52 protein-coding genes and 4 tRNA genes (2 of these 56 only partly in view) are annotated in these 56,414 nt (G+C 73.1%); 19 read left to right on the forward strand and 37 right to left on the reverse strand.

Going from position 1 to position 56,414, the window contains the following annotated elements; all coding sequences use genetic code 11:
- The 4 genes from K1J57_RS05575 to rplJ form a co-directional block, all read right to left on the reverse strand.
- A protein-coding gene (locus tag K1J57_RS05575) for a DNA-directed RNA polymerase subunit beta' (protein WP_220563405.1) crosses the window boundary here: on the reverse strand, positions 1-1,329 show its start. 2,550 nt of this gene lie to the left of the window's left edge; 1,329 of the gene's 3,879 nt are visible here — the first part of the coding sequence; the start codon lies at positions 1,327-1,329; its stop codon lies off the left edge, out of view.
- Positions 1,330-1,363: 34 nt separating this feature from the next.
- Positions 1,364-4,831 (reverse strand): DNA-directed RNA polymerase subunit beta, encoded by a 3,468-nt coding sequence (rpoB, locus tag K1J57_RS05580; protein ID WP_220563406.1) that lies wholly within the window; start codon positions 4,829-4,831, stop codon positions 1,364-1,366.
- 676 nt (positions 4,832-5,507) lie between these two features.
- Positions 5,508-5,897 carry a 50S ribosomal protein L7/L12 gene (gene rplL, locus K1J57_RS05585; RefSeq protein WP_220563407.1) on the reverse strand — a complete coding sequence of 130 codons (390 nt, stop codon included), beginning with the start codon at positions 5,895-5,897 and terminating at the stop codon, positions 5,508-5,510.
- Between the two features lie 97 nt (positions 5,898-5,994).
- Positions 5,995-6,522, reverse strand: a complete 528-nt coding sequence (gene rplJ / locus K1J57_RS05590) for a 50S ribosomal protein L10 (RefSeq protein ID WP_220563408.1) — start codon at positions 6,520-6,522, stop codon at positions 5,995-5,997.
- 467 nt (positions 6,523-6,989) lie between these two features.
- On the opposite strand from rplJ, the gene K1J57_RS05595 reads away from it, so the two are divergent.
- A complete protein-coding gene (locus K1J57_RS05595) occupies positions 6,990-7,853 on the forward strand; it encodes a hypothetical protein (RefSeq protein WP_220563409.1) in 864 nt (287 codons plus the stop codon).
- A gap of 109 nt (positions 7,854-7,962) precedes the next feature.
- On the opposite strand, the gene rplA is transcribed toward K1J57_RS05595, so the two are convergent.
- The 5 genes from rplA to K1J57_RS05620 form a co-directional block, all read right to left on the reverse strand.
- A complete protein-coding gene (rplA, locus tag K1J57_RS05600) occupies positions 7,963-8,640 on the reverse strand; it encodes a 50S ribosomal protein L1 (RefSeq protein WP_220563410.1) in 678 nt (225 codons plus the stop codon).
- Positions 8,641-8,758: 118 nt separating this feature from the next.
- Positions 8,759-9,187: a 50S ribosomal protein L11 gene (rplK, locus tag K1J57_RS05605; RefSeq protein WP_220563411.1), complete on the reverse strand. Its 429-nt coding sequence runs from the start codon at positions 9,185-9,187 to the stop codon at positions 8,759-8,761.
- Between the two features lie 252 nt (positions 9,188-9,439).
- Positions 9,440-10,246 (reverse strand): transcription termination/antitermination protein NusG, encoded by an 807-nt coding sequence (gene nusG / locus K1J57_RS05610; RefSeq protein ID WP_220563412.1) that lies wholly within the window; start codon positions 10,244-10,246, stop codon positions 9,440-9,442.
- Positions 10,247-10,523: 277 nt separating this feature from the next.
- On the reverse strand, positions 10,524-10,778 hold the full coding sequence (gene secE, locus K1J57_RS05615) for a preprotein translocase subunit SecE (protein WP_220563413.1): 255 nt from the start codon (positions 10,776-10,778) through the stop codon (positions 10,524-10,526).
- Positions 10,779-10,878: 100 nt separating this feature from the next.
- A tRNA-Trp gene (locus K1J57_RS05620) sits at positions 10,879-10,951 on the reverse strand.
- A gap of 192 nt (positions 10,952-11,143) precedes the next feature.
- Here K1J57_RS05620 and K1J57_RS05625 point away from each other — a divergent pair.
- On the forward strand, positions 11,144-12,352 hold the full coding sequence (locus K1J57_RS05625) for a pyridoxal phosphate-dependent aminotransferase (RefSeq protein ID WP_220563414.1): 1,209 nt from the start codon (positions 11,144-11,146) through the stop codon (positions 12,350-12,352).
- A gap of 127 nt (positions 12,353-12,479) precedes the next feature.
- Complete coding sequence (locus K1J57_RS05630; protein WP_220563415.1) at positions 12,480-13,526, forward strand: adenosine deaminase; 1,047 nt, start codon at positions 12,480-12,482, stop codon at positions 13,524-13,526.
- A 9-nt stretch (positions 13,527-13,535) separates the two neighbouring features.
- Here the strand turns inward: K1J57_RS05630 and K1J57_RS05635 are convergent, their stop codons facing one another.
- The 18 genes from K1J57_RS05635 to K1J57_RS05720 all read right to left on the reverse strand — a co-directional run bounded on the left by K1J57_RS05635 (position 13,536) and on the right by K1J57_RS05720 (position 30,531).
- Positions 13,536-14,129: a TMEM165/GDT1 family protein gene (locus K1J57_RS05635; protein WP_220563416.1), complete on the reverse strand. Its 594-nt coding sequence runs from the start codon at positions 14,127-14,129 to the stop codon at positions 13,536-13,538.
- A 367-nt stretch (positions 14,130-14,496) separates the two neighbouring features.
- On the reverse strand, positions 14,497-15,432 hold the full coding sequence (locus K1J57_RS05640; protein ID WP_220563417.1) for a hypothetical protein: 936 nt from the start codon (positions 15,430-15,432) through the stop codon (positions 14,497-14,499).
- A gap of 54 nt (positions 15,433-15,486) precedes the next feature.
- Positions 15,487-16,581 (reverse strand): UDP-N-acetylmuramate dehydrogenase, encoded by a 1,095-nt coding sequence (locus tag K1J57_RS05645; RefSeq protein ID WP_220563418.1) that lies wholly within the window; start codon positions 16,579-16,581, stop codon positions 15,487-15,489.
- A gap of 26 nt (positions 16,582-16,607) precedes the next feature.
- Positions 16,608-17,033, reverse strand: coding sequence for a MaoC family dehydratase (locus K1J57_RS05650; protein ID WP_220563419.1), 426 nt, complete (start codon positions 17,031-17,033; stop codon positions 16,608-16,610).
- Positions 17,034-17,066: 33 nt separating this feature from the next.
- The gene (locus K1J57_RS05655; RefSeq protein WP_220565356.1) at positions 17,067-17,510 is read right to left on the reverse strand and encodes a MaoC family dehydratase N-terminal domain-containing protein; all 444 of its coding nucleotides are present in this window, start codon (positions 17,508-17,510) and stop codon (positions 17,067-17,069) included.
- Between the two features lie 130 nt (positions 17,511-17,640).
- Positions 17,641-17,790, reverse strand: a complete 150-nt coding sequence (gene rpmG, locus K1J57_RS05660) for a 50S ribosomal protein L33 (RefSeq protein ID WP_014910184.1) — start codon at positions 17,788-17,790, stop codon at positions 17,641-17,643.
- A 134-nt stretch (positions 17,791-17,924) separates the two neighbouring features.
- Positions 17,925-18,000: transfer RNA gene (locus K1J57_RS05665), tRNA-Met, on the reverse strand.
- 100 nt (positions 18,001-18,100) lie between these two features.
- Positions 18,101-18,176, reverse strand: a tRNA-Thr gene (locus K1J57_RS05670).
- A gap of 251 nt (positions 18,177-18,427) precedes the next feature.
- Entirely contained in the window at positions 18,428-20,521 is a 2,094-nt protein-coding gene (locus tag K1J57_RS05675) for an ATP-binding protein (RefSeq protein WP_220563420.1), read from the reverse strand.
- Between the two features lie 201 nt (positions 20,522-20,722).
- Positions 20,723-25,264, reverse strand: coding sequence for a TIGR02680 family protein (locus K1J57_RS05680; RefSeq protein ID WP_220563421.1), 4,542 nt, complete (start codon positions 25,262-25,264; stop codon positions 20,723-20,725).
- Entirely contained in the window at positions 25,233-26,573 is a 1,341-nt protein-coding gene (locus K1J57_RS05685; RefSeq protein ID WP_220563422.1) for a TIGR02678 family protein, read from the reverse strand. Before K1J57_RS05685 ends, K1J57_RS05680 begins: the two co-directional genes overlap by 32 nt.
- Complete coding sequence (locus tag K1J57_RS05690) at positions 26,573-28,180, reverse strand: DUF2397 family protein (RefSeq protein ID WP_220563423.1); 1,608 nt, start codon at positions 28,178-28,180, stop codon at positions 26,573-26,575. The genes K1J57_RS05685 and K1J57_RS05690 overlap by 1 nt, the downstream gene beginning before the upstream one ends.
- Positions 28,181-28,326: 146 nt before the next feature.
- Entirely contained in the window at positions 28,327-28,827 is a 501-nt protein-coding gene (locus tag K1J57_RS05695; protein ID WP_220563424.1) for a hypothetical protein, read from the reverse strand.
- 108 nt (positions 28,828-28,935) lie between these two features.
- Positions 28,936-29,211 carry a hypothetical protein gene (locus K1J57_RS05700; protein WP_220563425.1) on the reverse strand — a complete coding sequence of 92 codons (276 nt, stop codon included), beginning with the start codon at positions 29,209-29,211 and terminating at the stop codon, positions 28,936-28,938.
- A gap of 11 nt (positions 29,212-29,222) precedes the next feature.
- On the reverse strand, positions 29,223-29,471 hold the full coding sequence (locus K1J57_RS05705; RefSeq protein WP_220563426.1) for a hypothetical protein: 249 nt from the start codon (positions 29,469-29,471) through the stop codon (positions 29,223-29,225).
- Positions 29,472-29,482: 11 nt separating this feature from the next.
- Positions 29,483-29,728, reverse strand: a complete 246-nt coding sequence (locus tag K1J57_RS05710) for a hypothetical protein (protein ID WP_220563427.1) — start codon at positions 29,726-29,728, stop codon at positions 29,483-29,485.
- 55 nt (positions 29,729-29,783) lie between these two features.
- A complete protein-coding gene (locus tag K1J57_RS05715; RefSeq protein ID WP_220563428.1) occupies positions 29,784-30,029 on the reverse strand; it encodes a hypothetical protein in 246 nt (81 codons plus the stop codon).
- A 420-nt stretch (positions 30,030-30,449) separates the two neighbouring features.
- Positions 30,450-30,531: transfer RNA gene (locus K1J57_RS05720), tRNA-Tyr, on the reverse strand.
- Between the two features lie 235 nt (positions 30,532-30,766).
- Here K1J57_RS05720 and K1J57_RS05725 point away from each other — a divergent pair.
- Positions 30,767-31,264: a YajQ family cyclic di-GMP-binding protein gene (locus tag K1J57_RS05725; protein WP_220563429.1), complete on the forward strand. Its 498-nt coding sequence runs from the start codon at positions 30,767-30,769 to the stop codon at positions 31,262-31,264.
- A gap of 276 nt (positions 31,265-31,540) precedes the next feature.
- On the opposite strand, the gene K1J57_RS05730 is transcribed toward K1J57_RS05725, so the two are convergent.
- A complete protein-coding gene (locus tag K1J57_RS05730) occupies positions 31,541-32,398 on the reverse strand; it encodes a M48 family metalloprotease (RefSeq protein WP_220563430.1) in 858 nt (285 codons plus the stop codon).
- A 473-nt stretch (positions 32,399-32,871) separates the two neighbouring features.
- Here K1J57_RS05730 and K1J57_RS05735 point away from each other — a divergent pair, with 473 nt between their 5' ends.
- The 6 genes from K1J57_RS05735 (at position 32,872) to K1J57_RS05760 (ending at position 38,230) form a co-directional block, all read left to right on the forward strand.
- A complete protein-coding gene (locus K1J57_RS05735; RefSeq protein WP_220563431.1) occupies positions 32,872-34,722 on the forward strand; it encodes a 2-oxoacid:acceptor oxidoreductase subunit alpha in 1,851 nt (616 codons plus the stop codon).
- Positions 34,723-34,789: 67 nt separating this feature from the next.
- Positions 34,790-35,776, forward strand: coding sequence for a 2-oxoacid:ferredoxin oxidoreductase subunit beta (locus K1J57_RS05740; RefSeq protein WP_255647122.1), 987 nt, complete (start codon positions 34,790-34,792; stop codon positions 35,774-35,776).
- 285 nt (positions 35,777-36,061) lie between these two features.
- Complete coding sequence (locus K1J57_RS05745; protein WP_220563433.1) at positions 36,062-36,724, forward strand: NAD(P)H-binding protein; 663 nt, start codon at positions 36,062-36,064, stop codon at positions 36,722-36,724.
- 179 nt (positions 36,725-36,903) lie between these two features.
- Entirely contained in the window at positions 36,904-37,422 is a 519-nt protein-coding gene (locus tag K1J57_RS05750) for a hypothetical protein (protein WP_220563434.1), read from the forward strand.
- A gap of 293 nt (positions 37,423-37,715) precedes the next feature.
- Positions 37,716-37,925, forward strand: coding sequence for a hypothetical protein (locus K1J57_RS05755; RefSeq protein WP_220563435.1), 210 nt, complete (start codon positions 37,716-37,718; stop codon positions 37,923-37,925).
- A 92-nt stretch (positions 37,926-38,017) separates the two neighbouring features.
- Positions 38,018-38,230: a hypothetical protein gene (locus tag K1J57_RS05760; protein ID WP_220563436.1), complete on the forward strand. Its 213-nt coding sequence runs from the start codon at positions 38,018-38,020 to the stop codon at positions 38,228-38,230.
- Positions 38,231-38,380: 150 nt separating this feature from the next.
- On the opposite strand, the gene K1J57_RS05765 is transcribed toward K1J57_RS05760, so the two are convergent.
- Positions 38,381-38,917, reverse strand: coding sequence for a GNAT family N-acetyltransferase (locus K1J57_RS05765; RefSeq protein WP_220563437.1), 537 nt, complete (start codon positions 38,915-38,917; stop codon positions 38,381-38,383).
- A gap of 111 nt (positions 38,918-39,028) precedes the next feature.
- Here K1J57_RS05765 and K1J57_RS05770 point away from each other — a divergent pair, with 111 nt between their 5' ends.
- Both K1J57_RS05770 and K1J57_RS05775 read left to right on the forward strand, forming a co-directional pair.
- Positions 39,029-39,943 carry an RNA polymerase sigma-70 factor gene (locus tag K1J57_RS05770; protein WP_220563438.1) on the forward strand — a complete coding sequence of 305 codons (915 nt, stop codon included), beginning with the start codon at positions 39,029-39,031 and terminating at the stop codon, positions 39,941-39,943.
- A 5-nt stretch (positions 39,944-39,948) separates the two neighbouring features.
- Positions 39,949-41,100, forward strand: coding sequence for an FAD-dependent oxidoreductase (locus tag K1J57_RS05775; protein ID WP_220563439.1), 1,152 nt, complete (start codon positions 39,949-39,951; stop codon positions 41,098-41,100).
- Positions 41,101-41,143: 43 nt separating this feature from the next.
- Here K1J57_RS05775 and K1J57_RS05780 read toward each other — a convergent pair whose 3' ends face one another.
- The 3 genes from K1J57_RS05780 to K1J57_RS05790 form a co-directional block, all read right to left on the reverse strand.
- Entirely contained in the window at positions 41,144-41,515 is a 372-nt protein-coding gene (locus tag K1J57_RS05780) for a VOC family protein (RefSeq protein WP_220563440.1), read from the reverse strand.
- 128 nt (positions 41,516-41,643) lie between these two features.
- Positions 41,644-42,327 carry a response regulator gene (locus K1J57_RS05785; protein ID WP_220563441.1) on the reverse strand — a complete coding sequence of 228 codons (684 nt, stop codon included), beginning with the start codon at positions 42,325-42,327 and terminating at the stop codon, positions 41,644-41,646.
- Complete coding sequence (locus tag K1J57_RS05790) at positions 42,324-44,057, reverse strand: sensor histidine kinase (protein WP_220563442.1); 1,734 nt, start codon at positions 44,055-44,057, stop codon at positions 42,324-42,326. Before K1J57_RS05790 ends, K1J57_RS05785 begins: the two co-directional genes overlap by 4 nt.
- A 251-nt stretch (positions 44,058-44,308) precedes the next feature.
- Here K1J57_RS05790 and K1J57_RS05795 point away from each other — a divergent pair, with 251 nt between their 5' ends.
- Genes K1J57_RS05795 through K1J57_RS05805 form a run of 3 tightly spaced genes read left to right on the forward strand, consistent with a single transcriptional unit; the run spans position 44,309 to position 47,480 of the window.
- Positions 44,309-45,301 carry a tripartite tricarboxylate transporter substrate binding protein gene (locus tag K1J57_RS05795; protein WP_220563443.1) on the forward strand — a complete coding sequence of 331 codons (993 nt, stop codon included), beginning with the start codon at positions 44,309-44,311 and terminating at the stop codon, positions 45,299-45,301.
- Positions 45,298-45,915, forward strand: coding sequence for a tripartite tricarboxylate transporter TctB family protein (locus K1J57_RS05800; protein ID WP_220563444.1), 618 nt, complete (start codon positions 45,298-45,300; stop codon positions 45,913-45,915). Before K1J57_RS05795 ends, K1J57_RS05800 begins: the two co-directional genes overlap by 4 nt.
- Positions 45,915-47,480, forward strand: a complete 1,566-nt coding sequence (locus K1J57_RS05805) for a tripartite tricarboxylate transporter permease (protein ID WP_220563445.1) — start codon at positions 45,915-45,917, stop codon at positions 47,478-47,480. The genes K1J57_RS05800 and K1J57_RS05805 overlap by 1 nt, the downstream gene beginning before the upstream one ends.
- Before the next feature lie 128 nt (positions 47,481-47,608).
- Here the strand turns inward: K1J57_RS05805 and K1J57_RS05810 are convergent, their stop codons facing one another.
- Positions 47,609-48,001, reverse strand: a complete 393-nt coding sequence (locus K1J57_RS05810) for a VOC family protein (protein ID WP_220565357.1) — start codon at positions 47,999-48,001, stop codon at positions 47,609-47,611.
- A gap of 97 nt (positions 48,002-48,098) precedes the next feature.
- Entirely contained in the window at positions 48,099-48,740 is a 642-nt protein-coding gene (locus K1J57_RS05815; RefSeq protein WP_220563446.1) for a DUF4333 domain-containing protein, read from the reverse strand.
- Between the two features lie 363 nt (positions 48,741-49,103).
- Here K1J57_RS05815 and K1J57_RS05820 point away from each other — a divergent pair, with 363 nt between their 5' ends.
- On the forward strand, positions 49,104-49,433 hold the full coding sequence (locus K1J57_RS05820; RefSeq protein ID WP_220563447.1) for a hypothetical protein: 330 nt from the start codon (positions 49,104-49,106) through the stop codon (positions 49,431-49,433).
- Positions 49,434-49,486: 53 nt separating this feature from the next.
- Here the strand turns inward: K1J57_RS05820 and K1J57_RS05825 are convergent, their stop codons facing one another.
- Positions 49,487-51,160: a cyclic nucleotide-binding domain-containing thioredoxin-disulfide reductase gene (locus K1J57_RS05825; RefSeq protein WP_220563448.1), complete on the reverse strand. Its 1,674-nt coding sequence runs from the start codon at positions 51,158-51,160 to the stop codon at positions 49,487-49,489.
- A gap of 130 nt (positions 51,161-51,290) precedes the next feature.
- Positions 51,291-52,166: a phosphorothioated DNA-binding restriction endonuclease gene (locus K1J57_RS05830; protein ID WP_220563449.1), complete on the reverse strand. Its 876-nt coding sequence runs from the start codon at positions 52,164-52,166 to the stop codon at positions 51,291-51,293.
- Between the two features lie 77 nt (positions 52,167-52,243).
- Between K1J57_RS05830 and rarD the strand changes: the two genes are divergently transcribed.
- From rarD to K1J57_RS05845, 3 genes are all read left to right on the forward strand, one after another.
- Positions 52,244-53,173 carry an EamA family transporter RarD gene (rarD, locus tag K1J57_RS05835; RefSeq protein ID WP_220563450.1) on the forward strand — a complete coding sequence of 310 codons (930 nt, stop codon included), beginning with the start codon at positions 52,244-52,246 and terminating at the stop codon, positions 53,171-53,173.
- Positions 53,174-53,292: 119 nt separating this feature from the next.
- Positions 53,293-54,153: a hypothetical protein gene (locus tag K1J57_RS05840; RefSeq protein WP_220563451.1), complete on the forward strand. Its 861-nt coding sequence runs from the start codon at positions 53,293-53,295 to the stop codon at positions 54,151-54,153.
- A gap of 202 nt (positions 54,154-54,355) precedes the next feature.
- A complete protein-coding gene (locus tag K1J57_RS05845) occupies positions 54,356-55,789 on the forward strand; it encodes a hypothetical protein (RefSeq protein WP_220563452.1) in 1,434 nt (477 codons plus the stop codon).
- 124 nt (positions 55,790-55,913) lie between these two features.
- On the opposite strand, the gene K1J57_RS05850 is transcribed toward K1J57_RS05845, so the two are convergent.
- Positions 55,914-56,414 carry the end of an FAD-dependent monooxygenase gene (locus K1J57_RS05850; protein ID WP_220563453.1) on the reverse strand. 684 nt of this gene lie beyond the right edge of the window, so only the last 501 of its 1,185 coding nucleotides appear in the window; its start codon lies off the right edge, out of view — the gene reads right to left on this strand; the stop codon is at positions 55,914-55,916.

A 56,414-nucleotide genomic window follows, 5' to 3' on the forward strand; every position in this document is an offset into this window, starting at 1 on the left:
CAGACCGCACTGGTGCAGCTTCAGCTGCGGGCCGACGACGATGACCGAACGGCCGGAGTAGTCGACGCGCTTGCCCAGCAGGTTCTGGCGGAACCGGCCCTGCTTGCCCTTGAGCATGTCGGACAGCGACTTGAGCGGACGGTTGCCGGGCCCGGTGACGGGCCGGCCGCGGCGGCCGTTGTCGAACAGCGCGTCGACGGCCTCCTGGAGCATCCGCTTCTCGTTGTTGACGATGATCTCGGGCGCGCCGAGGTCCAGCAGCCGCTTGAGGCGGTTGTTGCGGTTGATGACGCGGCGGTACAGGTCGTTCAGGTCGGAGGTCGCGAAGCGGCCACCGTCCAGCTGCACCATCGGACGCAGGTCCGGCGGGATGACCGGGATGCAGTCCAGCACCATGCCCATGGGGCTGTTGCGGGTGTTGAGGAACGCCGAGACGACCTTGAGCCGCTTCAGGGCGCGGGCCTTCTTCTGGCCCTTGCCGGTGCGGATGGTCTCGCGGAGCTTCTCGGCCTCCTCCTCCAGCTCGAAGTTGGCGAGCCGGTCCTGGATGGCCTGGGCGCCCATGCCGCCGCGGAAGTACTTCCCGAAGCGGTCCCGCATCTCGCGGTAGAGCATCTCGTCGCCCTCGAGGTCCTGGACCTTGAGGTTCTTGAACCGGTTCCAGACCTCGTCGAGGCGGTCGATCTCGCGCTGGGCGCGGTCGCGCAGCTGGCGCATCTCGCGCTCGGCGCCCTCGCGCACCTTGCGGCGCGCGTCGCCCTTGGCACCCTGCTCCTCGAGCTCGGCCAGGTCGGCCTCGAGCTTGCGGTGCCGCTCCTCGATGGTGGAGTCGCGGCGCTGCTCCATGTGCTGCTTCTCGACCGCGATCCGCGCCTCCAGGGACTGGAGGTCGCGCTCACGGGCCTCGGTGTCCACCCACGTGACCATGTAGGCGGCGAAGTAGATGATCTTCTCGAGATCCTTCGGCGCCAGGTCCAGCAGGTAGCCCAGGCGGGAGGGCACGCCCTTGAAGTACCAGATGTGCGTGACGGGAGCGGCCAGCTCGATGTGGCCCATCCGCTCACGGCGCACCTTGGCGCGGGTCACCTCGACGCCGCAGCGCTCACAGATGATGCCCTTGAAGCGGACGCGCTTGTACTTGCCGCAGTAGCACTCCCAGTCCCGGGTCGGGCCGAAGATCTTCTCGCAGAAGAGGCCGTCCTTCTCGGGCTTGAGGGTCCGGTAGTTGATGGTTTCGGGCTTCTTGACCTCGCCGTGAGACCACTGGCGGATGTCGTCGGCCGTGGCCAGGCCGATGCGCAGCTCGTCGAAGAAGTTGACGTCGAGCACTTAATTCGTCCCCTGCTCTCGAAGAATGCGGAAGTTAGACCTCTTCGACACTGCTCGGCTCGCGCCGACCCAGGTCGATTCCCAGTTCTTCCGCCGCGCGGAAGACGTCCTCGTCGCTGTCCCGCATCTCGATGGACATACCGTCACTGGACAGCACCTCCACGTTCAGACAGAGCGACTGCATCTCCTTGATGAGCACCTTGAAGGACTCAGGGATGCCCGGCTCGGGGATGTTCTCGCCCTTGACGATGGCCTCGTAGACCTTGACCCGGCCCACCACGTCGTCGGACTTGATGGTGAGCAGCTCCTGGAGGGCGTAGGCGGCGCCGTAGGCCTCCAGCGCCCACACCTCCATCTCACCGAAGCGCTGGCCGCCGAACTGCGCCTTACCGCCCAGCGGCTGCTGGGTGATCATGGAGTAGGGGCCGGTGGAGCGCGCGTGGATCTTGTCGTCCACGAGGTGGTGGAGCTTCAGGATGTACTTGTAGCCGACGGAGATGGGCTCGGCGAAGGGCTCACCGGTGCGGCCGTCGAACAGGCGGGCCTTGCCGTCCTCGTTGATGAGGCGGTTGCCGTCCTTGTTCGGGCGGACCGAGCTGATGAGGCCGCTGAGCTCGTCGCCGTGCAGGCCGTCGAAGACCGGCGTGGCGACCCGGGAGTCCGGCGGGACGTCGGTGGCGCCGATGGCGTCGAGCGCCTTCTGCCAGTCCTCCTCCAGTCCCTCGACCAGCCAGCCGTTCTTGGCCAGCCAGCCCAGGTGGACCTCCAGCACCTGGCCGACGTTCATCCGGCCGGGGACGCCCAGCGGGTTGAGGATGATGTCGACGGGGGTGCCGTCCTCCAGGAAGGGCATGTCCTCCTGCGGGAGGATCTTGGAGATGACGCCCTTGTTGCCGTGGCGGCCGGCGAGCTTGTCGCCGTCGGTGATCTTGCGCTTCTGGGCCACGTAGACGCGGACCATCTCGTTCACGCCGGGGGCGAGCTCGTCGCCCTCCTCTCGGCTGAACACCTTGACGCCGATGACCTTGCCGGACTCGCCGTGCGGCACCTTCAGGGAGGTGTCGCGGACCTCGCGGGCCTTCTCGCCGAAGATGGCGCGCAGCAGGCGCTCCTCCGGGGTGAGCTCGGTCTCGCCCTTGGGCGTGACCTTGCCGACGAGGATGTCGCCGTCGACGACCTCGGCGCCGATGCGGATGATGCCCCGGTCGTCGAGGTCCGCGAGGACCTCCTCGCTGACGTTGGGGATCTCGCGGGTGATCTCCTCCGGGCCCAGCTTGGTGTCGCGGGCGTCGACCTCGTGCTCCTCGATGTGGATCGAGGAGAGGACGTCGTCCTGCACCAGGCGCTGGGAGAGGATGATCGCGTCCTCGTAGTTGTGGCCCTCCCACGACATGTACGCCACGAGGAGGTTCTTGCCCAGCGACATCTCGCCCTGGTCGGTGGACGGGCCGTCGGCCAGGACCTGGCGCTCCTCGACCCGCTGCCCCTCGGTGACGATCGGGCGCTGGTTGAAGCAGGTGCCCTGGTTGGAGCGCTGGAACTTGTGCAGGCGGTACGTCTTGCGAGTGCCGTCGTCGGCCATCACGGTGACGTAGTCGGCGGTGACGTCCTCGACCACACCGGCCTTCTCGGCGAGCACGACGTCGCCGGCGTCGGTGGCGGCGCGGTACTCCATGCCGGTGCCGACGAACGGGGACTCGGCCCGCAGCAGGGGCACGGCCTGGCGCTGCATGTTGGAGCCCATGAGCGCGCGGTTGGCGTCGTCGTGCTCCAGGAACGGGATCATGGCGGTGGCGACCGACACCATCTGGCGCGGCGACACGTCCATGTAGTCGACCTCGTCGGTGCCGACCTGCTCGAACTCACCGCCCTTACGGCGGACGAGCACGCGGTCCTCGGCGAAGGAGCCGTCGGCGTTCATCGGCGTATTGGCCTGCGCGATGATGAACCGGTCCTCCTCGTCCGCGGTGAGGTAGTCGACCTGGTCGGTGATACGGCCGTCGACGACCTTGCGGTACGGGGTCTCCACGAAGCCGAACGGGTTGACCCGCCCGTACGCGGCCAGCGAGCCGATGAGGCCGATGTTGGGACCCTCAGGGGTCTCGATCGGGCACATGCGGCCGTAGTGGGACGGGTGCACGTCGCGGACCTCGAAGCCCGCGCGCTCACGGGACAGACCGCCCGGGCCCAGCGCCGACAGGCGGCGCTTGTGGGTCAGACCCGCCAGCGGGTTGGTCTGGTCCATGAACTGCGACAGCTGCGAGGTGCCGAAGAACTCCTTGATGGAGGCCACGACGGGGCGGATGTTGATCAGGGTCTGCGGCGTGATCGCCTCGACGTCCTGGGTGGTCATCCGCTCGCGGACGACGCGCTCCATGCGGGCCAGGCCCAGGCGGACCTGGTTCTGGATGAGCTCGCCGACGGTGCGCAGGCGGCGGTTGCCGAAGTGGTCGATGTCGTCGACCTCGATCGGCAGGGTGCCGAGCGGGGTCTCGCGCTCCTTCTCGCCCGCGTGCAGGCGCACGAGGTACTCGATGGTGGCGACGATGTCCTCTTCGGTCAGCGTGCCCTGCGTGTAGTCGGTCTCCAGACCGAGCTTCTTGTTGATCTTGTAGCGGCCGACCTTGGCCAGGTCGTAGCGCTTGGGGTTGAAGTAGAGGTTCTCCAGCAGCGCCTGGGCCGACTCCTTCGTGGGCGGCTCTCCCGGGCGCAGCTTGCGGTAGATGTCCAGCAGCGCGTCGTCGGTGCCGGCGGTCGGGTCCTTCTCCAGCGTGTTGCGGATGGACTCGTACTGGCCGAAGCGCTCCAGGATCTGGTCGGTGGTCCAGCCCAGGGCCTTGAGCAGGACGGTGACGCCCTGCTTGCGCTTGCGGTCGATGCGGACGCCGACGAAGTCGCGCTTGTCGACCTCGAACTCCAGCCAGGCACCGCGGGACGGGATGACCTTGCAGCCGAAGAGGTCCTTGTCGGTGGTCTTGTCGACGGACCTGTCGAAGTAGACGCCCGGGGAGCGGACCAGCTGGGAGACCACGACACGCTCGGTGCCGTTGATGATGAAGGTGCCCTTGTCGGTCATGAGCGGGAAGTCGCCCATGAAGACCGTCTGGCTCTTGATCTCACCAGTGTCGTTGTTGATGAACTCCGCGGTGACGAACATCGGCGCGGAGTAGGTGGCGTCCCGTTCCTTGCACTCGTCGACCGTGTTCTTGGGCGGCTCGAACCGGTGGTCACGGAACGACAGGGACATCGTGCCCGAGAAGTCCTCGATCGGGCTGATCTCCTCGAAGATCTCTTCGAGACCGGACTGCTCCGTAACGTCCTTGCGGCCAGCGTTCCGGGCCGATTCGACCCGGGCCTTCCACTTGTCGTTGCCCAGCAGCCAGTCGAACGACTCGGTCTGCAGGGCAAGCAGGTTCGGAACCTCGAGGGGTTCCTGGATACGGGCGAAAGAAACGCGGTGCGGACCAAGGGCGTTAGCGGAGGCGTTGCGCGAGGCTGCCAACAGGGGTCCTTCCGAAGGCTTGTGGCGGTTGAAGCGCGCACGCCAGACGATCCGTCACGAGAAGGACCGCCGCAACGCGGTTGAGACGGTCACATCGAGCGGGAACGGGCACCGTGTCCAGACGAAACGGGCTGGTCGGCAGCCGGTCACCGGCACAGGGATCACCAAAGGGCAGCGCAAAAGAGCAGTGTAGCCGAACACTACACCGCTGTCCACTCATGGTCCACAGCGCAACTCACGACACCGGCAGGATCACCCGTGGAAGGCGATCCGTCAACCCCTGCGGGGGACCGATCCGTCCGGTGGACTGTGCGCTCGCCCTGGCCCTGGGGGGTCGTGTGAGCCATCGGACACCCGGAAGGGTTCCCCCGGGGCGGGCGGGTAAACACTCGCCCCCGGGCCCCTCAAGATTCCCGGCACCGGAGATTACCGTGTCCCGGGGACGATCCGCATCCGCGGGCGGCTCCGCTCCCGGTCCGGGGCCGGAGCGGGCTCCCCGGGTCCGAACCAGCTTCGCACACGCGCGCGAGATTCGCCGTCGCGGACTCACGTTCGGCGCGGCGGCGCCCCGGGGCCGCGCAGGGGACCCCCGGACACACGAAGGCGGCCGCCCGCCCCCGAAGGGGCGGACGGCCGCGCAGGCGCAGTCGACGGGCCGCGTGCGGCCCGTACGGGACTACTTGAGGGTGACGGTGGCGCCGGCGCCCTCGAGGGCGGCCTTGGCCTTCTCGGCCGTCTCCTTGTTGACGCCCTCGAGCAGCGGCTTCGGAGCGTTGTCGACCAGGTCCTTGGCCTCCTTGAGGCCCAGGCTCGTGAGGCCGCGGACCTCCTTGATGACCTGGATCTTCTTGTCGCCGGCGGACTCGAGGACGACGTCGAACTCGTCCTTCTCGTCCTCGACGGCGGCGGCGCCGCCACCGGCACCCGGGGCGGCGGCGACGACGGCGGCCGGAGCGGCGGCGGTGACGTCGAACTTGTCCTCGAAGAGCTTCACGAACTCGGACAGCTCGAGGAGGGTCATCTCCTCGAACGCGGCAAGCAGGTCCTCGTTGCTGAGCTTCGCCATGATGCGATCTCTCTTTCTTTACGAACACGCGCGCCGTGGGGCATCACGTGCGAGCCAGTGGCCGGGCGCGGTCGGCACCCGCCGTGGTCCATAGGGTTTAAGCGGCTTCCTCGGAACGCTTGTCCGCCAGAGCCTGTGCGAGACGCACGGTCTTGGACGGCAGCGCCTGGAAGACGGCGGCGGCCTGGCCCTGCTTGGCCTTGAGCGCGCCGGCAAGCTTCGAGAGGAGAACCTCTCGGGACTCCAGATCGGCCAGCTTGGTGACGTCCTCGGCGGTCATCGACTTGCCGTCGATGATGCCGCCCTTGATCACCAGCGGCGAGTTCGCCTTGGCGAAGTCGCGCAGACCCTTGGCGGCCTCGACCACGTCACCGTGGACGAAGGCGACGGCGGACGGGCCGACGAGCAGATCATCGATCTGGACGTCGACGCCGGCCTCCTTGAGCGCCAGCTTGGTCAGCGTGTTCTTCACGATGGAGAAACGCGCGTTCTGGCCGAGGCTACGGCGCAGCTCGGTGAGCTGAGCCACAGTGAGCCCCCGGTATTCGGTCAGCACGGCACCGCTGGACTCCCGGAACTCCTCCGAGAGCGCGGCGACCGCGGCTGCCTTGTCCGGCCTCGCCATGGGACTCCTTCCAACATTGAACGCCGGTGATTCCCAAGGACCCGCGACGACGGGCGTCAGCACGAGAAAAAGCCCCGAGCGCGAGGCGCACGGGGCACGTCCGCGTATCCGGTCCGATCGCGCGGAGCGCGTACGGGCGGTACGGGAAAGCTCTTGTGACACCTGCGCGGGCGCCCATCGCGGATGGGTCCTTAGGTCACCCGATCGGGTGACGACCAGCGGTCTTCGGCAAGAAACCATCGTACCCGATCCACAGGGTGCTCGAACCTCCGTTTTCGGGAGCCCCCGCCGTGACGGTGCTCACCGGGGGATCCGGGAGGGATCCGGGGCCGTGCGGGACCGGATCCCTCCGAGTGACGCAGGAGGAGAATGCCCGGAATGTCCACTGTGCGTGGGAGCATCGACGGCATCGAGCACACCCCGCTCTCTGGTGCTCATCCCCCTTGAGAGAAAGCGACACCAGCACCGTGAAGACCCGAGTCCCGGCCCTGTTCACCGCCGGGATCCTGGCCCTGCCCCTCGCCGCCTGCGGCGCCGAGGAGGCGCCCGAGCCGACCGAGGAGGCCACCGAGGCCGCAGCCGAGACCCCCGCCGGAGAGAACGGCGGAGGCGGCATCCTCGACCTGCTGAACTCCCTGGGCGAGAACACCGCCGAGATGACCGACTACACCTTCGTCCTCTCGATGACGGTGCCCGACCCCGAACTGGGCGAGCTCGACGTCGAGCTGACCTACGAGGTCATGGACGACCCGCAGGCGATGCAGATCACCATGGTGATGCCCGAACTCGGGGAGATGCTGGCGGAGACGCTCGCCATGGCCGGGGAGGACCTGGGCCTCACCGAGGAGGAGCTGGGCACCCAGGTCATGATCGTGTTGCCGGACGGCGAGACCATCTTCTCCGACCACATCGGCATGTACGAGGCCGACACCCCCTGGGTCCGGGACACCGGAGAGGACGCTTCGGACCTGCACCCGGACGAGCTGTTCGACATCCAGGGGCTGCCCGACATGGTGGGTGCGTTCGCGGGGATCGAGCAGGCCGAGGAGACCGGTACGGAGGATGTCGACGGCGTCCCCACGACCGTGGTCGAGATCGTCCTCACCGAGGAGGAGGCGGCCGCCCTGGACGCCGCTCCCAAGGCCGCCATCAAGGACCTCCTCGGGGGCGCCGTGGACGAGAGCCTGGAGGTCTCCCTCTGGATCTCCGAGGACGGCTTCCCCATGCGTATGAGCGTCGACGACAACGGCGAGACCCTGGAGATGGAGTTCTCCGGGATCGGCACCACCTCGTTCGAGATCCCGTCCGAGGACCAGATCAGCGACATGTAGCCGCCCGCGGCGCCCCTCCCCCGGGCGCCCGCCGGGTCCGCCGGCCCCGGGAACGGCGACGGCCCCCGGCTCCGAGAGGAGCCGGGGGCCGTCCGTGTCAGGAGGACCGTCAGACCTCGAGCGGGATGCTCGGGCCCATGGTCGTGGAGACCACGGCCTTCTTGATGTAGCGCCCCTTGGCGGCGGACGGCTTGAGACGGGTCACCTCGTCGATGGCGGCCTGGTAGTTCTCCAGCAGCTGCTGCTCGCCGAAGGAGGCCTTGCCGATGATGAAGTGCAGGTTCCCGTGGCGGTCCACGCGGAACTCGATCTTGCCGCCCTTGATGTCGGTGACGGCCTTGGCCACGTCGGGGGTGACCGTGCCCGTCTTGGGGTTCGGCATCAGGCCGCGCGGACCCAGGACGCGGCCGAGGCGACCGACCTTGCCCATGAGGTCCGGGGTGGCGACGACGGCGTCGAAGTCGGTGAAGCCCTTGGCCACCTTCTCGATCATCTCGTCGTCGCCGATGATGTCGGCGCCCGCGGCCAGAGCCTGCTCGGCACGCTCACCGGTCGCGAAGACCAGGACCCGTGCGGTCTTGCCGGTGCCGTGCGGCAGGTTGACGGTGCCGCGGACCATCTGGTCGGCCTTGCGCGGGTCGACGCCCAGGCGCAGGGCCACCTCGACGGTCGCGTCGAACTTGGTGGTGGAGGTCTCCTTGGCCAGCTTCACGGCCTCGGTGGGGGCGTACTGCTTCTCGCGGTCCACCAGCTCGCTGGCTTTGCGGTGGTTCTTGCTGCGCTTCACGCTGTTCTCCTTATGGGGAACGTGTGGTCTGTGGGCCAGCGCGAGGCCCTGCCACGATTCGGTTCTGGAACTGTCGAGCATCCCTCGCCCGGCCGGTGTACGCGGCCGGATGACGGGGCTACTTGACCTCGATGCCCATCGAGCGGGCGGTGCCGGCGACGATCTTGGCGGCGGCCTCGATGTCGTCGGTGTTGAGGTCGGGCAGCTTGGTCTGCGCGATCTCGCGGACCTGCTCGGCGGTGATGGAACCGGCCGTGCTGCGACCCGGGTCGGTGGCGGCCTTGTCCAGGCCCGCGGCCTTCAGGATCAGCTTCGGCGCCGGCGGCGTCTTCGTGACGAAGGTGAAGGACCGGTCCTCGTAGATCGAGATCTCGACCGGGATCACGTTGCCGCGCTGGGACTCCGTGGCAGCGTTGTACTGCTTGCAGAAGTCCATGATGTTGACGCCGTGCGGACCGAGAGCGGTACCGACGGGCGGAGCCGGGGTCGCCTGACCGGCGGGCAGCTGCACCTTGACGAGTGCGGCCAGTTTCTTCTTCGGAGGCATATCGGGTCCTTTGCCTGATCTGCGTTGTGTGCCGGTCCCTGTCCTCCCAGGGGCGCCGCGCGGCCGGGGACGGCCGGGGAACCACCGCTGCGGGAGGAACTGCGCCCGGCGGTGAAGGCGCCGGGCCGCGGCCCGCCGGGACCGGGCGGGCCGTGCGCGCCCGGCCGGGGGCCGGACACGCGAGTGGGTCCGCACGAGGCGGACCCACCAAGTCTACGCCGCCCGGGCGAGTACCCGGGCGCGGTCGCCGGATCAGATCTTGGCGACCTGGTTGAACGACAGCTCGACCGGGGTCTCGCGGCCGAAGATCGACACCAGCACCTTGAGCTTCTGGGTGTCGGGGTTGATCTCGCTCACGGTGGCGGGCAGGGTCGCGAACGGGCCCTCCATGACCGTGACGGACTCGCCGATCTCGTAGGCGACGTCGGAGCGGACCTCCACGCCGCCGGTCCTGGCCTTCTGGACCTGCTCCGGCTCCTCCTCCGGCTCGGGCGCCAGCAGCTTGGCGACCTCGGTGAGGCTGAGCGGGGCGGGCTTGTTGGACAGGCCCACGAAGCCGGTCACGCCGGGGGTGTTGCGGATGGCCGACCAGGACTCGTCGGTGAGGTCCATGCGGACGAGCACGTAGCCGGGCAGGACCTTCTCGGTGACCTGCTGGCGCTTGCCGCTCTTGACCTCGGTGACCTGGTGCTCGGGGACCTCGACCTGGAAGATGTACTCCTCCATGTTGAGGGACTGGGTGCGGCTCTCGACGTTGGCCTTGACCCGCTTCTCGTACCCCGCGTAGGTGTGCACGACGTACCAGTCGCCGGGGAGCAGGAAGAGCTCGTTCTTGAACTCCTCGACGGGGTCGGGGCGCGGGGCCTCCTCGGCCTCCTCCGCGTCCTCGTCGTCCGCCGGCTCGACGTCGGTCGGTTCGGCGTCGGTCAGCTCGGCGCCGTCGGAGTCGGCCTGCGCGGCCTCCTCGGACGGCTCGCCCGCCAGGCCGGTCGCTTCCGCCGACGACTGACCCGGCTCCTCTTCGGGGAAGTCGTCATTGGTCAGTGGGGACTCGGACACGGCTGCTGCTCTTTCTCTCGTCGGGTGCGCTGCGCGGCCCCTCCTCGGTTCCGCCCAGCGTTTCTCGATGCCCAGCGGTTCTGCGCTGCGCCGGGGCCGGAACGCCGCGCGGGGCGCCCGGTTCGGGACCCGGTCCTGTCAGCTTAAGCTCTCCCGGCGCGACCCGGGGCCAACCCGCGCACGGGCGAGGCCGCGTCCCGCACGGGGCGGAACGCGGCCTGTGAGATCGGTGCCCCCCTCGGGGGGACGGGCCGACCGGGTGGCCGGCCGGGTGGCGCTAGAGGCCCTCGGGGGTGCCGAAGGTGCCGTAGAGCCAGGTGACGGCCTCGCCGAAGCCCCAGTCGAGGAGCGAGACGTAACCCAGGATCATGACCACGAAGACCAGGACCACGATGGTGTAGGTGACCAGCTCGCGGCGCGTGGGCCAGCGCACCTTGCGCAGCTCGCCGACGACCTGCTTGGTGAACGTCACCGGACCGGTGCGGCGCGTGGGCTCCTTGCCGGGCTTGGCGTCGGCGTCAGTCTGAGTCACCTGGGGTCCTTAGGGTCGCGGGTCATCCCCGAGATAGCAGGAAAGCCCGTTCGCGCGACGAAGCGGCCGGTCAGGCCGCCACGCCGCGCGAACGGTCGTGCAGGGCAGGAGGGACTCGAACCCCCAACCGCCGGTTTTGGAGACCGGTGCTCTGCCAATTGAGCCACTGCCCTATGCGGAAACCGCGATCCCACCATAGCCGGTCCGTGCCGTGCGCGCACACTGCCGGTGCGTAACACCTGGGCCACGGACGGCCGACTCGTGAGAGTTTACGGGTTCCCCCGCGCGCGGCCAAACCGATTACCCGCCGCCCGGTCCCGGCCCACCCCGCCACGGGCGCGGCCTCGCATGACACCATGGACGGCATGACCAACCGACCCCGTGTCTCTGCACGCATCAGCGCCATCTCCGAGTCCGCCACCCTCGCCGTGGACGCCAAGGCCAAGGCCATGAAGGCGGAGGGCCGTCCCGTCATCGGCTTCGGCGCGGGGGAACCGGACTTCCCGACTCCGGACTACATCGTGGAGGCGGCCGTCGCCGCCGCCCGCGAGCCGAAATACCACCGCTACACGCCGGCCGGCGGCCTGCCCGAGCTGAAGAAGGCCATCGCCGAGAAGACCGCCCGCGACTCCGGCTACCAGGTGGAGCCCGCCCAGGTCCTGGTGACCAACGGCGGCAAGCAGGCCATCTACGAGGCGTTCGCCGCCCTGCTCGACCCGGGCGACGAGGTCATCGTCATCGCCCCGTACTGGACCACCTACCCCGAGTCCATCAAGCTCGCGGGCGGCGTGCCGGTCTACGTGGTCACCGACGAGACCACCGGCTACCTGGCGAGTGTCGAGCAGCTGGAGGCGGCGCGCACCGAGCGCACCAAGGTCCTGCTGTTCGTGTCCCCCTCCAACCCGACCGGCGCCGTCTACCCGCGCGAGCAGGTGCGCGCCATCGGGCAGTGGGCGAACGGGCACGGCCTGTGGGTGCTCACCGACGAGATCTACGAGCACCTGGTCTACGGGGACGCCGAGTTCTCCTCGCTGCCCGTCGAGGTGCCCGAGATCGCCGACCGCACCGTCATCGTCAACGGCGTCGCCAAGACGTACGCGATGACCGGCTGGCGCGTGGGGTGGGTCATCGGCCCCAAGGACGTCGTCAAGGCCGCGGGCAACCTCCAGTCGCACGCCACCTCCAACGTCGCCAACGTCTCCCAGGCCGCCGCGATCGCCGCGGTGTCGGGCGACCTGACCGCCGTCGAGGAGATGAAGAAGGCGTTCGACCGCCGCCGCCGGACCATCGTGCGGATGCTCAACGAGATCGACGGCGTGTTCTGCCCGGAGCCGCAGGGCGCGTTCTACGCCTACCCGTCGGTCAAGGGCGTGCTGGGCAAGGAGATCCGCGGCCGCCGTCCGCAGACCTCCGCCGAGCTGGCCGAGCTGATCCTGGACGAGGCCGAGGTCGCGGTGGTCCCGGGCGAGGCCTTCGGCACCCCGGGCTACCTGCGCCTGTCCTACGCGCTGGGCGACGAGGACCTGGCCGAGGGCGTCAGCCGCATCCAGAAGCTGCTGGCCGAGGCCCGGTAGCCGCGCGCACACCGCCGTACGGGCCCGTCCGGAGCGTTCCGGGCGGGCCCGCGGCGTGTGCAGCGCATCACCGGGGAAGTGGACGGCTCCGGCACCACGGGCGGCCCGGATACGGCAGGCTTGGTTCATGGAGACACCCATCACCGGCCGCCGCTTGGACCGGCTGCCCAAGGCCCATCTGCACCTCCACTTCACCGGGTCGATGAGGCACTCCACACTGGTGGAGCTCGCCGAGAAGCGGGGCGTGCACCTGCCCCAGGCCCTGGTGACCGAGTGGCCGCCCAGGCTGCGCGCCACCGACGAGCGCGGCTGGTTCCGGTTCCAGCGCCTCTACGACATCGCGCGCTCGGTGCTGCGCGAGCCCGACGACATGTACCGGCTGCTGCGCGAGGCGGCCGAGGACGAGCGGGAGGCCGGCTCGGGCTGGCTGGAGATCCAGGTGGACCCCAGCGGGTACGCGGCGCTCTTCGACGGGCTGACCGCCACCCTGGAGCTGGTGCTGGACGCCGCCCGGGCCGCCGAGCGCGACACCGGCGTGGGGGTCGGCGTCATGGTGGCGGCCAACCGCACGCGGCACCCGCTGGACGCCCGGGCACTGGCCCGGCTGGCCCGCCAGTACGCGGGCCGCGGCGTGGTGGCGTTCGGGCTCAACAACGACGAGCGGCGCGGGCGGGCCCGGGAGTTCGAGGCGGCGTTCCGGATCGCGCGCCGGGCCGGGCTGCTGTCGGCCCCGCACGGCGGCGAGCTCCAGGGGCCGCTGAGCATCCGGGAGTGCCTGGACGAGCTGGAGGCCGACCGGGTGGGGCACGGGGTACGGGCCATCGAAGACCCGTACCTGGTGGAGCGGATCGCCACCCAGGGGGTGACGCTGGAGATCTGCCCGACCTCCAACGTGGGCCTGGGGGTGTTCAACGAGCTGGAGCACGTGCCGCTGCGGCGGCTGTTCGACGCCGGGGTCCCGATCGCGCTGGGGACCGACGACCCGCTGCTGTTCGGCCCGCGCCTGGTGGAGCAGTACCGGATCGCCCGCGAGGTGTTCGGGTTCACCGACCCGGAGCTGGCCGAGCTGGCGCGGATGTCGATCCGGGGCTCGGGGGCGCCCGACTCCCTCAAGAAGGAAATGCTGTCCGGGGTCGAGTCCTGGCTGGCGGACGACCCCGGGCAGCGGGACTGACGCGCCGGGTCAGGCCAGGAGCATCAGGACGCCCTGGCCGACCATGACCGCGCCCGCGACGAAGAACAGGGACGCGGCGCCGATCCGGACGGCCCGCTCCGGGAGCTTCCTGCCCAGGACGGCGCCGAGGACGATGGCGATGGCGTCGGCGGCGACCATGCCGACGGTGGAGCCGAGCCACACCGGCAGCCAGTCGTACTGCGTGCCCACCGCGATGGTGGTGAGCATGGTCTTGTCGCCCAGCTCCGCGATGAAGAACACCGTGAAGACCGTGACGAACGCGGACTTGATGCGCCGGGAGGCGGCGCGCTCCTCGTCCTTGGCGGACATCTCGTCGCCGCGCAGCGTCCAGGCGCCGAAGATCAGGAACGCGATGCCCGCGACCAGGGTGATCCAGTCGGTGGGCAGGGACGCGCCCAGCACCTCGGCGATGAACACGCTCGCGATGTGCACGACGGCGGTGGCGGCGGTGATGCCGAGGATGACGGTGAGCGCGCGGTAGCGGGTCGCCAGTGACATGGCGACGAGCTGGGTCTTGTCGCCCATTTCGGCGATGAAAACGGCCAGGGCGCTGAATCCGAGGCCCGCGAGAAATGCCGTCATATGTCCTCTCCCTCGTGGCGGTCTGGGCGGAAGGGAGCGGACACGCCCCTTCGACCCGGTCGTGGTGATGGCCGGGTCGAAGGTCTCGTCCGCCCTGATGACCGCCCCTCCGGTGGGAGGGAGGCATGCCGGGGCCCGCGTGACCGGGACCACAGGGGGTCCAGTATGTCGACCACGCGATCGGGGACTACTCCCCTTCGACGTGTCCGACCCTAGGACAGAATGGACGGTATTCGCAATTCATGGATCGGGCGAATTCACTGCGGAGGCGGGTCGAATAACGGTGTTCGGCCCGCCTCACTTTTTTATTCGATTCGGGTGCGCCTTTTCTTCGGCGGTGCTTCCGGCCGGCGGTCCGCCGGTGGCCTCACTGGACCAGCGCGGTGTGCGAGTGGCTCCCGCCCGGGTAGAGGAGGGTGGCGGCCGGGTAGGGGAAGGTCCCGCCCGGGAAGCGCGGGCAGACGTAAATCTGGAGGTTGTCGTTGTCGCCGACCTGGGCCCCGACCGGGTTCCCCCACCAGGGGCCGCGCGCCGTGAGGAGGTCCCGGTCCTCGTGCGGGACCCAGCCGGTGCGCTCGGAGTCCCACTCCTGCGAGGCGACGGTCAGCAGCGGGACCACCGTGTCGCCGCAGTGGGGGCAGAACCGGACGACGGGGTCGGTGCGGCCCCACGGGGGCCAGCCGCCGAACTTCCAGCCGGGGGCCCGGGACAGCTCGTTGGTGTAGAACCTCTGGGGCTCGTCCTCGTAGGCCGCGTCCACCGGGGCCCCGGCCGCCCGCCAGGCGTCCGGGTCCTCCAGCCGCCGCTGGAGCCCCTCGTCCAGGTCGAGGTGGTCCGGGTACTCGGTGACGGCCTCCGGTGAGAGCACGCAGGGCCGCGGGACGTAGGGATCGTAGTCCTCGTCCTCCTCCGGCCCGGGCTGCGCGGTGCGGACGTCGGTGACGTCGGCGGAGGCGCGCCAGAACACCTCGGTCGAAGGCTTGTAGTCATCGATGTGCTCCCGGGGGCACCACAACACCTGGAGCAGGTCGGCCCGGCCGAACCCCGCCATCAGGGGCACGTCGCGCGCGTACAGCTGGACGAGGGGGAGCATCGGGGCGGGCGGGCCCTCGTGCCAGCGATCGCAGAGCGGCCACGGATGGCGGGCGGGCCACAGCAGCGGCCCGCCGACCGAGCTGTCGTGGGGCGTCGGGGACCCGGGGCGGGGGTGCAGCCGGACCGCCGGACGCGCCAGCGGCCCCAGCTCGGGGAAGACCGCCGCGACGTCGAGCGGCCGCGGCGGGGTGGTACGGGTGGTGTGCATGATGCCGATGATCGCAGCGCCCTGCGACCGTCCGCCCGGCCCCTCCCCGGCCTCCTAGAGGGAGACGCCGACCATCACGGGCTCGTTCACCAGGCGCACGCCGAAGGCCGCCTCCACCCCGGCGCGGACCTCGCGGGCCAGGTCCAGGAGGTCGGCGGTGGTGGCCCCGCCCCGGTTGGTCAGGGCCAGGGTGTGCTTGCCGGACAGCCGGGCCGGGCCGGAGCCGTAGCCCTTGCCGAAGCCGGCGCGGTCGATGAGCCAGGCCGCGGACAGCTTGACGCGGCCGTCGGCGTCGGGGTGGCCGGGCACCGGGACGTCCGGGCCCAGCCGCTCGGCGGCGCGCTCGCGGACCGCGGCGAACTCCTCGGCGGTGACGACCGGGTTGGTGAAGAACGACCCGGCGCTGCGGGTGTCGGGGTCCGCGGGGTCCAGGACCATGCCCTTGCCGCGGCGCAGGCCCAGGACGGTCTCGCGGGCGCTCTCCATGGGGACCCGCTCCCCCGCCTCGACCCCCAGGGTCCGCGCGACCTCGGCGTAGGCGACGGGGCGGCTGAGCTTGCCGCGGTGCAGGGCGAAGACGACCTCGCACACCACGTACCGGTCATCGCCCTTGAAGACGCTGTCGCGGTAGGTGAACCCGCACTCGGCGGCCGACAGCACCCGGCGCACGCCCTCGCGCCGGTCGTACACCAACACCTCGCGGACGGTCTGGGAGACGTCCTGGCCGTAGGCGCCGACGTTCTGGATGGGGGTGGAGCCCACCCGGCCGGGGATGCCGGAGAGGAACTCCAGGCCGTTGAGGCCCTCGGCGACGACCCGCTCCACCAGCGGGTCCCACTCCACTCCGGCCTCGGCGCGCAGCAGCACCACGGGCTCGCCGGTGGCCGGGTCGGTCGTGCCGTCCTCCTCCAGGGACACGCCCTGGGAGGCGACGTGGACCACGGTGCCGGGGAACCCCGTGTCGGCGACCACCAGGTTGCTGCCGCCGCCCAGGACCAGCACCGGCTCGCCGGCGGCGTCGGCCGCGGAGACGGCCGCGACGAGGTCGTCGGTGGACTCGACCCGCCGGTAGGACCGGGCGGGGCCGCCCAGCCCGAGGGTGGTGTGGTCGGCGAGGCGGACGGCGGACGGCTCGGTGTGTGCGGACACGGGGTGTTCCTCCTGCTGCTGCGGCCTCAGGCCAGGCGGACGACGGCGGTGGAGCGGGCCAGGACCTTGGCGCCGCCGGAGCGGGCGCTCAGGGCCACGGTGACCGTGCCGTCGTCGTGCTTCTTCTTGACGGTGCCGCCGACGGAGATCTCGGCGCCCTCGTCGTCGTCGGGGACCACGACGGGCGCGGAGAAGCGCACCGAGTAGTCGACGACGGAGCCGGGGTCGCCGGTCCAGTCGGTGATGAGGCGGGCGGCCTGGGCCATGGTGAACATGCCGTGCGCGATCACGTCGGGCAGGCCGACGGACTTGGCGAAGCGCTCGTTCCAGTGGATGGGGTTGAAGTCGCCCGACGCCCCGGCGTAGCGGACCAGGTCCAGGCGGCGGACGGTGAAGGTCCGCTCGGGGATCTCGGTGCCGACCTCGACGTCGGCGTGGCGCAGCTTGCTCACTGTCGCGTTCCTCGGGTTGTGGGGGCCGGTGGTCTACTCGCCGCGGACGACGAGCATCATGCCCGCCGTGACGACGTGGTCGCCGGAGGCGTCGGTGGCGACGGTCTCCAGGGTGAGCAGCTCGTTGCCGCCCAGTGCCTTGACGTCGGTGATGCGTGTGACGGTGTCGAGGACGTCGCCCGCGACCACCGGGCGGCTGTAGCGGAAGCCCTGGTCGCCGTGGACGACGCGGGAGAAGTCGACGCCCAGCCCGGGGTCGGCGATGGCCTGGGCGGAGCCCGCCATGCCGAGGATGACGGGGAAGGTGGGGGGTGCCACCACGTCGGCGTATCCGGCGGCCTCGGCCGCGGCCGGGTCGGTGTAGACGGGGGCGGTGTCGCCCACGGCCTCGGCGAACTCGCGGATCTTGACGCGGGTGACCTCGTAGGCCTCCGGAGCCCGGTACTCCCGGCCCACGTAGTCGGGGTTGATCGCCACGCTCTGCCTCTCCTGAAAGGTGCCCTGGGACGCGAACGGCCCGGTGAGCGATTCGCTCACCGGGCTCGAAGTCTATGAGAAGCCGTGCTCCTCACGCGCGGTTCGATCGACCGCAACGGCTCACGCGGACCTAGCGGGTCTCGCGGTGCTCGTTGTGCTTGCGGCAGTTCGGGCAGAACTTCTTGATCGTGAGCCGGTCGGGGGTGTTCCGACGGTTCTTGCGCGTGATGTAGTTACGGTGATTGCACTCCTGGCAGGCCAGGGTGATCTTCGGCCTCACGTCGGTGGCAGCCACGTCGGAGTGCCTTTCTCGTGGAAGACGGACTTGGTGTTGCAGTGCACCGAGGGTGAACACTGCGAAGTCCCCGCCTCGACCCCTGGTGCCCACTGCGTGGTGTCCAAGGGTCGGCGAGGTGGTAGCGGAGGCCGGACTTGAACCGACGACACAGCGATTATGAGCCGCTTGCTCTACCGACTGAGCTACTCCGCCCCGATCGGAGGGGAGGTTTCCGTGGTGTTCGGAACCGCCCCGGTCGGCCGGCGGAGATCCACCGGCCACCCACCTGAGTGGACCGGACCTCATCAAGTGGTGGAGCCCCTTTACGGAATCGAACCGTAGACCTTCTCCTTACCATGGAGACGCTCTGCCGACTGAGCTAAAGGGGCGCGCTGCCCGGGTTCCCGCTCCGTCGTTCCGGCCTTTCGGCCCGGCCCTCCGGGGCGTTCCCCCTTGCGCTGGTCATGACTATACATGGGTTGGGGGGTGCTCTGCCAAATCGAATGCGGCCCGCCCCGGAGCGGTCCGCCCGACCCCCGCCCGGACCCCGCGAAACCCCTGTACGGCAGGGGTTCCCCGGGGTCCGGGAGGCGCGCGCCGACCGCCCGGGAGGACCCCGGATGTGACGCGCGCCGCGCGCTCAGTACCGGTCGGATCCGTCGGAGACCCACACGTTGGACATGGCGTCCCGGTTGATGGTGCGGATGGTGGCGGGCAGCCCCAGCCGGCGCAGGGCGTCGGGCAGCCGGGTGTCGTGCGTGAACACCACCAGCTGGCGGTGGCGGCCCACCTCCGCCAGGACGGCGGACAGCCCCTCCACGGTCTCGGTGTCCATCGCCTGGACCGGGTCGTCCAGCACCAGGAACCCGAACGGGTTGCCGTCGACCAGGGTGCGCGGCAGGCAGATGGACAGCGCCAGGGCCTGGAACTCGCCCTGGCTGAGCAGCCCCGGGGCGCTGGTCTGGTCCCCGACGCCGTCGACCGTGACGTCCACCTCGACCCGGCGGCGGGCGCCGCGCCCGATCAGGCGCATGCCCCGCAGGTCGATGTGGCGTTCCTGGCGGAGCCGGAACCACACCTGTTCGGCCTGGCCCGCCACCGGGCCCAGGCGCTCCTCCCGCAGCAGGCGGGCCTGCTCCGACAGCCAGGTGAGCGCCGCCTCGGCCTCGGCCAGGGTGTCGCGGGCGCCCAGCGCCTCCTTGGCGTCGTCGAGCCAGGCGCCCAGCCGCTCGGCCTCCTCCGCCCAGCCGCCGGTGGGGTCCTCCAGGCGTTCGGAGGCCTCCCGGCGGGCGCTGACGGCGGCGGCGCGCAGGCTCTTCCCGACGGTCTCGATGTGGTCGGCCAGTTCGCCCAGGTCGGTGATGGTGGCGCCCGACTCCCACAGGGACCACACGCGGCCCAGCTCGCTGTCGGGCGGCAGCCAGGAGGGGGCGGGGGCCATGAGGAACCGGGCCTGGTCGCGGGCGGCGTCGGCGCGCTCGTGGGCGGCCGCGGCCGGGGCCGCCTGCTGGCGCAGGACGCGCAGCCGGGCCTGGGCCCGGCGGACCCAGTCCGAGCCCAGCGCGCCGGGGGTGTCGCAGGTGGGGCAGGTCGTCTCCCCCGGGTGGCGCTGGTGGTGCTCGACGGCCTCCTCCAGCAGGCGCACCACCCCGTAGGCGTGGTCGTTCTTGTTGCCGGCCGCCATGGCCAGCTCCATGGAGGCGCCGCGCAGCTCGTTGACGACGTCGGTCATCACCACGCGCTCGGGCACCGACAGGCGGCGCAGGCGGCGCATCACCACCTGGAGGCCGGGGTCGCTGGGGCCGTCGTCCTCGGCCAGGCGGCGCAGGGCGTCCAGGTCCAGGCCGGGCCCGGTGAGGAGCTCCGCGGCCCGGGCCGCACGCGGGTCGTCGCAGGCGTGCAGGGCCTCCAGCAGCCGGGGCAGCTCCCGGGAGGGGCGGTCGCGGCGCTTGGCCAGGGAGTCGCAGAAGCGCGCCAGGCGGCGCTCGGCCTCCGCCAGGCCGGTGAGGCCCAGCAGGGCCGTGAGGGTGTCGTACAGCTCCGCGGAGCGCCCGGAGACGGTGCGGCCCAGCTCGTCGTAGGACAGGAACGGCCGGTAGCGGACCAGGTCCTCGCCCCAGTCGAGGGCCCGCAGCGGCGCGGAGGTGCCGTCCGGGCGGATGATCTCGCCGCGGGCGGAGCGGACGCTGTCCCCGGTCCAGCGGCGGGTGATCCGCGTGGGCGCGTCGTCGCCCGCGATGAGGATGTCGACGGTCGCCTCGGTGCTCTCGTCGTAGTGCAGGTTGCGCCAGCCGTCGCGCCAGCCGGTGGGCATGGCGTCCCAGCGGGGGTTGCGGCCGGTGAGCGCGGCCTCGGCGGACTCGGCGAAGCTGGACTTGCCCGAGCCGTTGCGGCCGACGATGACGGTCAGGCCCGGCCCCGGGGGGAAGGCCAGCTCGGCCGGGCGGCCGATGCCGCGGAAGCCCTGGACGCGGATGCGGGTGAGGTAGGCCCGGCGGACCCGGTCCGGCGTCCGCGGGGCCGGTGGCCGCGGCGGGGACTCGGGCACAGCGTGCCCCTGGGCGCGGGCCTGGAGCGCCTCCTCGCCCCACAGGGCGGCGGTGACCCAGGAGTGGACCCCGCGGGGCAGCCCCGACCGTGCCAGGGCGTCCATGAGGACCGCGGCGGTGGGGTCGTCACCGGTGGCGGCCTCGGCGCGGTCGCCGGTCTCGATCCCCTCGGGCACCCGGGTCATTGTCGTACCCCATCTGTCGTCGTTCCTGCACAAGCAGACTAGGACAGCCCGCACGAGAACCGCCCGTAAAGGTCGGTACCCGGTGGTCGGAGCACCGCCCGGGGGCGTTCCCGGGCGGTGCCGCGGCCGCCGGCCGTCCGGTGGAGACGGCGGCGGGCGACGGGCGGGCCGGGGCGGAGCGGGGGTCCGGGGGGAGCACGGCTACACGCCGACCAGGCGGCGCCTGCTGCCGTCCCAGGTGAAGTGCAGGGTGGCGATGCCCGGCACGTTGGGGTCGCGCAGGCATTCGTAGATGTTGAGGCTCGGCACGCTGGCGAAGCAGCCCCAGACGCGTTCGGAGGTGAGGACGAAGTCCAGGTCGAGTTCCACGAGCAGGCCCAGCAGGCGGCCGTGCGTGGGCTCGTCCACCTTGGCGAAGGCGTCGTCGAGGAGGATGAGGCGCGGCGCCCAGGGGGCCCGGGCGGCCAGGGCGTCGAAGTGGGCCGCGGCCGCGGCGAACAGCACGAGGTAGGCGACGACGCGCTGCTCGCCCTGGCTGAGGGCGGTGCGGTGGCCCAGGCGGCGCTCGTGGCCCGTGGCGTCGGTCACGTAGACCGTGAACGTGAACCAGGAGCGGTAGTCCAGGGCGGCCCGCAGCTGGGCGCCGCCGGTGGCGGTGGGGTCCAGCCGGCGGATGGCCTCGATGCAGCGGCGCAGGGTGTCGCGCAGGCGGGTGGTCTGGACGCGGGTGCGCTCCTCGGCCGGGGTGGCCAGCAGCGGGACGACGGCCTCGATGTCGGCTCCGGCGTCCGGGGCCAGCCGCCAGTCCAGGCGCACCCCCAGGCCGGCGGAGGTGGTGACGTCCTTGAGGACGTCGTTCATGGTCTCGATGAGGGCGCGGGCCTCGTCGATCTGGCGGGCCAGGTGCTCGGCCAGCTCGCCCAGCAGGTGGCGCTCGAAGGCCTCCTCCTCGGCGATGGCGACGGTCTCCGCGGCCCCGGCGACGGAGGCGGCGATGCGTTCGGCGTAGGCCGTGATGTCGCGGGAGCCGTCCTCGTCGTGGACGGTGAGGCGCTTGAGGCCGCGCGGCTCGGTGAGCTCGGTGCGGGTCTGGGCCCAGCCGACGGAGGTCAGGAGCCGGTGCAGCTCCTCTCGGCTGCCCAGGATGGCGCTGTCGTCGACCTCGGGGACCTCCCCCTGTCCGGCCAGCCCCTCCTCCAGGTCGGCGACGCAGTCCCTCAGCAGGGCCAGGCGGGCGTCCGGGGCGGTGGCCGCGGGGTCGGCGGCGGTGCCCGGGCGGGCGGCCAGGAGGGCGGCCAGCGGGGAGTCCGCGGCGGCGCGGGCGGCCAGGCCCGCCGCGCCCAGCAGGACGGTGTCCGGGAGGTCGGGGGCGTCGCCCTCGCCCGGCAGGGACAGGGCCGCGGTGAGGCGGTCTCCCGCGGCCAGGGCGCGGCGGACCTGCTCGGCGCGTTCGGCGGTGGCGGCGTCCAGGCGGGCCTCGGCCCCGACCCGCTCGTCGCGGGCGCGCTGGGCGGCCCGCTCCAGCTCGGGCAGGCGGCGGGCGGCGGCCTCGGCGCGGTCGCGGACCTGGGCGCGGGCGGCGTCGAGCTGCTCGTCGGGGACGCCGCGGGCGCGGTCGCCGAGCTCGATCTGGCGGCGCACCGTGATCATGTCGTCGATGGCGGCGGCACGCACGTCCTCGGCCAGGACGCGGTCGGCGCGGGCGCTCCGCCAGGCGTCGATGTGGCGCTCGTGGTCGGCCAGGGTCCAGGCCAGGACCTCCAGGTCGCGCAGCTCCGAGGCGATGAGGACGCGCAGGTGGTCCAGGGCGCGCAGGGAGCTGTCGAGGTCGGCGCGGACGGTGGAGAGGCCGTGCTCGTCCGCGGCGCCGCGCAGCCGGGCGCGGATGCCGAGGAGCTCGGTGCGGGCGGCGTCGGCCGCCCCCGCGGCGGTGTCGTGGGCGCGGCGGGCCGCGGCCGTGTCGGCGCGGGCGATGTCCAGGGCGGCCCAGGCGCGGATGAGCGGGGCCGGGTCGGGCAGGTCGCGGGCGACCTCCAGGAGCTCGGCGTAGGAGTTCTCCAGCCCCCAGCGCCGCTCCCCCGCCTCGGCGAGCAGGGCCTCGGCGATGGCGATGCGGCGGTCGGCGTTGGCGGACTGGCGGTCGCGCGCGCGTTTGCGGGCGGCCTCGCCGATGTACTCGGGCTCGCCCTTGAAGTGGGCGCCGGAGGCGACGCCGAGCCGCCAGGAGCCGGACGTGGACATGGCGCTGACGGTGGCGACCGAGTCGTCGCGGCGGTGCTTGGCCTCGCCGCCCTCCGGGGAGCCCGGGGCGGCGCCGGGTTCGGAGATCAGGGCGATGGAGGCGAGCAGGGCGCGCAGGGAATCGTGGCCCACGCCCCGGTCCGGGACGGCCACCGGGACGAGGGCGTCCAGGAGGGTGCGGCCCTTGGCCGGGCGGGCCGGGGTGAGCATGAGGTCCCGGGTGGCCGGGTCGTAGAGGCCGCCGTCGGCGCGGATCCACCCGGTGAGCAGACCCGAGGCCTCCAGAGCGGCCTCCAGCCCCGCCTGCTCGCGGGTGGAGAGGCCGTCGGCGAAGTCGACGGCGAGGTAGAGGGGGACGCCCTCGGAGTCCGGGCGGGGGTAGGTGGCCCAGGCCGGCCGGTCCGGGGCGTGCTCGGTGCCGCGGGCGCGGCGGTCCGCGAGCTCGGCGAGCTCGTCGGAGAGCCGGCCCTCCTCGCCGACTGCGACGTCGCGGCGGGCCCGCAGCTCCTCCAGCAGGGGGTCGACGGCGGCGTGGGCCAGGCGGGAGACGGTGGCCGGGACGGAGGCGTCCAGGACGCGCAGGGAGTCGGTGATCGGCAGCTCGACGCTGCCCTCCAGCCGGTGGACCGCCTCGCCCAGCGCGTGGGCGTGGCTGGAGTCGCGCAGGCGCGCCGCCCAGGCGCGGACGCCGTCGGCGTAGTCGGCGCTGCGGGCGCGCAGGTCGGCGATGGCGTCCTGTTCGCGGGTGTGGGCGTGCTCCAGGACGGCGTCGGCGCTCTCGGCCTCGCTGGTGAGGGCGACCAGGCGGCGGTCCGCGGCGGCCTCGGCGGTGGTGAGGCCGGTGAGCCGGGCGGCCTGGTCGGCACGGTCGGTGGCGCGGTCGGCGGCGTCGCTGAGGCGGTCGTGCAGGCGGCCCAGGTGCTCGCGCAGGGCGTCGAGGTCGAGGCCCTCGACCGGTTCGCGTTCGACCGCCTGCTCCAGGCCCTGGAGGTCCACGCGGGTGGTGCTCTCGCGGGGGGTGTGGACGGTGGCGGTGGTGTCGGGGACGGCGCCCAGGAGCTCGGCGTCCAGGCCGGCGGCGGTGGCTGCGCGGACCGCCTCGGCGTGGGTCTGGCGCAGGGAGTCCAGGGCGCGGCCGATGGCGTCGGTGTCCTCGCCCAGCAGGTCGATGGTGGTGCGTTCGACCCGTTCGGCGTGCTCGGCGGCGACCCAGGTGGCCTCGGCGGCGCGGATGTAGGCGCCGACCGCCGCGTCCAGGGCGCGGCGCTCGCCGGCGGTGGCCGCCTCGGCGGCCCCGCGGGCGCCGTCGAGGGTGCCCTCGTCGGCCGCGGCGGTGTCGCGGGTGCGGCGGACCTGGTCGCGCTCTTCCGCGATGCGGCTCTCGGCGGTGATGAGCTCGTCGAGCTCGGCGCGCAGCCGGTCGGTCTCGGCGGTGCGCTCGGCGCAGGCGTCGAGCTGCTCGCGGACCTCGGCGACGCGGGCGCGCAGGGAGCCGACCAGGTAGGCGCGGTAGTCGTCCAGGAAGGCGGAGACGCCGTCGCCCGCGGCGGTGAGGGCGTCCTTGTCGGCGCGGGCCTGCTCCAGGTCGGCGATGTTGCGGGCGACCTCGTCCAGGACGGACTCGTCCATGGGCGGCAGCGCCTCGGAGAGGACGCCGACCAGCTCGCCCGCCTCCAGGCGGTCGCCGATGGTGGGGCGGCGCAGCCGGTAGAGCAGGTGGATGAGGTTGCGGTAGCGGACGGAGTCGTCGATGCCGAAGAGGTCGCGCATCACCCGGGCGCGATACGGGACGGCCGAGGTGTAGCAGTTGTCGGCGCCGATCTCCGAGCGCAGGCGGTCGACCGGCTTGGGCCGGCCGTCGACGACGAGGTCGAGGTCGTGGCCGACGCGGCGCTCGGTGACGAAGAACACGCAGCGGGGGTCGGCGTTCCCGACCGCCATGACCGCCGCGCCCAGGGTGAGGTGGCGGGGCTCGGGGGCGTCCTCGTCCGCGTCCGGGCCGCCGGCCGCGGCGGCCAGCAGGGCGGAGGCGGTGGCGGCGCCGCGGGCCGCGCCGTCCAGGCCGCGGTCGCCGCGGGCGGTGGTGAACTCCACCCACAGGTAGCCGAGGCGGATCGCGGGGGCGCCGTCGGCGCCGTCCTCCGGCTCGCCGGGGGCCTCCTCCTCGGGTTCCTCCGGGCCGCCGAGCAGGTCCGGCCCGGTGTCCTCGGGGTCGGGCAGGCGTCCGGCGCGCGGGTCCTCGGCCATGAGCCAGCGCAGGCTGGTGCGGTTGGTGCCGGTGGTGTCCAGGCGGCGGGTGTCGCCGTCCAGCAGGAACGGCAGGAGCATCTCCAGCGCCTTGGACTTGCCCGCGCCGTTGCGGCCGCGCAGCAGCAGGCGGCCCTCGGCGAATTCGAGGACGTGGTCGTCGTACTGCCAGACGTTGCGGATGCCCGCGCGTTCGAGTCGGTAGCGGGGGGTGGCGGCGGGATCAGCCGTCGCCGTCGTCTCCTGGGTCACCACTGGTCGCGCTCACCTTCTCGTTCGCCACCGCTTGCAGCACGGACGCCACCCGATCGAGGTCTCTCCGGGGGTCGGGGGAGTCTTCTTCCTGACCGGAACCGCTCGTTCGGGCGGATTGTGTCCGGCTGTCATGGTCATTGTCCTGGATTCGGGGGACGCGCTCGTCCGTTTCGGACCCGTAGCGGGCGGCCGCCGCGGCGAGGCTCCAGGCCCCGGGCGCGCCGCGGAGCAGGCCCAGCCCGGTCAGCAGGTCCAGCACCAGGGCGCGCATCCGGTCGGGGTCGGGGACCTCGGGTCCCGCGGTGCGGGACCACTCGGCGCGTTCGGGGGCGTCCGCGCCGCAGAACACCGCCAGGGCGGCGTCCAACTCCCGGTCCGGGACGACAACGGAGGTGACGGGGCGGCCGGGGTGCAGGCGGCCGGAGAGGTGGCGGACGAGGGCGAGCGCCGCCTGGCCGACGGGGTCGTCGGAGGGGAAGCCGTCGGCCTCGTCCGGCAGGACGAGGGCGACGCCCTCGGCGCGGACCTCCACGTCGCAGCCCAGCAGGTTGCCCAGGGCCGCGGCGGCCCGCCACTGGTGGGCGGCGAGCCGGTCGCGCTGCCGGTCGGGGAGGTCCTCGCGCAGGACGACGGCGGTCTCGGCCAGGAGGCGGCGCAGGGCGATCTCGCCCTGGTTGTCGCCGTCGGGGTCGACGACCGACGCGGCGGCGAGGAAGGAGTCGGGGTCGTCGGCGGCCCTGGGCGGGTGCGCGGCGACCGCGCGGACGACACGGGTGTGCGGGACCAGCCGGGCGTCGGCCAGGGCGTCGGCGCGGTGGTCGGCGATGCGGCCCTCCTCCTCGGTGAGGGCGCCCAGGCCGGCCAGGAACTCCAGGGCCGCGCAGAAGGCGCGGCGCTCGCCCAGGCCGCGGGCGGGGTCGGCGTCGACGCCCGCCTCGTAGGCGGCCTCGCGGACCCGGTCGGCGAGCTCCCGGACGCCGAGGGGGCCGGTGTCCTCGACCAGCACCGCCAGCGTCAGCGCCAGGTAGGTGTGGGTGCGCGGGGTGAAGGGCGCGCCGGTGGGCCGCGTCAGCGGCGCGGGCGCTCCGGGTCCGCGCTTGACGAGCCGGGCGTGGTCCTCGGCGACGGTCAGGCGGTACCCCAGGACGCGGTGGAAGCGCTGGGTGAGCCATTCGGCGTGCGAGCGGACGAGGGAGAGCTCCGCGGGGTGCGTGCGCTCGGTGAGCAGGGGGCGCGCCATGAGGGCGCGCGCCGCCGCCTGCCGTTCACCGATGAGCGCGGTGTCCTCGCTGTGGATGTCCGTCACCATCACCCCCACGTCCCGGTCCGCGGCCGGTCCCGGCCGGGGCCGGCCGGTCCGGTGCCCCGGTCCTCGTCATCGTCGTTTCGGGCCACGGGCAGCGCCCCGGTGGGCGGGTCCACCGCGATCCCCCCGGGCGGGGTCGCCGTCCGCGGCCACGGGTCCTCCCCGGCGCCGCCCGGGTGCCCGGGGGCGGCCGGGTGGCCCCCGGGGTCCGGTCCGGTCCGGGGCCCCTGGACCGCGGGGAAGCCGTGCGGGGGCGTGGGCGCCTCGTCGTCCGGGGCCGCGTCGCCCGGGGCCGCCAGTGGCAGGCCGCCGGGCGGGGTCGGGGTGTCGTCACCCGACGGCACGGACGGTGTGGGCGCCCCGGACGGCGCGGGCGACCCGGACTGCGCTGATGTCACGGAGGACGCAGGCTGCCCGGTCGTCACAGGCGACGCGGGCGGCACGGAGGACGCAGGCGGCACGGGCTGCCCGGGCTGCGCGGAGGGCACCGGCGTCACGGGTTGCGCGAACGGCGCGGACTGCCCGGACTGCCCGAGCGGCGCAGGTGTCACAGGCGACACGAAGGACTCAGGCGGCACAGAAGACGCAGACAGCCCGGAATGCGCAGGCAGCGCGGGTGACGCTGGCTGCACGAACGACTCGGGCTGCCCGAGCGGCGCAGGTGTCACAGACGACACGGAGGACGCAGGCGGCTCGGGCTGCACAGACGGCGCAGAAGGCTCGGATGGCACGAACGGCACAGGTGACGCGGGCTGCGCGAACGACTCGGGCTGCCCGAGCGGCACGGAGGACGCAGGCGGCTCGGGCTGCACAGACGGTGCAGAAGGCTCGGATGGCGCGGGGGCGGCGGGCGTGGGTGACGCAGACAGCGCAGAGGGCGCGGAGTGCGTGGGTGACACGGGCGACGTGGGCGGGTTCGGCGGCCGGGGGGGCGTCGGGGACGCCGGGGGCTCCAGGAGTCCCGCCGGGATCTCGTGCTGCTCGTACGGGGTCACGCACAGGCGCAGGCCCTCGAGGGTCAGCTCGCCGCCCTCGCCCTGGACGACCACCTCGTACCCGGGCGCGGAGACCACGTGCAGGCGCAGGGCGAACTCCAGGTCGCCCGCCGCGGTGGGGCCGCGGCCCGCGTCGCCGGAGCCGAGCGCCGCGGTGAGGAGCTCCATGAGCACCTCCATGCCCGCCCCGGACAGGTCCAGGTGCGCGCGCGGCCCCGTGGGCCGGGCCAGCAGGGCGCGGACCTGGGCGGCGCCGGTGCGCCTCCAGTGGGCCGACGACTCGGCGGCGTCGCGCAGCCGGGCCTGCTGCGCGCGGTGGTCGCGGACCGGCTCCGGCGGCCGGGTGCCCGGCCGCTCGGTGACGGTGCTGCGGTCGGGTTCGGCCTGCCACCACCCCGTGGTGGCGGCGACGCCCTCGTCGACCCGTCCCCTCAGGTGGCGGGCCGGGTACAGGGCGTAGGCGGCCGCGGCCAGCGCGTCGGCGCGCTCCGGCCCGGCGTCCTCGAACCACGAGGCCAGGCGCAGCAGCGCGGCGCGGCCGTGGCGTGGCGCCGGCCGTTCGCCGCCGCTTCGTTCGTCGTCCGCGCGGTCATCCGCCCACTGGTTGAGTCCCACACCTCAGCAGGGTAGAGACCTCGGGGACGGCGCACGTCGGGTTCTCCCCCTCAGCCCCCTCGAATCACCGCCGGTGACCTGGGATTATGGCTGTTTGAGGAACTTTGGCATCATTCTCGCGGGCACTCCCGTCCGGGTGTTCCCGGTCACTCCTGGGCCGGGTACCCGAGCCGGCCGCCGTCGGCGTCCTCCAGTGCCCGGCGCACCCCGTCGGTCATGTCCTCGTCGTACTCGGTGATCGTGTAGGTGGTGAAGTAGCGGGTCCCCCCGACGTCGACCGGGTCGCCCAGCTCGACCTCCACCTCGTACGGGTCGTTCTGGCACCCCTGCTCCATGCACCAGGTGCCGAGGAGGTCGCCCTCCCCCCGCGCCCGGTCCTGCGACCACTCGTCCCACTCCATCCCGGAGAAGGTCGTGAACTCGGTGGCGACGTACTCGGTCGGCCTGCGGTCGTCGAACCCCTGCTCGTCCCCGTACCGGTTGAGGACGTACGCCCCGGTGCCGTCCGTCGGGGCCTGCGCCGTCGGCTCCTGCGGGGTGGCGCTCGGGGCCGCCCCCTCCTCCGGCTCCTGCGCGCTCTCTCCCCCGCACCCGGCGACCGCCGCCGCGACCGCCGCGGCGGCGACCCACGGTCCGATGCCCCGCATGACCCCTCCTCGTTGCGACGAGGCCCCCCGGCTCGCGCCGGGGGGCCTCTGGATACCGCTCTTTCCCGTCAACGGGGCTCGGGCCCCGCCGTCACCACCAGGTGGTGACTAGTTGTAGCCGTTGCCGCCATCGCGGTCGTGGCTGACGTTGGTGCTCGCCGGGCCGTTGACGCAGTCGCCGGTGGTCTGCGGCGACAGGATCGGCACGTTGGCCCCGACCAGGCCCACCGCCAGCTCGGTGTTGCAGAGCTGGATCGGGACGAGCTGCAGGTTCTGGTTGAACTGCTGGTCGCCACCGTGGGAGGCGGACGCCGGGGACGCGGCGAGGACCGCACCGAGCGCGATGCCTGCGACCGCACCGGCGATCGAGAACTTGCGCAGCATGGCGGTACCCCCTAGTCGATGTTGGTGCTGACCGGGCCGTTGATGCAGTCGCCGGTGGTGTCGGGCGACAGGATCGGCACGTTGACACCGGCGAGCAGGCCGACGGCCAGGTCGGTGTTGCACAGCTGGACCGGGATCGCCTGCAGGTTCTGGTTGTACTGCTGGTCACCGCCGTGGGAGGCGGAGGCCGGGGCGGCGAACAGCGCGGCGCCCAGGGCGATCCCCGCGACGGCGGTCGTCGTGACGAGCTTGCGAAGCATTTCGGGATCTCCTAGTCGATGTTGGTGCTGATCGGGCCGTTGACGCAGTCGCCGGTGGTCTGCGGCGACAGGACCGGGATGTTCACGGCGACCAGGCCGACGGCGGCGCTGGTGTTGCACAGCTGGACCGGAACCGCCTGCAGGTTCTGGTTGTACTGCTGGTCGCCACCGTGGGAGGCCGAGGCCGGGGTCGCGACGAGAACGGCGCCGAGAGCGGCACCCGCGACGAGGCCGGCAACGCCGAGCTTACGCAGCATTGAATTACCTTTCGAAAAGATTTGAGGCAAGATCGCAGTCGGGCTATTGCCGGAACTAGCTGATGTTGGTGCCGATGGGGCCGTTCACGCAGTCGCCGGTGGTCTGCGGCGACAGGATCGGCACGGTGACGGCGACCAGACCGACGCTGCCGGTCAGGTTGCAGGACTGGATCGGCACCAGCTGGAGGTTCTGGTTGAACTGCTGGTCACCGCCGTGCGAAGCGTGCGCGGGAGCTCCGAGGAGGAGCGCGCCCATCGCGGCACCGGCGACCAGGCCAGCAGCGGCCATCTTCTTGATCATGACTTCCCCCGGAAATCGTCGAGGTGTTGACAGAAAAAGACGCAGGCGCTTCTTGCACCTGTGTCGCGGTGGACTGTGGCAATCATCAACCGCCCCCCGTTTTTTGTCAACGCCGAAACCCCCGGAACTCAATTGTCCATTTTGTCGGGAGAATTCTTTTTGCCGGTCCGGCGAATCCTTTTTTTGGTTCCTTTTCCGACACACCGCCCCGGGGGCGTTACCCGGCCGTGTCCCGTCCGCTATAGAGCCGCGACCGACCGAATCCCGTTCACTCTGAGCGATGGAACCGTAACGACCGGTTCGTCCGCGTTCCGAAGCCGTTGTGTGATCCGGCTCTCATCCGCGCGTTCGGAGCGGGGGAAGGTCCGGAAACGCGACGGGGCCCCGACACCTGACGGTGTCGGGGCCCCGGTCCCAGTGTGGCAGGTCAAGGATTCGAACCTTGGAAGGCTAAGCCGACGGATTTACAGTCCGCTCCCATTGGCCGCTCGGGCAACCTGCCTGGGCTGCGACTTCGCGGTTCCGCGCGTCGCATGAACGAGAATAGCGGATGTTCCCCCCGAACCTGAAATCGGTTTCTCCGGCGTGCCCCGGTCCGCCCCTCGAGCGCCCCGAACCGGGTCCCCACTAAGCTCTGGGACCATGCCCGCGCCGCCGCCGGCCGGGTTCCGACCGATCGCGCGGGTGCCCTCGGGCGCCCGCCACCCATGACAGACCCAGCAACGGGGTGTGAGAACGTGGCCGCCGAATCCAGCTTCGACGTCGTGTCCAAACTCGACCGCCAGGAAGTCGACAACGCCCTGAACCAAACGGGCAAGGAGCTCTCCCAGCGGTTCGACTTCAAGGGCACCGGGACCACCATCTCCTGGCAGGGCGAGGACGGCATCGAGATCCGCAGCACCTCCGAGGAGCGCGCCGCGGCCGCCCTCGAGGTCTTCAAGGAGAAGCTGGTCAAGCGCAAGCTGTCCCTGAAGATCCTCGACGCCGCCGACGAGCCCAAGATCTCCGGCAAGGAGTACCGCCTGCCGATCGGCCTCAAGGAGGGCATCACCTCCGAGGACGCCAAGAAGATCTCGAAGCTGATCCGCGACGAGGGCCCCAAGGGCGTCAAGGCCCAGATCCAGGGGGACGAGCTGCGCGTCAGCTCCAAGAAGAAGGACGACCTCCAGGCCGTCCAGAACCTCATCAAGGAGAAGGACTTCGACCTGGCGCTCCAGTTCGTGAACTACCGCTAGGCCGCTGGTCCGTGTTCTCCGGGCCTCCGCTCCGGTCCGTGTCCGGCGCCTGCTGAAGGCCGGGGGCCTTCGGCCCCGCCGGCGCCCCCGGCCCCGCGGTGGCGCGGGAGGGCGTCGAAGCCCCGGGCCGGCGCGGAGCGCACGGCACCGAACGGCCGCCGGGCCTCCGGGGCGGTCCCGCGGCCTCCGGGTCCGCGGAACGCCGAACGGCCGCCCCTGAGGGGCGGCCGTTCGGCGTTCCGCGGTATCGGCGGGGGTCGGCGGGCGGGAGCGGTGTCAGCCCAGGTCCCAGCCCCTGCGGAGGGCGCGCAGCCGCCGCACCCGCTCCGCGGTGGGCGGGTGGGCCGCGAACAGCCGCCAGGCCCCCGTGGGGAACGGGTTGGTGGTCATCAGGTGCGCCGCGGGCAGCAGCGTCCGCTGCCGGGGCAGCGGGTGCTCGCGCATGCCCGCCTCCAGCTTGAGCAGGGCCGAGGCCAGCGCCTCCGGGTCCCCGGTGGTCCGCGCCGCCTGCTCGTCGGCCCGGAACTCGCTGCGCCGCCCCGCTCCGGCGCGCACCACCAGGAACGCGACCGGCGCCAGCAGCGCCACCAGCAGCCCGCCCAGCAGCTCGGGGACGTCCATCTCCTCCGAGTCGCCCAGCGGCACCAGGAAGGCGACCGCGCTCAGCGCGGTGATGAGCCCCGTGAGCGTGACGGTCACCGAGCCGGCCAGGGTGTCCGCGGCCTTGATGTGCGCCAGTTCGTGGGCGATGACGGTGCGCAGCTCGCGCTCGTCGAGCGTCTCCAGCAGCCCGGTCGTGCAGCACAGCGCAGCCCGGCGGCCCGTCCCGGTCGCGAACGCGTTGGGCGAGCGGATCGGCGACAGGTACAGCCGCGGCATGGGCTGGCGGGCGGCCGTGGCCGTCTCCCGCACCGTCCGGTACAGGTCGGGCTTCTCGATCTCCCCCACCGGCCGGGCCCGCATGGCGCGCAGCGCCAGCGAGTCCCCGAACAGGTGCACCAGGATCCCGGCGGCCACCACCACCGTCACGGCGAACTGGAACCCCTTGCCGGCGGCGCACAGCCAGCCCGCGAGGAGGAGGACCGCCGAGACGCCGGTGAACAGACCGACCGCGCGCGCCGCACCGACGTGCACGCCGCCACCTCCCCGCTCTCTCGTCCCTGTATGTGTACATGGTGATGAACGTGCGGATCGGGGTCCCGCGTTCCCGGTTCGGACGGCCTCCCCGGGCGGCCCGTCCCACGTGGCGGCCGCAGGGCCGGATCCCGGCCACGGCGGCCGCGGCGCCCGCCCTCCGCACCGCCCACGGCGCACATGTGACAATCGCCACCCGGCAGCGGTCCGCGCCGCCCCGACGACCTATAGTGCGAACGTGGCCCTGATCACTCCCTGCGCGAGGCCGCGGACACCGCTCCGCGTCCGCGCGCGGTCGTGCCTCGCCGCGTTCCCCAGGGTTGGCGCACCCGGTGGACGCGGGGGCCGCACTCCCCGTCCGTGTCCTCGCAGGACCGGGGGGCCGCCCCGCAGCGGTGCGCCCCGGCCGGAGGGCTGACACTCACAAGCGCCGCCGCCCCGACAACCGGCGGCCGAGGAGGTCGTCGATCTCAGTGTCCAAACAGATCGAACAGCTCGACCGCGTCGTCATCCGCTTCGCCGGGGACTCCGGCGACGGGATGCAGCTGACCGGTGACCGCTTCACCCAGGAAACGGCCGCGTTCGGCAACGACCTGTCGACCCTGCCGAACTTCCCCGCGGAGATCCGTGCGCCCGCCGGGACCCTGCCCGGTGTCTCCAGCTTCCAGCTGCACTTCGCCGACCACGACATCATGACCCCGGGCGACGCCCCGGACGTCCTGGTGGCCATGAACCCGGCGGCGCTGAAGGCCAACCTGGCCGACCTGCCACGCGGCGCCACCGTGATCGCCAACACCGACGAGTTCACCAAGCGCGCCCTGACCAAGGTCGGCTACGCCGCCGACCCGCTCACCGACGGGACCCTGGACGGGTTCAAGGTGAGCGCGGTACCGCTGACCTCCATGACGGTGGAGGCCCTGAAGGGCCTGGACATCTCCAAGAAGGACGCCGAGCGCGCCAAGAACATGTTCGCGCTGGGCCTGCTGTCGTGGATGTACAACCGGCCGACGGAGGGCACGACGGCCTTCCTGAAGTCCAAGTTCGCCAAGAAGGCGGACATCCTGGAGGCCAACCTCACCGCGTTCCAGGCGGGCTGGAACTTCGGCGAGACCACCGAGGACTTCGCGGTCTCCTACGAGATCAAGCCCGCCCGGCTGCCCGCCGGCACCTACCGCAACATCACCGGGAACCTGGCCACCGCCTACGGGCTCATCGCCGGTTCGCGGCGGTCGGGACTGCCGCTGTTCCTGGGCTCCTACCCGATCACCCCGGCCTCGGACATCCTGCACGAGCTGTCCCGGCACAAGGCGTTCGGGGTGCGCACGTTCCAGGCCGAGGACGAGATCGCCGGCGTGGGCGCCGCCCTGGGCGCGGCGTTCGGCGGGGCCCTGGGGGTGACCACCACCTCGGGGCCGGGCATGGTGCTCAAGCAGGAGACGGTGGGGCTGGCGGTGATGACCGAGCTGCCGCTGGTCATCGTCGACGTGCAGCGGGCCGGGCCGAGCACCGGTATGCCCACCAAGACCGAGCAGACCGACCTGCTGATGGCGCTCCACGGGCGCAACGGCGAGTCGCCGCTGCCGGTGGTGGCACCGGCCTCCCCGGCCGACTGCTTCGCGACGGCCCTGGAGGCGGTGCGGATCGCCGTCACCTACCGGACGCCGGTGATCATGCTCTCCGACGGGTACCTGGCCAACGGCTCGGAGCCGTGGCGGCTGCCGGAGGTGGCCGACCTGCCGGTGATCGAGCCGGGGTTCGCGACGGAGCCCAACGGGCCCGACGGGGCCTTCCTGCCGTACCTGCGCGACGAGGAGACCCTGGCCCGGCCCTGGGCGGTGCCGGGCACCGCCGGGCTGGAGCACCGGATCGGCGGCATCGAGAAGCACGCCGAGACGGGCGACATCTCCTACACCCCGGCCAACCACGACCTGATGGTGCGCACCCGGCAGGCCAAGGTGGACGCCATCGCCCGCGACATCCCCGAACTGGAGGTGGACGATCCCGGCGGGGAGGCCCGGGTGCTGGTCCTGGGCTGGGGCGGCACCTACGGGTCGATCACCGCGGGGGTCCGCCGGGTGCGCCGCACCGGCCGCCGGGTCGCGCAGGCGCACCTGCGCCACCTCAACCCGTTCCCGGCGAACCTGGGCGAGGTGCTGGGCCGCTACGACCGGGTGGTCGTGCCGGAGATCAACCTGGGCCAGCTGGCCCTGCTGCTGCGCGGCCGGTTCCTGGTCGACGTCATCGGTTACAACAAGGTCCGCGGCCTGCCGTTCAAGGCGGAGGAGCTGGCGGGAGCGCTTCAGGAGGTCATCGACCGTGACTGAGCACACGCAGGGGGACGGCGGCTTCGCGGGGCTCCGGCTGGTGCCCAAGACCGACACCGCCTACAAGATGAAGGACTTCAAGTCCGACCAGGAGGTGCGCTGGTGCCCGGGGTGCGGCGACTACGCGATCCTGGCCGCGTTCCAGTCGTTCCTGCCCCAGCTGGGGGTGCCGCGCGAGAACATCGTGATCGTGTCGGGGATCGGCTGCTCCTCCCGGTTCCCGTACTACCTGAGCACGTACGGGGTCCACTCGATCCACGGCCGCGCCCCGGCGATCGCCACCGGCCTGGCCACCAGCCGCCCCGACCTGTCGGTGTGGGTGGTCACCGGTGACGGCGACGGGCTGTCGATCGGCGGCAACCACCTGATCCACGCCCTGCGCCGCAACGTGAACATCAACGTGCTGCTGTTCAACAACCGGATCTACGGGCTGACCAAGGGCCAGTACTCGCCCACCTCCGAGGCCGGCAAGATCACCAAGTCGTCGCCGGTGGGGTCGCTGGACCACCCGTTCAACCCGGTGTCGCTGGCGCTGGGCGCGGAGGCCACGTTCGTGGCGCGGTCGGTCGACTCCGACCGCAAGCACCTGACGTCGGTGCTGCGGGCGGCGGCCGAGCACCCGGGCGCGTCGTTCGTGGAGGTGTACCAGAACTGCCCGATCTTCAACGACGACGCGTTCGAGCCGCTGAAGGACCCGCGGGCCGGGGACACCCGGCTGCTGCGGCTGGAGCACGGCGAGCCGCTGCGCCTGGGCGACGGCCGGGGCGTGGTCGCCGGGGAGTACGGCGGCCTGGAGGTGGTGGACGCGGAGTCCGCGGGCGAGGACCGGGTGATCCGCCACGACGCGCACCGGGAGGACCCGGGGTACGCGTTCGCGCTGTCGCGGCTGGACCGCCCGGCGTTCGAGCACGTGCCGATCGGGGTGTTCCGGGACGTGCGCCGTCCCACCTACGACGACCTGGTCAACGAGCAGATCGCCGACGCCCGCGCCGAGCGCGGCGACGGGGAGCTGGCGGCCCTGCTCGCGGGCGGGGACACCTGGGTCGTCGACTAGGGCGTGTTCTCTCGGGCCCCTGCTCCGGCACGCCCGTTGGCGGGCGGGGGCCTTCGTCCCCGCCCGCGCGTCGCGGGTCCCCCGGGCGCGCGGCCCCGGGCTCGCGGCCCCCGGGCGCACCGGAGGGCGTTCGCAGGAACGGCCCCCGGAGACACGGCGCGGTCGCCCGCGGCCCGCTCCCGCCTCCCGGCGGGGGCGGGCCGTCCGCATTCCCCCGCCGGGGTGTGGCGCACGACCGGGCGCCGGGAGCCCCGCGGGGGCGGAGCCCGGGTTTAGGGTGCCGGTATGCGTATCGTCATCGCCGGGGGACACGGGAAGATCGCGCTGCGGCTGGCCGGGCTGCTGGCCGCGCGCGGGGACGAGCCCGTCGCCCTCATCCGCAATCCCGACCACTCGCAGGACGTCGTCGACGCGGGCGCCGAGCCCGTGCTGATCGACCTGGAGAAGGCCACCGTCACCGAGCTGACGGAGAAGGTCATGAACGCCGACGCCGTGGTGTTCGCCGCGGGCGCCGGGCCGGGCAGCGGGGCCGCCCGCAAGGAGACCGTCGACCACAGGGCCGCGGTGCTGACCGCCGACGCCGCCTCGCTGGCCGGGGTGCGCCGCCTGGTCCAGGTCTCCGCCATCGGCGTGGACAACCCGCTCCCGCCCGACAGCGACGAGGTGTGGGCCGCCTACGTGGAGGCCAAGCGCGCGGCCGACGCCGACCTGCGCGAACGCACCCTGGAGCTGGACTGGACGATCCTGCGCCCGGGACGCCTCACGGACGAGCCCGGCACCGGCCGGGTGGCCCTGGGCGAGAAGGTGGAGCGCGACTCGGTGACCCGGGACGACGTCGCCGCCGTGATCGTCGCCCTCTTGGACGAACCGGAGACGGTCGGGAGGGTTCTCAACCTCGTGAACGGTGAGACGCCCGTCGTCGAGGCCGTCCGCGCCGCCGCCCGCTGAAAGCCGAACGCGGCCGCTCAGAGCGGCCGCTTCCGTCCTTCTGTGGCCAGATGGACCCATAGAAGGCATGATGGTTGGCGGAACCCGGCGGAGTCCCGCCACGGTTGGACGCGGATGACCGGGTATAGCAGCCCGACGGGTACTGACGGCTCCTACAGAGCAGATGGGTACGGTTATTCATGAGCGTCACACAGGTCGTGAGGGACAGCACGGTCGTCGAGCACGCCAAGGTCGCGGCGCAGCAGAAGCGGCGGATGTTCATCATCCAGCTGGAGATCAACGCCTACGACGAGGCCTCCAGCAAGCTGCGCCCGGGCCTGACCCGCATCCTGGAGGGGATCGAGGAGGCCGGCTGGCGGCTGGACCTGATCACCCCGGGTGAGGACGGCGAGAAGGACAAGCCGACCCGCATGTTCATCTTCCGCCCGGACCCCGAGGCCAAGAAGAAGGACGCCGCGCAGCAGCAGGAGGCGCAGCAGCCGGAGCCGTCGGGCCAGCAGCAGGCCTACCCGCAGCACACCGGGGCCCAGCCGGACCCCTACGCGGGTTACGGACAGCAGCAGGGCTACGGCCAGCAGCAGTACCCCGGTTACGACCAGCAGCAGTACCCGGGCTACGGGCAGCAGCCGGGCTACGGCCAGCAGCAGCCCGGATACGGGCAGCAGTACCCGGGTTACGGACAGCAGCAGGGCTGGTGACCCCGACCCCTCGGTGAGGGGTGCGAAAGGGGCCCGTGCGGTGAGCCGCACGGGCCCCTTTCGCGTGCGCGGGGGGCGGGCGGGGGCGCGTGCGGGCGGGCGGATCTCTCGGTTCTGTAACACGGAGGGGGTCCGTCCTCCGACATGTCCTTCATGTCGGACAGGAACCCGAGAAAACCTCGAAGAAACTCTGGATTCTTCCCTCAAAGTACTCCGGGCATGCGGATGACTACGCTAAGTTAATTCCGGCGGCTACAGCCACCCCGTTAGTGAGCTTCCGAAAGGTTTCCACGATGACCCGCATCGCCAAGATCTCCGGCCTCGTCCTCGCCACCGGCCTCGCCTTCGGCGCGATGACCGGCACCGCCGCGGCCGACAACAACGCCAACGTCCAGAACCTCACCATCCCGGTGTGCGTGGACGTTCTCCAGGCCGCGGGCGTCAGCGCCGACGGCTGCAACGTCGTCAGCTGGGACGCCACCTCCGGCATCGCCGCCGGCTAGCCGGCCCCGGCGGCCCCCGCGGCCGCCGACCCGGGACGTCGCCGTCCCGCCCTGCACGACCTTCACACCCGTAACCGAAAAGGAGCTACACCATGAAGCGCTTCGCCTCCGTCTCCGGCCTCATCCTCGCCACCGGCCTCGCCTTCGGCGCGATGACCGGCACCGCCGCGGCCGACAACAACGCCGACATCCAGAACATCACCGTGCCCATCTGCGCCGACGTGATCACCTTCTCGCTGGTCAGCATGGACGGCTGCAACGTGGTCTCCAACGAGTCCACCTCGGGCATCGTGGCCCTGGACTAGTCACGGCCCCGTGGCCGAGGGCGGAGGCGGTCGACACGCCCCGCCCTCGTGCGAACCGGTTCCAAGCGTGAACTCCGGCGCGGTCCGGCCTGCACCCGGCCCGCGCCGTTCGCGTGTCCGGGGCCGGGCGCGCCCGCCCGGCCCGACGGTTCAGGAGCCGCAGGCCGTGAGCGGGACCCCGGCCACCCCGTCCGTGCGCAGCCGGGCGTGCGTGCCCGTGTCGAAGCGCTCGTCGCCGTAGTGCAGCTTCTGCCTCTCGATCCCCTCCGGGCGGAACCCCGCGCGCCGCGCCACCAGGCAGGAGGCCGGGTTGTTGAGCCGGTGGCCCAGCTCCAGCCGGAACAGGCCGGTCTCCGCGAAGGCGTACTCGGCGACCAGCAGGGCCGCCGCCGTGGCCGCCCCGCGCCCGCGGGCGTCGGCGTGCACCCAGTAGGACACCCAGCCCAGGTCGTGAGCGCGGCTGGTCACCGACACCTGCACGTGCCCCAGGGCGACGCCCGTCCCGTCCGTGACGGCGAACCCGAACGCGTCGCCCGCCTCGGCGGCCGTCCGCTGACGGCCGATCCAGGCCAGCGCTTCCTCCCCGGTGGCGGGGACCTCCGGGGACTGCCAGGCCAGCCCGGGTTCGGCGAAGGCCGACAGCAGGCGTTCGGCGTCGCCCGGCTCCCAGAGCCGCAATCGGTACATCCGTCCCACTCCTCGTTCCGTTCCGCGGATGTCGTCCCGCGGGAAGGACACCCACGGAATCATCCCCCGGCGGGTGTCACACCGGGGGGTGCGTGGTACGTCTTCTGTGTCATGACGACCGATACCTCCGACGCCGCCGGTGTCTTCGAAGCCCACCGTTCGGCGCTGACCGGGGTCGCCTACCGGATCCTGGGCACCGCCTCCGACGCCGAGGACGTGGTCCAGGAGGCGTGGCCGCGCTGGTCCGGCGCCGACCGGGCCGGCATCGAGGACCCGCGCGCCTACCTCGTCACCATCGTCTCGCGGCTGGCCATCGACCGGCTGCGCAGCGCCCGCGCCCGCCGGGAGTCCTACGTGGGCGAATGGCTGCCCGAGCCCGTGAGCGACCTGCCCGACGGCGCCGACCGGGCCGAGCTCGCCGACACCGTGGAGTTCGCGTTCCTGGTGGTACTGGAGACGCTCAGCCCGCTGGAGCGCGCGGTGTTCGTGCTCCGGGAGGCCTTCCAGATGCCGTACGCGGAGATCGCCGAGATCATCGAGCGCAGCGAGTCCGCCACCCGGCAGCTGTCCCGGCGCGCCCGCGACCACGTGCGCGAGCGCCGGCCGCGGTTCGAGGCGGACCGGTCGGCGCGGCGGCGCATCACCGAGCGCTTCCTCCGGGCCTGCGTGGAGGGCGACCTGGACGGGCTCAAGGGGCTGCTCGCCGAGGACGCCACCCTGGTCGGGGACGGCGGCGGCAAGGCCAGGGCGCCGCTGCGGGTGCTGCTGGGCCGGGACAAGGTCGGCCGGTTCCTGATGGCGCTGCCGGGGAGCTTCGAGAAGTTCCTGGCGTCGATCGGCGCGCCGGCGGCGGACATCCGCGTGGAGGTCGGCGAGGTCAACGGGGCCCCGGCCCTGATCTGCGCCGCCGCGGGCCGGATCGTCGCCGCGGTCGTCCTGGACGTGGACGGCGGCCGGATCCGGAACGTGTACCTGGTGGCCAACCCCGACAAGATGTCACATCTGCGCCTGCCCGATCCGTCCTAGGGGGTATGGAACTCACCGTTGTGGGCGGTGGCCTCGCCGGTCTGACCGCGGCCATCGCCGGCGCCGAGAGCGGCGCCTCCGTGACCCTGTACGAAGCACACTCCACCCCGGGCGGACGGGCCCGGGCGACCGACCCGCCGTACGTGGCCAACGAGGGGCCGCACGTCCTGTACGGCGACGGGTTCGCCGCGCAGTGGCTGCTGGAGCGGGACCTGGTCCCGGCGTACCGCCGGTTCCCGCTGGCGGCGGTCCCCGGGGTGAGGATGCGCGAGGACGGCCGGGTGCGGTCGGCCCTGTCGCCCGCGCTGCTGGGCGCGGCCGCGCGCCGGCGCCTGCGGGCCCCGCACGACCGCGACTTCGGGTCCTGGGCGCGCGAGCACCTGGGCGAGAGGTCCGCGCGGGTGGCCGCGAACTACATGGGGGTGGCGCTGTTCGACCACGACCCCTCGCGGCTGTCGGCGGAGTTCGTGTGGGAGAGGTTCCAGCGGGTGCTGTCGCCGAAGCGGCCGGCGCCGCTGTACCTGGTGGGCGGCTGGACCGCGCTGGTCGACCGGATGGCCCGGCGGGCCCGGGAGATGGGCGTTCGGGTCGAGACGGGGGCGCGGGTGGACGCGCTGCCCGGGGACCGGCCGGTGATCGTGGCGACCTCCCTGGCGTCGGCCCGCGCGCTGCTGGGCGACCCGTCGCTGGAGTGGGAGAGCGGACACGCGCTGCTCGTGGACCTGGGGCTGCGCCGGGGGCGGGACCCGTTCGTGGTGTTCGACGCCGACGAGTGCGGTTTCGTGGAGCGGTACACGCGGGTGGACCGCACGCTCGCCCCCGAGGGCGAGGAGCTGGTGCAGGCGCAGATCCCGGTGCGGCCCGGGGAGTCCCGGACGGCGGTGACCGACCGGCTGGAGCGGCTGCTGGACATGTCGCTGCCGGACTGGCGGAGCCGGGTGACCTGGCGCCGCGACCAGGTCGCCAGGGGGCGCACCGGGGCGCTGGACCTGCCGGGCACCACGTGGCGCGACCGCCCGGCGGTCGACCGGGGGGACGGCGTGTACCTGGCGGGGGACTCGGTGGCCGCGCCCGGCCTGCTGGGCGAGGTCTCGGTGGCGAGCGCGGTCCGCGCCGCCACGGCGGCGGTCTCGGCCCGCGCCCCCCGCTCCGTCTGACCACCGCCGGGGCCGGGGGCGGACCGCCACCCCCGGCCCGCGGTCAGGCGGGGCGGTGGCAGACGGCCTCGACGTTGTGGCCGTCGGGGTCGCGGACGAACGCGCCGTAGTAGTGCTCGTGGTACTCGGGCCACACCCTCGGCTCGTGCAGCACCTCGGCCCCGGCGGCGACCGCCGCCTCGAAGAAGCCGTCCACCGCGGCCCGGTCGGGGGCGGTGAAGGCGATGTGCGATTCGCGGAAGCCCCCGCCGGTGCGGTGCGGGCCGACCCAGAAGTCGGGCGCCCGGCCGGCGCCGTACCCGATGGCCTCCCCGAGGACGAGGAGGCGTCCGCCGCCCAGGGGCGCCAGGACCGCGTCGTAGAAGGCGGCGCTGGCCGCGACGTCGTCGGTTTGGATGATCAGATGGTCCAGCATCCTCCGAGTGTGCCATCCGTCACCGACGCTCCCGGGGCGTTCGTCGCCCCCTCCCGGACGCCGTGTCACGGAACCCGGGGTCACCGGGGCACGGGGTCTCCGGGGCACGGGGTCTCCGGAGCACGCGGTCAGGCGACCCAGCGGTAGCGGTGCTCGGGGCGCCCGGCCGAGCCGTAGCGCATGCGCAGCTCGGCGCGGCCGTCGGCGCACAGGTACTCCAGGTAGCGGCGCGCGGTCACCCGGGAGACGCCCGAGCGCTCGGCCACGTCCGACGCGGACAGGTCGCCGTCGGCGTCGCGCAGCACCCCCGCGACCAGCTCCGCCGTGGCCGAGGTCAGGCCCTTGGGCAGCGAGCGTCCGCCCGGGGGGCGCAGCAGGCCGAACAGCCGGTCCACGTCCTGCTGGGTGGCCTCCCCCGCGGAGTCCATCTGGCGGTGGGCCACCGCGTAGCGTTCGAGCTGGTCGCGCAGGGCGCTCAGGGGGAACGGCTTGAGGAGGTAGTGCACCGCCCCGCCGTGCAGGGCGTCGCGGACCTGGGCGATGTCGCGCACCGCCGTGATCATGAGGAAGTCGGTGCGGCGGGCCTCGTCGGCGGCGGCCGCGCGCAGCGTCCGCATCACCTCGATCCCCGACGCGTCGGGCAGGTGCAGGTCGAGCAGCACCAGGTCCGGGCGGTGGCCGCGGATCTGGGCGAGGGCGGTCGCCGCCGTGTGCGCCACCCCCACCGCGGTGAACCCGGGCAGCGACTCCACCAGGTCCTGGTGGTTGCGGGCCACCCGCACGTCGTCGTCCACGACCAGGACGCGGATCACCGGTCCTCCCCCGCGGCCCCAGTGCCCTCCGGGGCGCCCGCGGAGGCCCGCTCGGCCGCGGGCAGGTAGGCGGTGAACACCGCGCCCTCCTCACCGTCGGGCGCCTCCATCTCCACGCTCCCCCCTCTGCCCTCGCACACCTGCTTGACCAGGGCCAGGCCCAGCCCGCGCCCGCCCGCGTCCCGGGACGCCTTGGTGGTGAACCCGAGGCGGAAGATCTCCTCGGCGATCCCGTCGGCCACCCCGTGCCCGGAGTCCGTCACCCGGATCTCCAGCAGGTCGTGCGGCGGCCCGTCCGCCCCGGCCCGGTGCAGGCGCACCATCAGCTCCACCCATCCCCGGCCGCCGCCCGCGACGGCGTCCAGCGCGTTGTCCACCAGGTTGCCCAGCACCAGCAGGGCGTCGGCCCGCAGCCCCCGGTCCAGTGCGGGCACCTCCGTCATCGGGGAGATCCGCAGGTCCACCCCGATCTCGGCGGCCTGCGCCGACTTGGCGATGACCAGGGCGGCCACCGCCGAGTCCGCGACGTGCTCGGCGATGCCCGTGCTGGTGCGGGTGTGCGCCGCCGACAGGTCCGCCAGGTAGGCGCGGGCCTCCTCGTGGGCGCCCAGGTCGAGCAGCCCGGCGAGCGTGTGCATCCGGTTCGCGAACTCGTGGGTCTGGGCCCGCAGCCCCCGGGTGACGGTGCGGGCGCCGTCGAGCTCGCCGGTGAGCCGGTCCAGCTCGGTGCGGTCCCGGAAGGTCACGACCGCGCCGGTCTCCTCGCCCCGGATCCGGACCGTCCTGCGGTTGGCGACCAGGATGCGGTCGCCGGAGAGCAGGAGCAGGTCCCTGCCCCGGTCGGCCCCCGAGACGATGTCGCGGACCCGCTCCGAGGCGCCGAGTTCGTCCAGGGTACGCCCCTCGGCGCCGTCGGGGAGCCCCAGCATCGCGCGGGCCGGGGGGTTGGCGAAGACGAGCCGGCCCTGCGCGTCGACGGCGAGCACGCCCTCGCGGACGGCGTGCAGGAGCGCCTCCCGGCTCTCCAGCAGCGCGGTGATGTCGGCCGGTTCCAGCCCGTGGGTCTTGGTCCTGACCTGGCGGGACAGCGACCACGCGCCGATCACGCCCAGGCCCAGGACCACGACGACCGTGCCCAGGACGGCGGGGACGGCGGCGCGCGCCTCGGTGGCGGCGTCGGAGCTGAGTATGCCCAGGGAGACGTAGGCGACCACCTCGCCGCGGGCGTCGCCGCCGTTGACCGATCCGCCGCCGGAGAACACGGGGACCTTGGCCCGGACCGTGCGCCCCTGGGTGCCGGTCTCCACCCCCGTCCACTCCTCCCCCCGCGCCGCCGGCCCGGGCGGGGTGGACACCATCTCCCCTATGCGGTCCTTGTCCGGGTGGGTGTAGCGGATGCCCTGGGGGGAGGCGATGACCAGGTACTCCACGTCGGTGGCGGAGGCGATCCGGTCCGCCGTCGGGTCCAGGGCAGCGGCCGGGTCGCGGGACTGCACGCCCTCCACGACCGCGGGCATGACGGCGACCGCCCGGGCCACGCTGAGCACGCGCTCGGTGTACTGCCGGTCGGTGTGCCGGTCGAGGTGGAACACCCACAGGGAGCCGACGGCGACCAGGGCCGCGGCGAGCAGGAGCACGTAGCCGACGAACAGGGAGCCGGTCAGGGACAGGCGGGGACGGGTGCGCGGGGCGGTGGTGCGCGGCGGCCGTCGCAGGATGCGCGCGGTCATGCCGGGGCCTTCCGGGAGGGGATCGGTGCGGTCGCGGTGTCGGCGTCGTGGTCGCGGCGCCGGCGGGACGCCTTCCGGGTCTGGGAAGGCCCAGGTGGGCGCCCCGTTCGGCTGCTCGTCACGAACAATACGACCAATATGACGCCAGTTTTAACAACACTCTTACACGGGCGTGCGCCGCGTCACACTGTGACCCGGCTCTCCTCGTTCCCGCACGGCGAGGGGGCGAACGAGGTCGGAAGGAGACAGCGATGCGCGAACGCGGCGTGCCGCTCCGTGTCGCGGGCGGGCTCTGCGCCCTCCTGCTGGTGGGGACAGCACTGTTCGACGTGCGCCAGAGCGCGGCGTCGGGCACCGGTGAGCAGGAGAAGCTCCTGCTCATCGCACCCGCCGCACCGGGCGGTGGATGGGACACCCTGGCCAGGGAGATGCAGAACGGCCTGCGCGAGGAGGACATCCGCTTCAACGTCGAGGTGCGCAACGCGGAGGGCGCGGGCGGCACCATCGGCCTGGCGCAGGTCGTCAACCGGGAGGGGCAGCACACCGTGATGTCCATGACCGGTCTGGGCATGGTGGGCGCGGTGGAGACCACCGGGTCGCCGTACACGATGGACGACATCACCCCGATCGCCCAGCTGGCCTCGGAGTACCAGGTCGTGGTGGTGCCCGCCGACTCGCCCTACGAGAGCCTGGACGACCTCGCCGAGGACTGGGCATCCCAGGAGGGGACCCTGCCGGTGGCGGGCGGCTCGATGGGCGGCGTGGACCAGATCTTCGCCGGGCGGGTGGCCCGCTCCATGGACCTCACCCCCGCGGAGATCAACTACCTGCCGTACTCGGGCGGCGGCGAGGTGCTGACCTCGCTGCTGTCGGGGACCGCCGCGGTCGGGTTCAGCAGCCTGAGCGACTTCGCCGACCAGGTGGGCGACGGGGGCCCGCTGCGGGCCCTGGCCGTGTCCTCGCCCGAGCGGCTGGAGGGCCTGGGCGCGCCGACGATGCTCGAGGAGGGCTACGACGTCGAGATGTCGAACTGGCGCGGGGTCATCGCCCCGCCGGGGCTGACCGACGCCGAGGTCGAGGCCCTGGAGGAGCAGGTGCGGGAGCTGGTGGAGAGCCCGTCGTGGGCCGACACCCTGGAGCGCAACCGGTGGACGGACACCTACCAGGGACGCGAGGAGTTCACCGCGTTCCTGGAGGAGGAGGTCGTCGCCACGCAGGAGACCATCGAGGAGCTGGGGCTGTGACCGTGAACGGAACGGAGAAGGCGGCGCCGGAGTCCGGGGCCCCGGTCCCGGAGACCGACGGGGCCGCGGAGGCCGCGAAGGCGGCGGAGGCCGAGGGCGCCGCCGAGGCGGCGCGGGCCGGGGACGGCCTCGACCCGGACACGGCGCCCTGGGGCGGTCCGGCCCGCTGGGTGGTACCCGCCCTGGCCGCGGCCGTGGGCGCGCTCATGCTGTGGGGCGCGTTCACCATCGAGGCGCCGGCCAACGCGACCCGGCCCGGACCGGGTTTCTTCCCGGGGATGATCGGCGCGCTGCTGCTGGCGGCGACGGCGTTCCTGGTGGTGGGGAACCTGCGCCGGCGGCCCCAGGGGACGGCCAACACCCTGGCGTGGTTCGAGGCCCGGCCGGTCCTGATCGTGGTGGCGGCTCTGGTGGTGAACACGGTCCTGCTGGAGTTCCTGGGCTGGCTGTTGGCGGGGGCGCTGCTGTTCTGGGCGGTGGCCTTCGCGTTCGGGGCGCGCGCGTACCTGCGTGACGCCGTGGTGGCGCTGTCGGTGTCGGCGGCCGTCCAGGTGGGCTTCTCGCTCGGCCTGGGCCTGAGCCTGCCGTCCGGGATCCTGGGGTGGGTGCTCTGATGACGGAGACACTGGTCGGACTCGGGGACGGGCTCGTCGCGGCCCTGACCCCGGGCAACCTGATGTGGGCGTTCCTGGGCGTGGTGCTGGGCACCGCGGTGGGGGTGCTGCCTGGCCTGGGCTCGGCGATGGCGGTGGCGCTGCTGCTGCCGGTGACGTTCCAGCTCGACCCGACGAGCGCGTTCATCCTGTTCGCGGGCGTGTACTACGGCGGGATGTTCGGCGGGTCGACCACGTCGATCCTGCTCAACACCCCGGGGCAGGCGTCGTCGATCGCCACCACGTACGAGGGCCACAAGATGGCCCTGACGGGGCGGGCCGCGCAGGCCCTGGGCACCGCGGTGATCGGTTCGTTCTTCGCGAGCATCGTCGGCACGCTGATCGTGGCGTTCTTCTCGCCGGTGATGGTGGCGTTCGCGCTGAACTTCGGACCGGGCGAGTACTTCGCCCTGACGGTGTTCTCGTTCGTGGCGGTGGCCGCGGTCGTGTCCGGGTCGGTGCTGCGCGGGGTGACCTCGCTGCTCATCGGCCTGGCGATCGGCGTGGTGGGCATCGACGGCCAGAGCGGCACGCCGCGGTTCGACTTCGGGTCGGCCGTGATGCTCGACGGCATCGACGTCGTCATCGTGACCGTGGGGCTGCTGGCCCTGGGCGAGGTGCTGTACGTGGTGGCGCGCGGCAGGTCCGCGCCGAACCTGGGCGCGATCCGCACCGGGCGCCCGTGGCTGAGCCGGCGGGACTGGAAGCGGTCCTGGGGCCCGTGGCTGCGCGGGACCGCGCTGGGCAGCACCTTCGGCCCGATCCCCGGCAGCGGGGCCGAGATCCCGACGTTCGTGTCCCTGGGCGTGGAGCGCAAGCTCGCCCAGCGGCGGGCGGAGCGCAGGGGCGACCCGGAGGAGAACGAGTTCGGCCGGGGCGCCATCGAGGGCGTGGCCGGGCCGGAGGCCGCCAACAACTCCAGCGCGGCGGGCACGCTGGTGCCGCTGCTGGGGCTGGGGCTGCCGACGTCGGCGACGGCCGCGATCATGCTGGCGGCGTTCCAGCAGTACGGGCTCCAGCCGGGGCCGGTGCTGTTCGAGCGCAACGCGGACCTGGTGTGGACGCTGCTGGCGTCGCTGCTGATCGGCAGCGTGATGCTGCTCGTCATCAACCTGCCGTTCGCGCCGCTGTGGGCGAAGCTGCTGAAGCTGCCCAAGCCGTACCTGTACGCGGGGATCACGCTGTTCTCGGTGCTGGCGGTGTACGCGATCAACGCGTCGGTCGCCCACCTGGTGATCCTGCTGGCGGTGGCCCTGCTGGGGCTGGTGATGCGGTCCTTCGGGGTCCCGGTGGCACCGGCGCTGATCGGCGTGGTGCTGGGGCCGATCGCGGAGACGGAGTTCCGGCGGGCGCTGGCGGCGTCCTCGGGCGACCCGTCGATCCTGGTCGGCAGCGGGATCTCGATCGGGCTGTACGCGCTGGTGGTGATCGCCGCGCTCGTGCCGGTGATCGCGGGCCTGCGGCGCAGGCGGGCGGCGGCGAAGGCCGTGCCCGCGGAGGGCGGCGAGCGCGAGAGCGTGTCCTGACCACGGCCGGCCCCTTACTCCCGGGGGCCGGCGTCCAGCCGACCCACTACTCCCGGGGTCGGCCGCCGAACGGCCCCCGGCCCGTCCGCCGGGGGCCGTTCGCACGCCCGGGCCGGGACGTGCCGTGCTCAGGCGGGGGGCGGCCCCAGGAGGTCCCAGCGGTTGCCCGCGAGGTCGAGGAAGACGGCGACCCTGCCGTAGGGCTCGTCTCGGGGCTCGGTGACGAACCGGACCCCGTGCCGCTCCATGCGGGCGTGGGAGGCGGCGAAGTCGTCCACCCTCAGGAAGAAGCCGACCCGGCCCCCGGTCTGTCCGCCCACGGCGGCGCTCTGGCGCTCGCCGTCGGCACGGGCGAGGAGGAGGCCGGTGACCGCTCCGGGCGGGCGGACCACCACCCAGCGCTTCTCCCGGCCGTCGTTGGTGAGGGAGGGGGAGTCCTCGGTCAGTTCGAAGCCGAGGGCTTCTGTGAAGAAGGCGATGGCGGAGTCGTAGTCGTCCACTACGAGGGTGACCAGGTCCATGTGCACGGGACCACGCTAGACCACGGTCTCCCCGGGACGGCCCTGGGGCGGGGCGGTCGGGGACCGCCCCGCCCCGCGGTGGCCCGGAGGGCCGCGGTCACAGGGGCTGGTCGTCGACCACGACGTCCCAGCTGACGTTGTCGCCCTCGACGGCGGTCGCCGTGACGGTCACGCCGTAGTTCGTGCCGCCGTCCACCAGGTTGCAGCGGATCTCGGCGCCGACCTGCGCGGGGAGGCCCTCCAGGCAGCTGAAGCCGTCGGGGGTCTGCCCGACCGCCGCCGCCAGCGCCTCGGACGACTTCTGGGCGACCTGGTCGGCGGGCACGGTGCCGTCGACCGCGGTGGCGCTGTTGCCGTCCCCGGCCGCGGGCTCGGTCCCGGCCTCGGTGTCGCCGGCGGCGCCCTCCTCGGTCGCGGCCTCGTCGACCACGACGTCCCAGTTGACGTCGCCGCCCTCGACCGAGGTCACCGTGACGGTCACACCGAGGGTGTCGCCGCCGCTGGTGAGCTCGCAGCGGATCTCGGCGCCGACCTCCGCGGGGAGGTCGTCGGCGCAGGTGAAGTCGTCGGGGGTCTGGCCGACCTCCTCGGCCAGCATCTCGCTCGACCGCTCGGCGACCTGCTCCGCGTCGACGGCGGCGGGGCCGCCGATGCTGAACGAGCAGCCGGTGGCCAGAAGGAGGGGAAGCGCTCCCAGGACGGCTCCGGCGATGACCCTGCCGCCTCTGATCTGCTGCATTGCGGGCTCCTCTACAGTTCGGGGGACGTACCCCCGGACAGACGCCGTGGCGGGCGCACGGGTTCCGCGAACGCGCGCTTCTCCATGCTCCCGTGGCCGAAGGGTCTCCTCCCCGTTGCCTCCGTCACCCTCCCTTCACCCGATGTCGACCGGGCCGTCACCCCGGGCCCGGCCCCGGCGTCCGCACCGACCGACGTGCTGTGCGTCCTCGACGACCGGAACAAGGTCGTCCGGATGCGGCGCGGTCCCGCTCTTGTCGGGGGCGGGCAAGGACCGATAGTGCGCGGATAGGGCCGGGGGCGGCCGGGCTGCTTAGCCTGCCGGTGCACCGGGAACGGCCCGGTGCCGACCACAGGAGGAAGCATGCGCACCCCCCGTCCCCTGGCCACGGCCATCGCCGCCGTCGCCGCAGTCCTGACCGTCGCGGTCTTCCCCGGCACCGCCGCCGCCGAGCCGGTCGACGGCCTCGACTGCACCGTCACGCGGCAGCTGATCAACTTCCAGGAGGTCCACACCTGTGTGGCCGAGTCCGAGGACATCCGCTGGAAGCTCACCGGACGCTGCGCCATGATGTTCGGCATCCAGTTCGTGTCCTCGCCGGTGGTGGAGGGCAGCGGCACCGCCATGGTGGGCTGCCCGATCGCCGGGCCGATCTCGGGCCCCGTCCACAACGTCGTCCGCGTCGTGCTCTGACCGCGTGCGGGACCGGTGAGACGGACGGCCCGGAGGGGGACCGGGCCTCCGCCTCACCGGTCCCGGCGCCGCCGCTCCGCGAGGGCCGTGTGGACCGAGGCGATCGCGCTGGCCCCCTCGCCCATCGCCGCCGCGACGCGCTTGATCGACCCGGTGCGGGTGTCGCCGACCGCGAACACCGACGGGGCGCTGGTCTCGAACGGCAGCGGTCCGCGCCCCAGCCCCTCCCACACGGGCCCCAGGCCCAACTCGACCAGGGCGGTGTCGGTGCACACGAACCCGCTGCGGTCCCGGGTGACGCCGTCCAGCCATTCGGTCGCGGGGTCGGCGCCGATGAAGCAGAACAGGCCGCTGGTCGGGCGGGGTGCCCCGAGCCCGGTGCGCCGGTCCGTGAGCACGACCTCCGCGAGCCTGTCGTCGCCCCTCAGCCCGGTGACCTCGGTGTTCGTGTGCACGGTGATCTCGGGGTGGTCGTGCAGGCGCGCCACCAGGTACTCCGACATCTTGGCCGACAGGTCCGCGCCGCGGACGACGAGGTCGACGCGGCTGCCCCGGCCCGCCAGGTACAGGGCGGCCTGCCCCGCCGAGTTCGCGCCGCCCACCACGGTGACCGGGTGCCGGGAGCACGAGCGCACCTCCAGTTCGGTGGCGGCGTAGAAGATGCAGCCCGCCTCCTCGAAGTCCGCCCAGCGCTCCAGCGGCAGGGTGCGGTAGCGGGCGCCGGAGGCCACCACGACCGCCCGGGTGTCGATACGGCTGCCGTCGGCCAGGTACAGCACCGGGTCGGGCCCGGTGGTGTCCAGCCGGTCCACCCGGCACGGCATGTACATCGCGGCGCCGAACTTCAGCGCCTGGATCGCCGACAGCCGGGTCAGCTCCTCCCCCGCGATGCCGTGCGGGAAGCCGGGGTAGTTCTCGATCCGGGAGCTGGACGCGGCCTGCCCGCCGGTGCCCAGGGCGTCCAGGACCACGGTGTTCAGCCCCTCGGACGCCCCGTAGAGCGCGGCCGCCAGCCCGGCGGGCCCGGCCCCCACCACCACGAGGTCGAGGTCCTTGCAGCTCGGCCGGTAGGCCTTGCCGATGAGTCCGGCCAGGACCCCCGGGGTGACGTCGCGGGTCACCCGTCCGGCGAACACGACGGCCGGCAGGTCGCCCTCGGCCAGGCCCACCGCGTCGAGCAGCCTGCGGCCGTCCGGCGCGTCGGCGTCGTGCCACTCGTAGGGGAGCCGGACCCGGGCGGCGTAGGTGCGCAGGGCCAGGGTGGCCGACGAGTCGGGCCGGCCGATCAGGTCGACGGGGCGGACCGCTTCGCGCAGGAACTCCCGGCGGACCAGCAGGGCCTCCAGGACGGTGTCGGAGAGCTCCGCCTCCTCGGCCATCATCGTGCGGAACCGCTCCCTGGACAGGCGGTGGATCCGGCCCGGTGCCACGACCCGTACCGTCACGAAGGCCATCTGGTCGCCGAGCAGGTTGACCTCGCCGAGGAAGTCGCCGGGCCCCATGGTCATGAAGACCTCCTCGGGGCGGCCGAAGGAGGCCTCGCGGACCACCTCGACGTAGGCCTCGTCGAGGACGATGAGGTCGCGCTCGAAGTCGCCGGCGCGGGTGAGGACGTCGCCGGCCTCCACCTCGTGCCCGGTTCCGTAGGAGCGCAGCCGGTCGAACCGGGCGAAGTCCAGCCGCGGCCGGAGCCTCTCCATGATCCCGTCGTGCGCAGACCGACCCATCCCGATGCCCCTTCCGCCCCCGTAGATCCCTTTCCTACCTGTTCGGGCACGCGGATTCCAGGGTCCCGGCGGCGGGGCGCCGTCGGCGCTCCGGGAGGAGCGCCGGCGGGATCACCGGCGGGGGCGTCCCTCAGGCGGCGCGGACGGGGTGCTTGAAGACCTGCTCGCGGTGCCAGCGCACGTGGTCGGCGGCGACCGGCGGGGAGGCCGCGGGCAGGAGCAGGTCGCGTCCGGCGAGGTCGGTGACGGTCCGCCGGGCCTGGTCGGAGCGGGCCTCGAAGCGCGGGGAGACGTCCAGGGTCAGCTCCGCGGTGAGGCCGAGGACGCCCCGGTCCAGGAGCAGGTGGTGCTGGGAGCACAGCGCCAGCCCGTTGTCCACCGTGTCGGGCCCGGCCTGGGACCACCAGCGCACGTGGGCGGCCTCCAGGCCGACCGGGACGCCGTCCATCCACCCGTCGTAGCCGCAGAACGCGCACCGGTGGCCGTAGGCGTCCAGCACCGCCTCCCGGAAGGCGGGGTCGCGGTCGCCGGCCGCGGCCCACCGCCCGGGGGCGAGGGAGAGCCCGGCCAGGGCCAGCACCTCCTCGTGCAGGGAGGTCGGGAAGTTCGCGTCGAGCAGCAGGCGGGCGACGCGGGTGCGCAGCCCCGGGTCCTCCTCCAGCGCGCGGGAGAAGTCGGGGGCGAGGCTCCCCCGGGCTCCGGAGCGCCGCAGCCGGCCCGGGCTGTCCCCGGGGTCGTCGCCGTCGTCCGTGGCGAGCAGCCACAGCCCGTCGTCGTTGGCCAGGCGGCGGAAGGGGAAGGCCGGCGTCGTGCCGTTCTTGGCCGGTGGGGCGAACTCGTCCAGCAGCAGCCGGAGGCGCTCCTCGGCGGCGCTGTAGAGGATGGGGGCGTCGCCGTGGCGCTGGTGGTGGCCCAGCGCGTACAGCAGCAGGAGGGGTTTGTGCGGCGCCCGCACGCCGTCGCGCCGCCACTGCCTGATCCGGCCGATCCGCTCTTCCCAGTCCATGGCGCACGACTCTAGCGGCGGGACGGAGGGCGGGATCACAGGCGACATACCGGACTAATCGTCCTACGATTGCAGACGTGCCGGAATTCAACCGCGGCGTCGCCCTCGGGGCGGGCGCCTTCCTCCTCTGGGGTTTCGCAGCCCTGTACTGGCCCTTCCTCTCCGCCGCCCAGCCCGCAGAGATCCTCGCCCACCGCATGGTGTGGTCGCTGCTGGCGATGTGCGTGTTCCTGATGCTGGCCCGGCGCGGCTGGAAGTGGCTGCCCGGGGTGGTCCGCAGCCCGCGCCGGCTGCTGCCGGTGGCCGCCGCCGCGGTCCTCATCTCCCTCAACTGGTGGGGGTTCATCTACTCGGTGTCGACCGAGCAGACCCTCCAGGCTTCGCTGGCGTACTTCATCAACCCGCTGATGGCGGTGTGCCTGGGCGTGGTGCTGTTCTCCGAGCGGCTGCGCGCGGCACAGTGGACCGCGGTGGTCCTGGGCCTGCTCGCGGTCGTGGTGATGGCGGTCGGCTACGGCGTCACGCCGTGGCTGGCGCTGCTGATGGCCTCGTCGTTCGCCGCCTACGGCGCGGTGAAGAAGTACGTGGACCTGGACGGGATGCAGAGCCTCACCGTGGAGACCCTGGTGATGTTCCTGCCCGCCCTGGGCTACGTGCTGTACCTGGAGTTCTCCGGGGCGGGGACGGTGGTCTCGGTGTCCCCCGCGCACACGGCGCTGCTGGTCGGCAGCGGTTTCGTGACGGCGCTGCCGCTGCTGATGTTCGGGGTGGCGGCCCGGCGCCTGCCGCTGAGCGTGATCGGGATGCTCCAGTACATCGCGCCCACCATCATGTTCTTCATCGGCTGGCTGGTGCAGGGCGAGGAGATGCCGCCCGCCCGGTGGGCCGGGTTCGCGCTGGTGTGGCTGGCGCTGTGCGTGTTCGCGTTCGACCAGGTGCGCGGCGCGCGGGCGCGGTCGGCGCAGCGGCGGCGGGCGGAGAACCCGGCCGTCGAGCCCTGCGACTGACCTCGGGGTTCCCGGTTCCGGCGATCCGAAACTACGATCCGTGACCTTGTGCTAACGTCGAGTCGCGAACCGGATGTCTCCCGGTTCCCGACGGTCCGCACGTCACGGAGGGCACCCTCATGTCCCGCACCAGCCGCACGCCCCGCGCCCCGCGCGCGGCCGCGGTGGTGCGTCCGCCCTCCCTGCTGCTGCTACCACTGTTCGTCGGGGCGGCCCTGGCCGCCCTGTGGCTGATCGGCGCGCCGTCCGCGCAGGCCGACACCGCCGGACCGCTCGGCCTGGACCGGGCCGCCTCCCTGGACCGGGCCGCCTCGCTGGACACCGGGCTCGCGCAGGGGCTGGACCCCTCGCTGGAGGCCGGGGTCGCCGAGGTCGCCGCGCCGGTCACCGACACCCTGGGCACCGTCCACCGGAGCCTGGAGGAGCGGACGGAGTCCGCCCCCGCCGTCACCGAGGTCGGCGAGGAGGTCCACGAGGGCGCCCGGCGCGTGGTCCGCGAGCTCTCGGCCGCCGACCAGGTCCAGGCGGAGAACCTCGTGGCCCACATCGCCGCCACCCGCGTGGCCCCCGCGTCGGCGGAGCCCGGCGCGGCGGCCCCCGCGGCCGCGGCCGAGCCCGCCGGGAGCGCCCGTTCCGACGCCGGGGACGGGGAGGCCGACGGGGAGTCCGGCCCCGGGGAGGCCGTTCTCCGGGACGCCGCCCCCGCGCCGCTCCCGGCGCTCCGGGCCGCCGGGGCGGTCGCCGACTCCGCGACGGTGGACGGGCAGCGCCCCGCGGCCGCCGAGCACGACGTCTCCGCGGCCCCCCAGCTCTCCACCGGTTCCGCCGCGCCCACCGGGGCCGGCGCCCCCGCGGTCGCCGGGTACCTCACCGTCGTGCCCGTCACCGCTCCCGCCGCCGACGTGCTCTCGACCGCCGTCGACGCCGTGCACCCGGTGCCCGCGGGCGCCGCCGACGACCCCACGGTCTCCCCCGACTAGGAACGGGCCGCTCCGACGGACCCGTTCCCAGCCCTTCCCGCTCTGGGAGCTGACCTGAGTCCCGTGCCCCGTACCGCCCCGCCGCGGTCCCGCTCACGTGATTCACGTCAGCCGGTGGTCCACCGGCTCCCGGCCGGCCCGACCCGACGTCGCGGCCGCCCCGCAGCACACCGCAACCACAGAGCCTTCCGGAAGGAAACCCATGTCGCAGGCCAAGCGCATTTCAGCCAGGGCTGTTCTGCTCGCCGCCGGAACCGCCGGCTTCGTCGCCCTCGGCGCCGGTGTCTCGGGGGCCGAGGCGCTCGCCTCCCCCGTCGCCGAGATCGCCCCCACCGTCGAGCGGGCGCTCGTGGAGGGCGTCGCCCCGACCATGAACAGCGCCTTCCCCGGCGGGATCGGCCCGGTCGCCGGGAGCACGCTCTCCGAACTCCAGGAGACCTCGCGCGCCGACAAGCCCGCGCCCGACCTGGCCGCGATGGTGCCCGCCGGCGAGCCGGAGATCGCCACCCCGGTCGGCGGCGTCGCCAACCCGAGCGCGGCGCTGGCCGACGCCCTCGCCGCCACCCAGGACGCGACCGGCCTGGACGGGAACCCGCACGACACCGTCGGGCACGACCTGGGCGAGGCCGTCCAGAAGCGGGCCACCGAAGCGGGCGACGAATTCGGGACCACCGCCCAGAGCGCGGGCGGGGCCGTGGAGGGGGCCGCCTCCGAGGTGCTCCCGCACACGGTGGTCGCGGCGTACGGCCTCCGCGAGGAGTTGGGCGTGCCCTCGGTCTCCGACCTGCCCCGCCCCGGCGACCTGGCCCAGGGCCTCGACGCCTCCCGGCTGTCCGAGGCCGCGGCCGTCACCGAGGCCGTGGACCTGTCCGACCCCACCGCGCTGACCCGGGAGAACACCCTGGGGATCAGCGAGGTCCTGGACGTGGCCCCCGCCCTGCCGGCCGCCGGCGGGACCGTGCCGCAGAGCGCCCAGGAGCCCGTGGTCCCGAACATGTGGGACTTCGCCTACGCGTTCGGTGTGGAGACGCCCAAGGCCCTCCAGGACGTGGTGGAGTCCAACCCGGTCACCGACGACAACTACGTGAGCCTGGGCGAGGAGGAGGTCCTGGGGGCGGTCGGCAACCGCAACCTGGACGAGAGCATCACCGCCGTCCCCCAGCGCGAGCAGCAGACCTCCCCCCTGGCGCAGGGGCCGGCCGTCGTGGAGACGCCCGCCGTCGCGCAGCTGCCCGACGGGCAGCGGACGCCGGGGCTGTCGGACCTGACCGACGCGCTGATGACCGGCGCCTCCGACCTGGGCTCGGCCGAGATGGTCGCCCTCGACGGGCCGATCGCCGACAGCGAGGTGCCGCGGGTGGGCACCGGGCTGCCCGCCGTGGACGAGGCCCTGCCGCAGGTCGCCGACACCTCGTCGCTGCCCACCCTGGCCGAGGGCCCCGACATGTCCACCGCCGAGGACCTGGTGGCCGGGCTGAGCCGCGGGCCCGCCCTGCTGGAGGACCTGGACACCAGCGACCTGGTCTCCATCGAGGGCGGCACCGCCGAGGCCCCGCCCGCGCCCGAGGGCACGGTGTCGCACCCGACCTTCCTGAACCCGCTGCCCGGCTCCGAGGCCCTGCCCGTGGTGAGCTAGGCGGTTCCCCCCGGGCGCGTACCCGCCCGGGGACCGGAACGCCCCCGACGCGCCCGGGGGCGTCCCGCCGCTCCTTCCCGCAGCCCGATGGCGCCGCACCGGCGGCGCCATCGGCGTGTTCCGCTCAGGCCGGGACGTGGTCGGCCAGCGGGAAGTCGTAGGCGCGCTTCAGCCCCGGCGGCGCCCCCGTCAGCGAGACCAGCCGGGCGAACGCCCCGAACAGCCAGGACCGGACCCGCAGGCCCACCTCGCCGGTGTCCGGAGCGGTCATGGCGGTGTTCGTGCCTCCCATCGCGAGGTTGGCGTCGACGAAGCCGCGTATCGCCCGTTCGTAGGCGGGGAAGGCGGCCCGGTGGTCGCCTCCCGCCCGGGCGAGCCCGCCGGCCAGGACGCAGGCGCCGACCAGGGCCAGGGTGCTCCCCTGGCCGGTCATCGGGTCGGGGCAGTAGCCGGCGTCCCCCACCAGGGCCACCCGGCCGCGGGTCCAGGAGTCCATGTGGATCTGGACGGAGGGGGACACGTGGACGGCGTCGGAGCGCTCCATGGCCTCCAGCACGCGCCGCACCTCCTCGCCGTCCCCCACGAAGCGCTCGCGGAGCCGCCGCTTGTGCTCCTCCGCGTCGGC

It is taken from the genome of Nocardiopsis sp. MT53, assembly GCF_019598965.1.
In the GTDB taxonomy this organism is placed as follows: Bacteria; Actinomycetota; Actinomycetes; order Streptosporangiales; family Streptosporangiaceae; genus Nocardiopsis; species Nocardiopsis changdeensis.

Coding starts and splice junctions, on each gene's coding strand:
- K1J57_RS05750 (WP_220563434.1), top strand. CDS start 36,904: ATGAGCGTCACACAGGTCGTGAGGGACAGCACGGTCGTCGAGCACGCC.
- K1J57_RS05755 (WP_220563435.1), top strand. CDS start 37,716: ATGACCCGCATCGCCAAGATCTCCGGCCTCGTCCTCGCCACCGGCCTC.
- K1J57_RS05685 (WP_220563422.1), bottom strand. CDS start 26,573: ATGGTGACGGACATCCACAGCGAGGACACCGCGCTCATCGGTGAACGG.
- K1J57_RS05805 (WP_220563445.1), top strand. CDS start 45,915: ATGACGGAGACACTGGTCGGACTCGGGGACGGGCTCGTCGCGGCCCTG.
- K1J57_RS05640 (WP_220563417.1), bottom strand. CDS start 15,432: ATGCACACCACCCGTACCACCCCGCCGCGGCCGCTCGACGTCGCGGCG.
- K1J57_RS05705 (WP_220563426.1), bottom strand. CDS start 29,471: ATGCTTCGCAAGCTCGTCACGACGACCGCCGTCGCGGGGATCGCCCTG.
- K1J57_RS05840 (WP_220563451.1), top strand. CDS start 53,293: ATGTCCCGCACCAGCCGCACGCCCCGCGCCCCGCGCGCGGCCGCGGTG.
- K1J57_RS05825 (WP_220563448.1), bottom strand. CDS start 51,160: ATGGGTCGGTCTGCGCACGACGGGATCATGGAGAGGCTCCGGCCGCGG.
- rplL (WP_220563407.1), bottom strand. CDS start 5,897: ATGGCGAAGCTCAGCAACGAGGACCTGCTTGCCGCGTTCGAGGAGATG.
- K1J57_RS05760 (WP_220563436.1), top strand. CDS start 38,018: ATGAAGCGCTTCGCCTCCGTCTCCGGCCTCATCCTCGCCACCGGCCTC.
- K1J57_RS05745 (WP_220563433.1), top strand. CDS start 36,062: ATGCGTATCGTCATCGCCGGGGGACACGGGAAGATCGCGCTGCGGCTG.
- K1J57_RS05740 (WP_255647122.1), top strand. CDS start 34,790: ATGAAGGACTTCAAGTCCGACCAGGAGGTGCGCTGGTGCCCGGGGTGC.
- K1J57_RS05795 (WP_220563443.1), top strand. CDS start 44,309: ATGCGCGAACGCGGCGTGCCGCTCCGTGTCGCGGGCGGGCTCTGCGCC.
- K1J57_RS05790 (WP_220563442.1), bottom strand. CDS start 44,057: ATGACCGCGCGCATCCTGCGACGGCCGCCGCGCACCACCGCCCCGCGC.
- K1J57_RS05695 (WP_220563424.1), bottom strand. CDS start 28,827: ATGCGGGGCATCGGACCGTGGGTCGCCGCCGCGGCGGTCGCGGCGGCG.
- rplJ (WP_220563408.1), bottom strand. CDS start 6,522: ATGGCGAGGCCGGACAAGGCAGCCGCGGTCGCCGCGCTCTCGGAGGAG.
- rplK (WP_220563411.1), bottom strand. CDS start 9,187: ATGCCTCCGAAGAAGAAACTGGCCGCACTCGTCAAGGTGCAGCTGCCC.
- K1J57_RS05715 (WP_220563428.1), bottom strand. CDS start 30,029: ATGATCAAGAAGATGGCCGCTGCTGGCCTGGTCGCCGGTGCCGCGATG.
- K1J57_RS05820 (WP_220563447.1), top strand. CDS start 49,104: ATGCGCACCCCCCGTCCCCTGGCCACGGCCATCGCCGCCGTCGCCGCA.
- K1J57_RS05765 (WP_220563437.1), bottom strand. CDS start 38,917: ATGTACCGATTGCGGCTCTGGGAGCCGGGCGACGCCGAACGCCTGCTG.
- K1J57_RS05815 (WP_220563446.1), bottom strand. CDS start 48,740: ATGCAGCAGATCAGAGGCGGCAGGGTCATCGCCGGAGCCGTCCTGGGA.
- K1J57_RS05675 (WP_220563420.1), bottom strand. CDS start 20,521: ATGACCCGGGTGCCCGAGGGGATCGAGACCGGCGACCGCGCCGAGGCC.
- K1J57_RS05775 (WP_220563439.1), top strand. CDS start 39,949: ATGGAACTCACCGTTGTGGGCGGTGGCCTCGCCGGTCTGACCGCGGCC.
- K1J57_RS05700 (WP_220563425.1), bottom strand. CDS start 29,211: ATGCTGCGCAAGTTCTCGATCGCCGGTGCGGTCGCAGGCATCGCGCTC.
- K1J57_RS05810 (WP_220565357.1), bottom strand. CDS start 48,001: ATGGACCTGGTCACCCTCGTAGTGGACGACTACGACTCCGCCATCGCC.
- K1J57_RS05630 (WP_220563415.1), top strand. CDS start 12,480: ATGGAGACACCCATCACCGGCCGCCGCTTGGACCGGCTGCCCAAGGCC.
- K1J57_RS05830 (WP_220563449.1), bottom strand. CDS start 52,166: ATGGACTGGGAAGAGCGGATCGGCCGGATCAGGCAGTGGCGGCGCGAC.
- K1J57_RS05780 (WP_220563440.1), bottom strand. CDS start 41,515: ATGCTGGACCATCTGATCATCCAAACCGACGACGTCGCGGCCAGCGCC.
- K1J57_RS05635 (WP_220563416.1), bottom strand. CDS start 14,129: ATGACGGCATTTCTCGCGGGCCTCGGATTCAGCGCCCTGGCCGTTTTC.
- K1J57_RS05770 (WP_220563438.1), top strand. CDS start 39,029: ATGACGACCGATACCTCCGACGCCGCCGGTGTCTTCGAAGCCCACCGT.
- K1J57_RS05710 (WP_220563427.1), bottom strand. CDS start 29,728: ATGCTGCGTAAGCTCGGCGTTGCCGGCCTCGTCGCGGGTGCCGCTCTC.
- K1J57_RS05845 (WP_220563452.1), top strand. CDS start 54,356: ATGTCGCAGGCCAAGCGCATTTCAGCCAGGGCTGTTCTGCTCGCCGCC.
- K1J57_RS05625 (WP_220563414.1), top strand. CDS start 11,144: ATGACCAACCGACCCCGTGTCTCTGCACGCATCAGCGCCATCTCCGAG.